44 protein-coding genes and 1 pseudogene (1 of these 45 only partly in view) are annotated in these 53,727 nt (G+C 39.2%); 21 read left to right on the top strand and 24 right to left on the bottom strand.

Translation table 11 applies throughout. The features are described 5' to 3' along the window. The coding region (locus H7A25_24165; GenBank protein MCP5503018.1) for a hypothetical protein at nucleotides 1-1,913 on the bottom strand (1,913 nt) is incomplete at its 3' end. Then, a complete protein-coding gene (locus H7A25_24160) occupies nucleotides 1,840-2,508 on the bottom strand; it encodes a caspase family protein (GenBank protein ID MCP5503017.1) in 669 nt (222 codons plus the stop codon). The genes H7A25_24160 and H7A25_24165, both read right to left, overlap by 74 nt. 127 nt (nucleotides 2,509-2,635) lie before the next feature. Between H7A25_24160 and H7A25_24155 the strand changes: the two genes are divergently transcribed. Further along, on the top strand, nucleotides 2,636-4,612 hold the full coding sequence (locus H7A25_24155) for a hypothetical protein (GenBank protein ID MCP5503016.1): 1,977 nt from the start codon (nucleotides 2,636-2,638) through the stop codon (nucleotides 4,610-4,612). A gap of 33 nt (nucleotides 4,613-4,645) precedes the next feature. On the opposite strand, the gene H7A25_24150 is transcribed toward H7A25_24155, so the two are convergent. The 6 genes from H7A25_24150 to H7A25_24125 all read right to left on the bottom strand — a co-directional run bounded on the left by H7A25_24150 (nucleotide 4,646) and on the right by H7A25_24125 (nucleotide 12,588). Then, complete coding sequence (locus H7A25_24150) at nucleotides 4,646-5,500, bottom strand: undecaprenyl-diphosphate phosphatase (GenBank protein ID MCP5503015.1); 855 nt, start codon at nucleotides 5,498-5,500, stop codon at nucleotides 4,646-4,648. 11 nt (nucleotides 5,501-5,511) lie between these two features. Continuing rightward, complete coding sequence (locus H7A25_24145) at nucleotides 5,512-6,219, bottom strand: lipoprotein LipL31 (GenBank protein MCP5503014.1); 708 nt, start codon at nucleotides 6,217-6,219, stop codon at nucleotides 5,512-5,514. A gap of 132 nt (nucleotides 6,220-6,351) precedes the next feature. Next, nucleotides 6,352-9,780, bottom strand: a complete 3,429-nt coding sequence (mfd, locus tag H7A25_24140) for a transcription-repair coupling factor (protein MCP5503013.1) — start codon at nucleotides 9,778-9,780, stop codon at nucleotides 6,352-6,354. Continuing rightward, entirely contained in the window at nucleotides 9,777-10,625 is an 849-nt protein-coding gene (locus tag H7A25_24135) for a pantoate--beta-alanine ligase (protein MCP5503012.1), read from the bottom strand. Before H7A25_24135 ends, mfd begins: the two co-directional genes overlap by 4 nt. Before the next feature lie 9 nt (nucleotides 10,626-10,634). Further along, nucleotides 10,635-11,921, bottom strand: coding sequence for a histidinol dehydrogenase (hisD, locus tag H7A25_24130; GenBank protein MCP5503011.1), 1,287 nt, complete (start codon nucleotides 11,919-11,921; stop codon nucleotides 10,635-10,637). Between the two features lie 40 nt (nucleotides 11,922-11,961). Beyond that, nucleotides 11,962-12,588: an FHIPEP family type III secretion protein gene (locus tag H7A25_24125; protein ID MCP5503010.1), complete on the bottom strand. Its 627-nt coding sequence runs from the start codon at nucleotides 12,586-12,588 to the stop codon at nucleotides 11,962-11,964. Between the two features lie 319 nt (nucleotides 12,589-12,907). Between H7A25_24125 and H7A25_24120 the strand changes: the two genes are divergently transcribed. From H7A25_24120 to H7A25_24100, 5 genes are all read left to right on the top strand, one after another. Continuing rightward, the gene (locus H7A25_24120; protein ID MCP5503009.1) at nucleotides 12,908-14,812 is read left to right on the top strand and encodes a hypothetical protein; all 1,905 of its coding nucleotides are present in this window, start codon (nucleotides 12,908-12,910) and stop codon (nucleotides 14,810-14,812) included. Between the two features lie 10 nt (nucleotides 14,813-14,822). Then, nucleotides 14,823-15,893: a hypothetical protein gene (locus H7A25_24115; GenBank protein MCP5503008.1), complete on the top strand. Its 1,071-nt coding sequence runs from the start codon at nucleotides 14,823-14,825 to the stop codon at nucleotides 15,891-15,893. Nucleotides 15,894-16,052: 159 nt separating this feature from the next. Continuing rightward, nucleotides 16,053-16,199, top strand: a complete 147-nt coding sequence (locus H7A25_24110) for a hypothetical protein (GenBank protein MCP5503007.1) — start codon at nucleotides 16,053-16,055, stop codon at nucleotides 16,197-16,199. A 27-nt stretch (nucleotides 16,200-16,226) separates the two neighbouring features. After that, nucleotides 16,227-16,931, top strand: coding sequence for a hypothetical protein (locus H7A25_24105; protein MCP5503006.1), 705 nt, complete (start codon nucleotides 16,227-16,229; stop codon nucleotides 16,929-16,931). 712 nt (nucleotides 16,932-17,643) lie between these two features. Beyond that, complete coding sequence (locus tag H7A25_24100; protein ID MCP5503005.1) at nucleotides 17,644-18,690, top strand: Rpn family recombination-promoting nuclease/putative transposase; 1,047 nt, start codon at nucleotides 17,644-17,646, stop codon at nucleotides 18,688-18,690. Nucleotides 18,691-18,735: 45 nt separating this feature from the next. Here the strand turns inward: H7A25_24100 and H7A25_24095 are convergent. The 5 genes and pseudogenes from H7A25_24095 to H7A25_24075 all read right to left on the bottom strand — a co-directional run bounded on the left by H7A25_24095 (nucleotide 18,736) and on the right by H7A25_24075 (nucleotide 20,818). Further along, nucleotides 18,736-18,903, bottom strand: a pseudogene (locus H7A25_24095) (hypothetical protein). A 130-nt stretch (nucleotides 18,904-19,033) separates the two neighbouring features. Beyond that, nucleotides 19,034-19,894 carry a hypothetical protein gene (locus H7A25_24090; GenBank protein ID MCP5503004.1) on the bottom strand — a complete coding sequence of 287 codons (861 nt, stop codon included), beginning with the start codon at nucleotides 19,892-19,894 and terminating at the stop codon, nucleotides 19,034-19,036. A gap of 22 nt (nucleotides 19,895-19,916) precedes the next feature. Then, nucleotides 19,917-20,084, bottom strand: coding sequence for a hypothetical protein (locus tag H7A25_24085; protein MCP5503003.1), 168 nt, complete (start codon nucleotides 20,082-20,084; stop codon nucleotides 19,917-19,919). Nucleotides 20,085-20,232: 148 nt separating this feature from the next. Further along, nucleotides 20,233-20,673 (bottom strand): AAA family ATPase, encoded by a 441-nt coding sequence (locus H7A25_24080; protein MCP5503002.1) that lies wholly within the window; start codon nucleotides 20,671-20,673, stop codon nucleotides 20,233-20,235. Beyond that, nucleotides 20,636-20,818, bottom strand: a complete 183-nt coding sequence (locus H7A25_24075) for an AAA family ATPase (protein ID MCP5503001.1) — start codon at nucleotides 20,816-20,818, stop codon at nucleotides 20,636-20,638. The genes H7A25_24080 and H7A25_24075 overlap by 38 nt, the downstream gene beginning before the upstream one ends. Before the next feature lie 125 nt (nucleotides 20,819-20,943). Between H7A25_24075 and H7A25_24070 the strand changes: the two genes are divergently transcribed. The 3 genes from H7A25_24070 (at nucleotide 20,944) to H7A25_24060 (ending at nucleotide 30,300) form a co-directional block, all read left to right on the top strand. Then, on the top strand, nucleotides 20,944-24,243 hold the full coding sequence (locus H7A25_24070; protein ID MCP5503000.1) for an Ig-like domain-containing protein: 3,300 nt from the start codon (nucleotides 20,944-20,946) through the stop codon (nucleotides 24,241-24,243). 10 nt (nucleotides 24,244-24,253) lie between these two features. Continuing rightward, nucleotides 24,254-27,922, top strand: a complete 3,669-nt coding sequence (locus H7A25_24065; GenBank protein MCP5502999.1) for a hypothetical protein — start codon at nucleotides 24,254-24,256, stop codon at nucleotides 27,920-27,922. Between the two features lie 161 nt (nucleotides 27,923-28,083). Then, the gene (locus H7A25_24060) at nucleotides 28,084-30,300 is read left to right on the top strand and encodes an NADP-dependent isocitrate dehydrogenase (GenBank protein ID MCP5502998.1); all 2,217 of its coding nucleotides are present in this window, start codon (nucleotides 28,084-28,086) and stop codon (nucleotides 30,298-30,300) included. Between the two features lie 74 nt (nucleotides 30,301-30,374). Here the strand turns inward: H7A25_24060 and H7A25_24055 are convergent, their stop codons facing one another. The 4 genes from H7A25_24055 to H7A25_24040 are packed head-to-tail and all read right to left on the bottom strand — an operon-like array spanning nucleotide 30,375 to nucleotide 33,064. After that, nucleotides 30,375-31,013, bottom strand: coding sequence for a DedA family protein (locus H7A25_24055; protein ID MCP5502997.1), 639 nt, complete (start codon nucleotides 31,011-31,013; stop codon nucleotides 30,375-30,377). Between the two features lie 56 nt (nucleotides 31,014-31,069). Then, nucleotides 31,070-31,834: a glucose 1-dehydrogenase gene (locus H7A25_24050; protein MCP5502996.1), complete on the bottom strand. Its 765-nt coding sequence runs from the start codon at nucleotides 31,832-31,834 to the stop codon at nucleotides 31,070-31,072. A gap of 12 nt (nucleotides 31,835-31,846) precedes the next feature. After that, complete coding sequence (locus H7A25_24045; GenBank protein ID MCP5502995.1) at nucleotides 31,847-32,620, bottom strand: glucose 1-dehydrogenase; 774 nt, start codon at nucleotides 32,618-32,620, stop codon at nucleotides 31,847-31,849. A gap of 12 nt (nucleotides 32,621-32,632) precedes the next feature. Next, on the bottom strand, nucleotides 32,633-33,064 hold the full coding sequence (locus H7A25_24040; GenBank protein MCP5502994.1) for a thioesterase family protein: 432 nt from the start codon (nucleotides 33,062-33,064) through the stop codon (nucleotides 32,633-32,635). A 106-nt stretch (nucleotides 33,065-33,170) separates the two neighbouring features. Here H7A25_24040 and H7A25_24035 point away from each other — a divergent pair, with 106 nt between their 5' ends. Genes H7A25_24035 through H7A25_24020 form a run of 4 tightly spaced genes read left to right on the top strand, consistent with a single transcriptional unit; the run spans nucleotide 33,171 to nucleotide 38,121 of the window. After that, a complete protein-coding gene (locus H7A25_24035) occupies nucleotides 33,171-34,442 on the top strand; it encodes a beta-ketoacyl-[acyl-carrier-protein] synthase family protein (protein MCP5502993.1) in 1,272 nt (423 codons plus the stop codon). 35 nt (nucleotides 34,443-34,477) lie between these two features. After that, nucleotides 34,478-36,337, top strand: coding sequence for a 3-oxoacid CoA-transferase (locus H7A25_24030; protein ID MCP5502992.1), 1,860 nt, complete (start codon nucleotides 34,478-34,480; stop codon nucleotides 36,335-36,337). Nucleotides 36,338-36,350: 13 nt separating this feature from the next. Next, the gene (locus tag H7A25_24025; GenBank protein MCP5502991.1) at nucleotides 36,351-37,331 is read left to right on the top strand and encodes a ketoacyl-ACP synthase III; all 981 of its coding nucleotides are present in this window, start codon (nucleotides 36,351-36,353) and stop codon (nucleotides 37,329-37,331) included. A 25-nt stretch (nucleotides 37,332-37,356) separates the two neighbouring features. Continuing rightward, entirely contained in the window at nucleotides 37,357-38,121 is a 765-nt protein-coding gene (locus tag H7A25_24020) for a hypothetical protein (GenBank protein MCP5502990.1), read from the top strand. Nucleotides 38,122-38,169: 48 nt separating this feature from the next. On the opposite strand, the gene H7A25_24015 is transcribed toward H7A25_24020, so the two are convergent. The 7 genes from H7A25_24015 to H7A25_23985 are packed head-to-tail and all read right to left on the bottom strand — an operon-like array spanning nucleotide 38,170 to nucleotide 45,846. After that, nucleotides 38,170-40,230 carry a sensor histidine kinase gene (locus H7A25_24015; GenBank protein ID MCP5502989.1) on the bottom strand — a complete coding sequence of 687 codons (2,061 nt, stop codon included), beginning with the start codon at nucleotides 40,228-40,230 and terminating at the stop codon, nucleotides 38,170-38,172. Between the two features lie 44 nt (nucleotides 40,231-40,274). Further along, nucleotides 40,275-41,360 (bottom strand): ribosome small subunit-dependent GTPase A, encoded by a 1,086-nt coding sequence (gene rsgA, locus H7A25_24010; GenBank protein MCP5502988.1) that lies wholly within the window; start codon nucleotides 41,358-41,360, stop codon nucleotides 40,275-40,277. A 20-nt stretch (nucleotides 41,361-41,380) separates the two neighbouring features. Further along, a complete protein-coding gene (locus H7A25_24005; GenBank protein ID MCP5502987.1) occupies nucleotides 41,381-42,139 on the bottom strand; it encodes a serine/threonine-protein phosphatase in 759 nt (252 codons plus the stop codon). Nucleotides 42,140-42,144: 5 nt separating this feature from the next. Then, entirely contained in the window at nucleotides 42,145-42,702 is a 558-nt protein-coding gene (locus H7A25_24000) for a hypothetical protein (GenBank protein ID MCP5502986.1), read from the bottom strand. A gap of 46 nt (nucleotides 42,703-42,748) precedes the next feature. Next, the gene (locus H7A25_23995; GenBank protein MCP5502985.1) at nucleotides 42,749-44,179 is read right to left on the bottom strand and encodes an MBOAT family protein; all 1,431 of its coding nucleotides are present in this window, start codon (nucleotides 44,177-44,179) and stop codon (nucleotides 42,749-42,751) included. A gap of 3 nt (nucleotides 44,180-44,182) precedes the next feature. Beyond that, complete coding sequence (gene sppA, locus H7A25_23990) at nucleotides 44,183-45,169, bottom strand: signal peptide peptidase SppA (GenBank protein ID MCP5502984.1); 987 nt, start codon at nucleotides 45,167-45,169, stop codon at nucleotides 44,183-44,185. Continuing rightward, on the bottom strand, nucleotides 45,166-45,846 hold the full coding sequence (locus H7A25_23985) for a lysophospholipid acyltransferase family protein (protein ID MCP5502983.1): 681 nt from the start codon (nucleotides 45,844-45,846) through the stop codon (nucleotides 45,166-45,168). The genes sppA and H7A25_23985 overlap by 4 nt, the downstream gene beginning before the upstream one ends. 100 nt (nucleotides 45,847-45,946) lie before the next feature. On the opposite strand from H7A25_23985, the gene H7A25_23980 reads away from it, so the two are divergent. The 8 genes from H7A25_23980 to kdsA all read left to right on the top strand — a co-directional run. Next, the gene (locus tag H7A25_23980) at nucleotides 45,947-46,729 is read left to right on the top strand and encodes an LOG family protein (protein MCP5502982.1); all 783 of its coding nucleotides are present in this window, start codon (nucleotides 45,947-45,949) and stop codon (nucleotides 46,727-46,729) included. 50 nt (nucleotides 46,730-46,779) lie between these two features. Then, complete coding sequence (locus tag H7A25_23975; protein MCP5502981.1) at nucleotides 46,780-47,061, top strand: 50S ribosomal protein L28; 282 nt, start codon at nucleotides 46,780-46,782, stop codon at nucleotides 47,059-47,061. A 79-nt stretch (nucleotides 47,062-47,140) separates the two neighbouring features. Next, the gene (locus H7A25_23970; protein MCP5502980.1) at nucleotides 47,141-47,752 is read left to right on the top strand and encodes an endonuclease III; all 612 of its coding nucleotides are present in this window, start codon (nucleotides 47,141-47,143) and stop codon (nucleotides 47,750-47,752) included. 1 nt (nucleotide 47,753) lies between these two features. Next, on the top strand, nucleotides 47,754-48,146 hold the full coding sequence (locus H7A25_23965; GenBank protein MCP5502979.1) for an acyl-CoA thioesterase: 393 nt from the start codon (nucleotides 47,754-47,756) through the stop codon (nucleotides 48,144-48,146). Nucleotides 48,147-48,149: 3 nt separating this feature from the next. After that, nucleotides 48,150-48,569 (top strand): peptide chain release factor-like protein, encoded by a 420-nt coding sequence (locus tag H7A25_23960; GenBank protein ID MCP5502978.1) that lies wholly within the window; start codon nucleotides 48,150-48,152, stop codon nucleotides 48,567-48,569. A gap of 28 nt (nucleotides 48,570-48,597) precedes the next feature. Next, nucleotides 48,598-51,954: a methylmalonyl-CoA mutase family protein gene (locus H7A25_23955; GenBank protein MCP5502977.1), complete on the top strand. Its 3,357-nt coding sequence runs from the start codon at nucleotides 48,598-48,600 to the stop codon at nucleotides 51,952-51,954. An 18-nt stretch (nucleotides 51,955-51,972) separates the two neighbouring features. Beyond that, nucleotides 51,973-53,595 carry a CTP synthase gene (locus H7A25_23950; protein MCP5502976.1) on the top strand — a complete coding sequence of 541 codons (1,623 nt, stop codon included), beginning with the start codon at nucleotides 51,973-51,975 and terminating at the stop codon, nucleotides 53,593-53,595. Then, nucleotides 53,592-53,727 carry the start of a 3-deoxy-8-phosphooctulonate synthase gene (gene kdsA, locus H7A25_23945; GenBank protein MCP5502975.1) on the top strand. The gene runs 710 nt beyond the window's last position, so the window shows 136 of its 846 coding nt (coding positions 1-136); the start codon lies at nucleotides 53,592-53,594; the stop codon falls past the right edge of the window. The genes H7A25_23950 and kdsA overlap by 4 nt, the downstream gene beginning before the upstream one ends.

Raw genomic sequence — 53,727 nt, 5'->3', positions numbered from 1 at the left:
ATATGGTGTTCTCCCCCGGTGACTACGTAGTAGGAAATCTTTTCCTTGACCATATCTTTATCCTTTTTCGGGGGAGATGGTTTTGAATCTTCACTGTTGAATTCAGCCTGAGCTTCTTTCGTCCCGCGCTTGCCCTCTGGCCGGGAAACCCACCTTTCCTCGAAAGCTCTTTCTAAGTTCTCCTGGAACACATAGTTTCTCTCAGGAGAAAACCAGAACCTATTTGATTTATCCGAGTCTTGTCTATATTGACTAACTTCTATCTCTTCTTTATTATAATATTTAGAGGATATCTTATTTCCCTTGTCATCGTACCTGTAGACATAGCGTGCGATGCCGGAACTATCCTCTTTTAGCTTTTCGTCTTTATCGTAATATTCTTCGAGAGTCCTGTTTCCCTTCTCATCGCACCGGTAGACATATCGTGCGATGCCAATACGATTCTCTTTGAGCTTTCCGTCTTTACCGTAATACTCTTGGATAGCATAGCATTCATAACTTTTTTTCCCTGCTTTCAAACAATTCTTATCGTATTTATAAACTTTGCGTGCGATGCCTTGCCAATCACCTTTCAGCTTTTCCCGGGCAATCTTTTTGTCTTTTGTAATATAATATTCCTCTAATTCGAGACATTCCCGTTTCCCGGATAAATGATTTTCATGTTTGTATTGGCTCCATTCCTTATAATGGGAATCAAAACCTCCCCTGCGTTGTTGTTCTTTTTCCAGACAGGCTTTATTATATTTATATACATAGCGGGCGATTCCTTCGGCTGCCGGTTTTAAGTTCTCCTGTTTATCATAGAAAGTTTTACTTAGAAGCATCCCCTTTGGATTTACAGTATAATCGTATTTATAGGCAATATTTGAGATTCCTAATTCATCTGTCGCTCGCTCCGAATTCTCATTCAAATAAGAAACGAGTAGGGGGTTGCCGTAGGAATCATAGGCATAGACCGACCTCGCTATTCCAAATTTATTGGGCTTTAGTTCTCGCGAAGCATTATAGTATTCTTCTAAGGTTTTATTGGACAGCAAATCAAAGTTTTGTACGATGCGGGAAATGCCTTCCTTATCCTCTAAGGGTCTCGGAATAAACACTCCCTCCGGTGATTTATCGAATTTTCCCTGGTATTCGTTTAAGATGGGATTGCCGTTAAAGTCAAATTCCAGCCTCTGATAGAGTATTCCCGACTGCTTATCCTTCTCTTCTGTAAAAACAGCGTTTCGGATAAGACCGGATTCATCCGCATGATACACGCGTTTTATCTCCCAGCCTTTTTCGGTCTTCTTCACTCCATGCACAAATTCTAATTCACCTTCTGCGTTAAATTGCTTCGAGACAAATTTGTCTGTGCCGTGCTCGTAGATCATATAGGAGATGCCATCGAGGTTGTTAGGCAGAATTTCTCCTCCCTCGGTGATGCTGTGAAAGGAAAGTCTCTGCATACGGTTCTGGCCATCGAGTAATATTTTCGCATCAATGGCAAGTCCCACCGAATTCCGGAACTTTCTCGACTCTACCCGGAAAGTTTTATCGGGTCTTCCCACAGCAATCAGAAAATCTCCCGTCAAATCTCCCTTGAAGTAAGGAATCTGCTCGTGCCTATCCTTTGTGTTCCGGGTATAGAACTTCATCTTCTCTTCCACGTAGGTCTTGAGGTCATTAAAGGTCACGTATTCTCCGCCTCTGTCCTGTACCTCACCGGAAATACCCTTTATCAGAAAGTGCGTAAATACTCCACCACCCAGATCCGGGTCTTCATAAGAATAGCCCCCGGGATTGGTGCCCACCAGCACTCCCACACCCTGACCTTCCTTCACACTTTTGGGCAAGAAGTCAGCTGAGAAAGACTTCCCTCCACCGGCCTTGCCGGCTCGAAGAGTTTCCCGGCAGGCATCTAAAAAAACCATGGTCTGTCGCACATCTTTCAGAGTGGCTTTTTCTATGATTTCTTTTGTTACGTTTAAAACATTCTGGGGAGTATCTGAGGCGCTTACCCATAAGCGCATCTAAGGGGGCTACTACGTTTTCATTGTTTATCTCGAAGCCGTGACCGGAGAAGTAGAAGAGAAAGACCTCCGGTCGTTTGTCTACGAGTGTCTTAAAAGCCCGGAGGATATTTTCCTTCGTGGGTTTCAAAGAAGCATCACTTTGGCCTAAATCGTCGTTCAAAACGATTACATTTCCTTCACCGAATTTTCCTACCTGTTTCAGGACTTCCGAAAACTGCCTTGCATCACTCGCACCGAACTTGAGAGGAGATAGCCCGCTCATTTTGGGATAAGCACTCACTCCAACTACAAGGGCCACCCGAACCGACTCGTTCCAGACACCTAATTTCTTTGCCGGCACGATGGCCATGCCCTTCGCATTGGTCTCAAAAGGTTTATAGGTGAAGGTTTTGGGCTTTTCTTCCTTTGTGCTTTGATTGGAAATATCTTTCTTTTCAGGAGAAGCAAAAAGAGAAAGGCAAAGGAAGAGTAAAAGGAGAAGTTTGACTTTCATGAGAATACATTAAAGTTAAAAGTTAGTTTTTCAAGTAAAAAACGAGTTTTCATTCCTGTTACTTTGAACATACATTTTTTTCTTTACAGACCCGGCATAGGGTATAGTCTATTTTTGGAGGATTTTTATGTCCGAGTTAGCCGTTACACACTTAACCTTATATAAACATGGAATCGGTTTTATCCGAAGAAAAGGAAATTTTACCGGGAAACGATTATCCTTGCGTTTTAAAACGGAAGAGATAGATGATATTTTAAAAAGTATTCATATCAAAGATTTTCAGGCCGGAGCTAAAATTTATGGAATTGAATACGATACTCCCGGAAATACAGGAGAGGAGATTAAAAAAACAGGATTCCAGGTGAGTCAGAATGCCGGTATACAGGCAATCTTTAACGGTCTTACGGGAAAGCGGATTGAAGTTCTTCTAAAAGATGGAAAAGAATTGAAAGGAGTTTTTGCCGGCTGGCAATATCCTGCAAGTGGAAGTCCTGAAGATGAATTACTTTCTATTTTAGACGATAATGGTTCTTTAATTTTCTTTTCTTTGAGAAATGTAGAGAAAGTAAACCATATTGAAACTGATAAACAAAAAGACCTTGCCTATTTTTTAGAAAATATAAATAAAAGTGAAAAGGAAAAAGAGATTCTTTTGAGACTTTCTGAAGGAGAACACAGGCTATCCATCTCCTATGTGGCCCCGGCACCGAGTTGGAAAATGTGTTATCGAATTGAAATCCCGGATGAAGTAGAAATTAAACAATTTCGAATATATGGATTTTGTATTATTGAAAATACTCTCGAAGAAGACCTTGAGAATGTCGAACTTTCCGTAGTTGCCGGAATGCCCATTTCCTTTATCTATAAGCTGTATCATTCTCATATCCCGGAGAGAATGGTTGTGGAAGAAGAAGATAGAACCATACAGGCTCCTATTGATTTTGAAGGTAGACTGGAGCGAGAAATGGAACCCCCGGAGCCAAAGAAAGCGATGTATCGTACTGCCGGAGTAATGCCTCCTCCTTCCGCTTCTCCTGCGGATTATGCTATTGACGATAGTTTTGAGGAAATGGATGAGGATGAAGTCGGAGCTGGATTAGAAGATTATAGTGTAGATAACTACTCTTCTAATATTAGCGGAAAAGCAAAAGCTGAGTTTTTTGAATTTAAATTTTCAGAACCGGTCAGTATAGGACGAGGAAAGTCTTCTATGGTTCCACTTTTCTCAAAAGAGGGAGAATATAAGAAAGACCTTATTTTCAATTATTCTAAACTTTCGGATAATCCCGTATTTACCCTGCGTTTTGAAAACTTCAGTGGCTTCACCCTTGAGTCGGGACCTGTAACTATTATGGAAGGAAAAGATTATTCCGGGGAAGCGATTATTCGCCTGAGTCCTCCGGAATCGGAAATTATCCTTGCTTATGCCATTGATACAACAGTAAATATTCTAAGAGAAGTTAAGACAATAGAAACTTTTGATTCCATACAGCTTAAAAAACAATACCTGTGTACAAACTATTATGAAGTTTTAGAAACTACTTATACTGCGGAAAACAAGGATTCTAAAGATAAAAAAATTCTTATCGAGCAAACAAGAACAACGGGGATGAAACTCTTTGACAGTCCGGAACCTGAGGAAGAGACTTTAAAGGAATACCGGTTTGGTTTCTCTATACAGAAAAAGTCTAAAGCCAGTTTGAAAATACGTGAGAGAGTTTTACGGGAGAGAAAGGTCTATCTTGATAATCTGGATAAACAGGTTGCTGAGAAACTTTACAAAACAAAGAAATTAGATAAGAGTATATTAGAGATTTTAAAACCCTTATTCACTATTAAATCGGATATTTATGAGCTTGAGAAGAAAATACAGAACCTCGATAAGGAAATCGCTTCTGCTATGAAGTCACAGGATAATGTAAGAAAAAACATTTCCACTCTGAAAGATAGTGGTGAAGAAGGTACTTATAGAAAAGCACAAGTAAAAGAACTTATGCTGGGTGAGGAGAAAATAAAAGAATATGAGAAAGAAAAAGAGTCTATAAAAAAAGAAAAGGATGCCTTACTCATAAAAAAACAAAACTGGTTGAATAATTTGAAGTAGAGATTTAAAACAACAGTGGGTTTTTCCCACTGTTTAGCTCTTTAGAAGATACAGGGTTATGACAATTCCACCAAGGATAATTCGGTAGTAACCGAAAAGGGAAAAGTCGTGTTTTTTAATATAGGCTAAAAACCATTTGATGATCGCGAGGCAAAACACGAAAGAAAAGAAAGTTCCGAATAGGAGAAGAAGGAGGTTTTCTCCGTGAAGGATGTCCCGGTACTTGTATAACTTATATAAGCTTGCAGCAATCAAAACCGGCATAGCAAGAAAGAAAGAATATTCGGCTGAATCTTTTTTGCTGAGTCCGAGAGAGCGAGCTGAAATGATAGTGGCAGCAGAGCGAGACACGCCCGGAATCAGGGCTATACACTGAAAGAGACCGATAAAAGCTGACTGTTTGAGAGTGGGACCTGCGGAATTTTCTATTTCCTCTGTACTTTTGCTGAATAGTTTTTCTGCCAGCAGGATTCCGATTCCACCAATAAGCCAGGCCAGGCCTAAAAGCAAAAGCAAATAAGACTGGGATTTTAAAACGTCGAGATATTTCCGAACTAAGAAACCTATAGCCATGATAGGTAGAGAACCCACAGCAACAGATAGAAGAAAAAATAGACCGGATTTATCTTCTGTTTCCTTTTTTACATATTGAAAGGATAGCAAAACTTTGTTTTTCAGATAAGCGAAGTATAAGACCAGGACAGATAGGATGGCACCACTCTGTATGAAAATGTCGAAGAGATCATCCAGATTGCCTGCATTGTCGCCGAGGCCCCGGAAGGGAAAATAATTAGTAAAAAGATAGAGATGGCCGGTAGAAGATACCGGCAAAAACTCAGTTATGGCTTCTATAATACTTCTGAGAAAGGCATTTAGATAGTTATTCAAGGAAAATAGCCTTACTTTTTCGGTTCGGGTTGTTTAACTTCTGAACCTTCTTTCTTCTCTTCCTTTTTTTCACCGGAAGATTTCATATATTCTTCCAGATCGAATTTTTCATTATGCTTAATGCTTACACTTTCTTTGACTCGTTCAATAATCCGAGGAAGAATTTTCTCAGACTCAGCTCTCTTTAAATAACCTCTTCCAATCATAACACATTTGTCTACTGTCATGGAGGCAAAAGCCTTGTTCTGAGCTCTGAGCTTTTCACACTCGGACATAGCCTGCTCATCGGTAATTTTAATTTTCTTTTCGACCTGTTCCTGAATATACAGTGAAGATATGGTTTGCATTTCCACCTGTTTCAAAATTTTCTTTATGTCCGGGCGGGAAGTAAATCCATTTTTATCGGCTACAATTTTAATCATCATCATTTGCCGGTAGTTGTCATAAAAGTTTTTCTTCTGGAATTGCTGGTTAAGAGCTTTGAATTCATTCGGAACTTCATTTACATCTTTGGAAATGAATTCCAGTAGATTCTTCTTCTCTATGTTTTGCATTCGGCTGAGAGACTCAATAGCCGTTTCGTAAGCAGCATTAAAACTTTTAACGGATATTTTATGGCCGTCTAAGGTTTCGATGACCTGTGAATCATCTTCTTTTTGTTGACAGCTTAAATAAAAAAAACTCAAAGAACTCAGGAGGATCAAGATCACAAATTTCATACTTCTTCCTTTTCAAGACAAAGTATTTAGCTTTCTCTTTCGGTCTATCTTTTTTTTAAACAGGAGACAAACGAAGCACCGATAGCTCGCCTGATTTTCGGAAATCCCTCTAAAAAAGCCATTTAAGAGGTTTTATTCGATTTTTTGAAGAATTTTATATATTTCACTGAGCCTATCTTTTTCTTTTTTGGAGCCGGCTTTATAGCAGAGAATGGTCGGTTCTTTTGGATTAATATAAACCCCTGATTTCCCGGAAACAAGTCCGATAATTTTTTGTGGATCTCCCTTGAAATAAGCCCCTGCCTTAAATCTGAATTCGGAATCAACTTCCGATATGGACTCAAATCCGAGTCTGGAGGCCAGGGTGCGAATTTTTTCCAGAATAATAAAAGTTTTGGCTTCATCCGGGATAGGCCCGAAGCGGTCTTCCATTTCCCCGGCTAATTCGTCTATTTCCTCGGCGGAACTTGTCGCTTCTAACTTCTTATAAAATTCAATTTTTTGTTTTGTATCCTGGATGTACGAATCGGGTATATAAAAATTGGTACTCAAGGTTAAAGCCGTACGAACTTCCACTTCCACTTTCTCGCCTTTCAGTCTTGTAATGGCTTCATTTAACATCTGAACATAAAGATCAAAACCTACTTCCATAATGTCTCCGCTTTGTTCTTTTCCGAGGAGATTTCCGGCACCACGTATCTCCAAATCGCGCATGGCAACTTTAAAACCGGAACCCAATTCCTGGTATTCCTGAATTGTATTAAGCCGTTTTTCTGCCTGTTCGGTTAAGACCCGGTTGGGTGGATAGAATAGATAAGCATAGGCTTTATTACCACCCCGGCCAACACGACCCCGTATCTGGTATAGCTGGGATAGCCCGAAAAGGTCAGCTCGTTTTACTATCATGGTATTTACATTGGGCATGTCTATCCCGGATTCAATAATAGTTGTGGTTACTAACACATCATACTTGCGGCTATTAAAGTCAATCAGGGTCTCTTCTACTTCTTCTTCATTCAACCTGCCGTGCAGAACACCATAAGAAACGTGGGGGAGTAAAGTAGATAAATACCGGGCTTCGTCTTCGATGGTTTCTACCCGGTTATAAAGATAAAACACCTGTCCGCCTCTTTCTAATTCTTTTTCAATAGCCGTTTTTATGATTTCCTCGTTATCTTCCATTACATAGGTTTCTACACTCTGCCGGTTCCGAGGAGGTGTTTCGATAATCGATAGATCTCGAATGCCGGTAAGCGACATGTGTAGGGTTCTGGGTATAGGAGTGGCTGTCATGGTAAGAACATCTACCAGATTTTTCATTTTTTTAATCGCTTCTTTATGATTAACTCCAAATCTTTGTTCTTCATCGATTATAAGAAGTCCTAATTTTTTGGTATTAATGGAATCGGTTAATAGAGCATGGGTTCCTACCAGTAGATCCAGCTCGCCTTTTGAAAAGAGTTCAATAGATCTCTTTACTTCTTTGGGGGAACGAAAACGAGATACCATATCTAAGCGAATAGGAAAATTCTTGAAACGCTCTTTCAAAGTATTATAATGTTGTAAAGCAAGAATTGTAGTAGGCGCAATAAATAAAACCTGTCTCCCTGCCATGATGACTTTAAAAGCGGAGCGAATCGCTACTTCTGTTTTTCCGTATCCCACGTCGCCGCAAACCAATCTATCCATGGGTCTCGGAGATTCGAGGTCGGCTTTTACGGCTTCTATTGCAGAAAGTTGATCCGGGGTTTCTTCGTACTCAAATTCAGCTTCAAATTCTTCCTGCCAGATTGTATCTTTCGGGTACTGAAAACCCTGTAATTTCATCCGGTTGGAATACATAAGCACCAATTCTTCCGCGAGACCATCTACGGCTTCCTGAACCCTTTCTTTTCTCTTTTTCCAGGTGCCTTTTCCTAAGGTATCCAGGGCAGGTCGGTCGGAGCCTCCGATGTATCGCTGAACAAGAGAGATCTGGTCTAAGGGAACAAATAGAGTATCTTTACCTGCATATTCTAACTTTAAAAAATCCCGAATCTTTCCGGAAATAGTAACTTTCTCGATTTTAACAAAACGACCGATACCATGGTTGACATGGACAATATAGTCTCCTTCTTTTAAGTCAATAAAGCTGTCAATGGAGCGGGAATTTTTTTTCTTGAAGCGACTTTTCCGTTTGTAAGCTCTTCCGAATATATCATTATCAGACCAGAAATGTAGTTTTAGATCGGATAAAACAAAACCATTTCTGAGTTCGGATAAAACGAGATTTACTTTGGAGGAAGAGAGGAGTAATTCTATTATCCGGGGTTCTTCATTACCTTCCTGTAAAACTTCGGCACCCTGTTCTGCAAACAGGGATTTTAAACGCTCTGTCTGGGCAGAAAAGGAGGAAGTTAGAACAATCTGCTCTTTTACTTTTATTAATTCTTCTATTTTGGCTCGTACATCCCGTATCTTTCCCCTGAAGGATTCTACCGGTTTAATATCGAGGATGAGTTCGTTTTCTTTCAGACGGGAAGGTTTCAAAAGTCGGTACTGTATACCTTCCTTCTCAATCAAAAAAGATTTGGAATCAGTTAAGTTTAATAGAGATGAAGGGGGAAGGCAGATAATTTCTTCTTTTCTTTTTTCATAGAGACTTTCATATTCTCTTTGAATTTGTTCTGTTCTTTGTAAAACCTCGTCTCTATCTGTATAGAGTATATAAGGTTCCGAATTAAAGTAGGAAAGAAGACTGACCGTATCATAGACGAGAGGAATAAGTTCTTCTTTCAGCCAGTCGTCTTTAATTTCAAACTCAGGGCGTTTTAGCTTTTTATCAAAGGAATTTAGTTTTTGAAAAAAGGTTTCTTTTTCCGTTTCGGAAAGGATAAATTCATCAGCAGGTAAGATTCGGACCTTATTTGTTTTACCGATAGACTTCTGTGTATTCGGGTCAAAATATTTTATTTCTTCAACTGTGTCTCCAAAGAAATCCAATCGAATCGGGTCAGAAAAGTTCGAAGGAAAAATATCGAGTATTCCTCCTTTAACAGAAAACTGACCGAATTGTTCACAAACCTCTTCTCGCTTGTATCCGCTTTCTACAAGTTTTTTAATTAAGTGATTCAAGGAGAAATCTTTATTGGTTTCTATTTCTATAACTTTTCCATGGATAATTTTGGGAGAAGGGACTGTGCGAAGAAGCCCTATGGCTGAAGTAAAAATTAGAGATTTCTTATTATCTAATATATTGGATAATACCTGAATCCTATCCCGTTTTACGGATGGACTTAAGGAACTATAGTCATAAGGAATGACTTCCGGCCCGGGGAAATAGTATACGTATTCATACTTACAAAAAGACAGGGCTTCTCTATATAGAAATTCGGCTTCTGTATTAGTAGGAGCTACAACAAGGAGAGAGGTATTCTCTAAGGAGTGGAAAAGGGCCGAAGATAAAAAGGAAGAGGCAGCCGGGGCAACTCCATAGAATTGGAAAGTTCCGTGTTGCTTATATTTCTGGGGAAATCCTGCTTCTTTAAGCTTTTGACTATATATTTCTACGAAAGAGTTCATGAGCGAAAAAACATATTATCTATGAGACGGACTGAGCCAGCGAAAGCTGCAAGAGCCAGTATAGAATCTCCATTTACTTCCTCAACGGGTTCTAGAGTTTTGGAATCCAAAACTTCTAAGTAGTCAATTTTTATAAGAGGAGACGATAATAAAACTTCAGAGACAATTTCCCGGAACAGTTTTGCATTTCTTTCTCCTTTTAGATATTGTCCTCTTGCAAGTTTGAAAGCTCTTGGAATCAAACCGGCTTCTTTTCTTTCCTGCTCGGAAAGTCTTGCATTCCTTGAACTCATAGCCAATCCATCTTCTTCCCGAACTGTATCTACCGGGATAACTTCTAATGAAAACATAAGACTTCGTGCATATTCAGCTATAATTAAATACTGTTGAAAGTCTTTCTTTCCGAAGAAAACAAAATCGGGTTCAACAAGGTGAAATAGAATGGAAATCACCAGAAGTACCCCCTCGAAGTGTCCTGGCCTGGTAGTAGCACAGAGGTTTTTCATTAGGTGAGGAATTCTAATTTCGAGCTGAGGCTTTGGTTCCGGATAGATTTCAGAAGCTGTGGGGATAAAGACTGCATCCATACCTGCTTCTTTCGCTTTTTTACAGTCTTCTTCTTCGTTTCGGGGATACTTTTCAAAATCTTCCGGATTATTAAATTGGGTCGGATTTACAAAGATAGATGCAATAGATACGTCCGACTTTTTTACAGATTCTTTAAATAGGGTAATATGCCCTTCATGTAAAAAGCCCATAGTCGGCACAAAACCTATGGTCTTTCCTTTTCTTTTCTGATTCTTTATATAGTTTCGTAATTCTTGTCTGGTTCGAAGTATTTCCATAGTAGTATATTATATAGTTCTTAAATATACGGAGGTTCCGTGTTCTTCATCCAATCCTTCCAATTCGGAAAGAACCTTAACATGAGGATATAGATCTTTTAAAGATTCCCGGTTTATCTCTTGATAGGTGACACGTTTTAAAAAGGTATCGACTCCCAAAGAAGAGTAAATTCGGCTTCCACCGGCTGTAGGCAGGATATGATTGGTTCCGCTGATATAGTCTCCCATGGCAACCGGGGAATAAGGACCTAAAAAGACCGAACCGGCATGTTCAACTTTCTCAAAGTCTTTACGATAGTTTCGGGTCATTATTTCTAAGTGTTCGGGGGCATAGAGATTGGAAAACTCTATACATTCTTCTATATTCGGAAATACGAATATTCGACCCTGATCCCGGATGGCTTTCTCTTTCATTTCTTTTCGTTTGGGTCTTCTACTTAAGGCGTCTTCTAAGGCCACAGAAACCTTATGAGCCAGGTCTTCTGAATCGGTTACCAGAATAGCAGGGGAGTCCTCTCCGTGTTCTGCCTGGGATAACATATCACAGGCTATCCACTCAGGTCTTGCCGAATCATCGGCGATAATTAAAACTTCACTGGGGCCTGCCGGGCTTTCAATGCCAATTTGACCGGAACCCGCCAGATACGTTTTGGCTGCCGTCACATAGCGATTGCCCGGGCCCACAACAAATTCGGATTTTTCTACAGTCTCTGTCCCGTAGGCTACGGCTGCTATTGCCTGAGCACCTCCGACTGTATATATAGTGTCTACACCGGCCAGTTTGGCTGCATAGATTAAAGCCGGATGAAATTCTCCTGTTTTGGAGGGTGGCGTAATCAGGTTGATTTTCTTAACACCTGCCACTTTTGCCGGAATCGCTCCCATTAAAATAGAAGAGGGGTAGAGGGCTTTGCCACCGGGTGCATAAATAGCTACAGAATGAATGGGGGTAAATTTGATGCCGAGATGATTTCCGGATATAGTGGTTTCGAGAGTATTACGTAACTGTGCTTTATGAAAACTTGTAATATTCTCATACGCTTTTTGGAAAGCCTGTTGTAGTTCAATAGAAATTTCCGGGTTTTCTTTCTGTGTGGAAATAGTAAAATTTTGGAGTATTACACCATCAAACTTTTCTGTATATTCTCTCAGGGCTTTATCACCCTTTTCTTTTACCGCGGAAAGGATGGGTTTTACCGTTTCAATGGCCTCCTGAAGGTCTTCTCCGGCTCTTTTTAGGACATCCGAATAGCTTTCTCGGTCTGAAATTCGAGTTTTTTGGACTTTTATCGGCATGATTTCCAAGTGTTTTTAAGCACTTGGATTCACAAGTAAATTATTTAAGAGCTTCCCTATTAAAAAAATCTTTTAATTTATCTTTATATTTTTCAAAAAATAAAAGTTCCAGACCGTATCGTTGTACATTCCTTTCTTTTTCACTTGAAGAAATTTTTAAACACATCTCGGAGTATAAGGGTTCAGGAATAGAAGCTTTAAAAGTAGCAATATTTTCGAAAAGTATTTCCTGTAGTTTGAATATAATCAAATATTCTTTGCCACGGGTTTCATATCCGGAAAGCAGAGTAAACAGTTCTTCTGAGTCTTTTTCTATCCATAGGCTCGGGAAACCTGTAACAGGTTCGATAAAATGTTCACCGGGGTGAGGGTTAAATACTTCGCCTGTATCAATCGCTAATAAAAAATTTAATTCCAAATTTCCCCTATCTACCATTTTGTCGTTTAAAAAAAACTGAAATTCATAAGGAGGGAATGCCATATTATCTACGATATTTATAGATGGGAACTTCCAGGCAAATTTATTATAAAAATTATTTCTTAAAATTCCGATTAATTCTATAATCCCTTTTTCTTGTGTTACCAGGGAGATTAAATTGTAGCCAATCTCAAGCCTGAGAGAAGGTGGTTCTGAATTACTTTTTATATCATCCTTTATGGTATTCATAATAGAACTCCTATTCTTTATTTTCCAACTTTCTATAGTATGGTATATTATTCTCTCTATTATGCAATTACTTTTTGACTTAATCATAACTTCCTGGCTATCAGGGGTAGAAAATTGGTCTGGAGTCTAGGTCATGCTTATCTTTTACTTTTTACAATAGCTGTATATTATTATAATATAGCCGGCTTGAATCTTACATTTCCGGTCCGGAAAATACGAAGACCCGCTGCCAAAAAAAACAGGCTTTTATTCTATTTTGTCCGGCTCTTGTTGTATGATTGGGTATCTGTACGCCAGAAAATCTATTTTAGAGGGCAAGATGAAACCCTTATACATAAGACTTTTACTTTTGCTAATTCTCTTCTTCCATATCTCTACTATAGGGGCAAAAGATAGAAAGTTAGAATCTATCTATATATTACCTATCCGGAGTAGCGGTATTCATAAAAGCTTAGAAGCGGAACTTCAATCTATCCTTCGCATTGAGACGATTCAGCTTGTTTCTGAACGTTTTACAATTCTGGATGAAGACTTACAGAGATTATCCGGAGAACGCCTGGCTAAGAAGCAGAGCCTCGGAATCGATGAAGAGAAAGATATACATCCTCTCTTAAAGCATATAGAGCCGGATTACTTTCTTTTCTCAAAACTGTCTATGTCTAATAAGTCTATCCTTTTTTTGAACCTTCGATTAATTAAAAATTCAGGTTCGTCTTATGTACTTCAAAATGAGCTGGTCTTACATTTTCCTGAAAATTTGAAAGAGTTTTATATGGCTCAGGCGATAAAAAAGCTTTTTCAAAAGGATTATCAAACTTCTGAATATTCTATTATCCCCATACCGGAAGCATTGGCTTTATCTTTTATACCTTCTGAAGAGTTATGGAGTTTGGAAGTTCCGAATGAGAATACAAAGATTTCTCAAATCTTACGAATCCTGAAAGAACAAGAAGAAAAAGCTTATGCGGCCTTTCAAGCAAAAGACTATTCTCTATCATTGAAACACTATTCGGTTCTTTTAAATAGTATTCAGGAAAAGCTGAGAACGGAAGAAAAAAATAAAATCTTAGATTATACAAATCATCTAAAACAAAATTTTCAGATTGTTTATACATATTATCTTCGAGCACGTTTAGACGAGTTGGATAAAAACTTGCAAAAAGGAAAGTCCGATAAAGAAGATACATTGCAGTCCCGTCTTACATCTTATTCCAAACTTTTAGAAGAATACCGGATGTATTCTTTTTATCTAAATTCTTTGGAAATAGAAAAGAAGCTTAAAGATAGGGTTGTATATTATAAATTGCTTCTTTATCAGAAAAAAGAGAAGTTAGCCGATACTCTGTATTACCATAAAAATTTTTTAGAATCTTTAAAAGCCTATCTGGACATAGAACAGGAAATCAGACAGGATAAAGATCTACCTCCTTCGTATCAAAATTCTATTCAAAAGAAAATTACGAATGTAAAGAAAACGGCTACTTTCTTTTTAAAGAATGGAGTTAGAACATATTGTGATAACGCAGAAAACATTAATCTGAAATTGCAAATCCAGGGAAGTATAGGTGCAGAAGATAAGTCTCGTTTAGAAGCCGAATTGGAGGAGTCCCTGGTGCTGGCAGAGAGAAGGATGAAAGAAAATCAGGAGTTCCTGACAGAAGATATTCGAGAATATTATAATAGTACGATTGAGCTGGTAAACAGGGACAGACAAAAGCGAGTCGGAAATGTTTATTTATCTTCCGAAGAAGAAGAACAAAAACGAATGCGATTTTATAAGCGAATGGATTATTTTTTACCCGGTATAGGTCAGGGTTTATATGGTAAGAGACAGGGTTTCTGGACAACTGCTCTTTTTGTAGGTTCCCTATACGGTCTGTCTATTATGGAAAGACAATATTACAGCTATAGAAGAGACTATAAGCGGACAAATAGTCTATATGCCTACCTGGCCTATCAGGATATAGCCAATAGTACAGTGTATTCTACGTATTCGAAAGAGGCTTTGACCGGCATACGAAATAAAGCAGAGACTCTGAGTGTGTATCATGCCTATCTTTTACTTTTTGCAATCGGTGTCTATTCTTATAATTTAGTAGACTTGAATCATACCTTTCCGGAAAACATAAAGAAGCAGACTTTTTCTCTGGAACGAGATGTACATACATTTGCGAATACCGGTTTTACGGAAAGTTATACAATAAGATATAGTTATCATTTTTAAGGAAATACTTATGAAATGGATTTTTCTTTTTTCATTGTTTTATTTCTCCTGCTTGAATATGGAGCCTTTTCAAACGGAAAGTTATGCAGGGCTTATTTCTGCCTTGAGGCCTCTAACACTCAATACAGGGGAGGGGGGATATAAGATTTGTGAGGGCGACATTTGCTTTGGAGCCATGCAGATTTATGATTATTCCTCAAGTTTATATACAACACTGGGTAATGGAGATGGTTTTGTGAATCCATCAGAGGAAATTCGTTTAGATATATCTCTCAGTAATAATACAAAAAACAAGCTGGAAGGTCTTGTTGGAACTTTATATTCGGATAGTGCCTTTGCGAGTATCGATGCCCTGCATAGTACAAAGATTCTCGGAAGCCTAATTCCTATAAATTATTGGACTTCTTCTAATAAAACACCCTATTATGCTTCCTTCGGAAATTATCATTATAGTTCGGAACTTAATTATAGCTTTAATCCTTTACTCGTCTTGAATCCAGACAAGGAAAATACATTTAAAGTAAAAATATCGAGTCTTGTAGCAGATGGAACTTATCTTCCTTTTCGCTTAGAGCTAAAAGATCTGAAGGGTAAAACTTATACTTTTTCTTTCTACTTGAAAACCTGTTCGGAATCCGGACTTGTAATCGGAGGTTTTGTTTATTATCGTTCTTCCGGAAATCGCTATGTATCTGATATTTTAAATCTTTATGATAAAGAAAGTGCAGAACCTATAGGTACCAGAGGTAATGGAGATGGAAAATGGCAGGCGGGAGAAATCGTTCGTATTAACCCCGGAATCAAGAATCTATCTAAAACAGTTAAAAGTATAGCTCAGGTAAAACTGGGTGTCGAAAACCCCGCTGTGAAAATTGATCCTCCGTCGTTTATCAACTACCCGGAATTGTATTCGGGTAAAACCGGGTATCTGAATAATTCCAGCCTGGCAGGGAGCAGTAATTCGTTTCGAATCCATCCGGGAGATGAGATCTTATCAGGAAGCAAGCTCATTTTCCATCTTATCCTGACGGATTCAGAAAATACTGAGTATGAGGATATTTTTGAAGCGGATATTTTTTAGGAAATATGGATATTTACTAATGTATTTCTTGAATCTGTAATCTTGAAAGTGAATTGGATGCTTTGGCTAAATCTTTCCATCGATTTCTATCAAGATTAGGTAGTTTCACCTATTGACAATCATCCGTTTTATTCTTATGATTAGTCAAAGCAGAGAAAGATGTTTTCTAAACCCAAAATTTTCTTAATCGATGATCATAGTATTTTTTTACTGGGCTTGCAGAAGTTAATTCTGGAAGGGAAAATAAGCAATTATGTGAAAATCTATGATGATGAACAAGAATTTCTTTTTGATCTTACGCACTGAAAGTAAAAGATTAAGCTAAATCTATGATTGTACGACAATAAAGAAGTGGAACAAGGTGAGATTTTTGATTTATATGTAGATTATTTTTTATCCAGCTTTGGTCAGGTGACAGCAACCGGACTTTCGGCCATCACAGATGGACTCATTTCACATTATAAGATAACAAGAAGCCTTTCAGAACCAGAGTTTGGACCTAAAGATTTGTGGAAAGAAGTAAAGCCTATTGTTAAAAAAGTATCGTCAGAAGAAGCTGTGGTTATTTTTGATGATTCAGTTCTTGAAAAGGCATATAGTAAAGAGAATGAAATGATCTGCTGGCATTATGATAATAGCAAACAACGAGAAGTTAAAGGGATAAACCTTTTGACGGGTTTATATTTCTCTAATGGAATTAGTATTCCTGTGTATATAGCTAAAAAAGTTTTCATAAACGAAGATGATAGCAAAGGGATTTTTTATTTGATTACAAGTGATTCAGGATTATCTTATGAAAAGCTTTTTGCAAGCTATCAAAAAAGATGGAAAATTGAAGATTCTCATAGGTCAATCAAGCAAAATGCAGGAATTACAAAATCCCAAACAAAAGTGGTTCGGATACAGAGCAATCATATCTTTGCTTCTTTATGTGCATTCGTAAAATTAGAGAAGCTAAGAGTTTTAAACTCAGCAAATCAGACTGGTGTTAGGAAATGGATTTATATTAATGCTCAGAAAAAGCTATGGATTTCTTGAAAAATCTCAGTAAATCATTAGATTCTGGGTTCAATTTCGTTGGAGCCAGTGCGTAAGGTCAGTTATTAGGATTTGTATCTTTCTGTAAGAAAGATAAGAAAAAGATAATACTTTACCTTTAGCAGCACTGGCCCTTGCGCCGGAAACACAGCCGGAGGCATCGATGGTAATACCAAGATCGGTAGTCAGGATGTATTTGTAACTTCAAAACTAAATCAATAGTTTTATCACAACCGCAGGTTTTTGCTTGCGGTGCAACCACTACCCTCAGGTTAAAAGAAAGAGGAGCTTGAGAAATTACCCTCCGAGATAGATTAAATTACCCTCTAAGATAGCAATTTACAAGCTCCTACTATTTCCCGGTTATATGTGGTATTTCTGTCGGTCTTACTTCACATTCCCCAGAGGTAAATTGTCTTACCACCGTATTCTCTTTCCTGAAAAAATATCTTTTCTTCCCAGGGCTTTTGCTTTGTCCTGTCAAAGATGATTAGATGAGCTTCTTCGGCATTGCATTTATCACGATAGATGCTTACCTGTTCCAGTCCCTGCCGCTATACGTTACCTTTCCTTCCTTCCCGCATACGCTTCAAATCCTTTCTTCTGGCTGTAGTTTACTCCAAGAGCTACACCACCGGTCTGCACAGGTTAAAGAAGCAAAGTTTCTTTTTTAATCGACAGATACTCAAAGCTAAAATTCTTTTAAATTCCTATGTCCTCAGAAAACATCCACGATAAGCTCTTTAAGGCTACCATGTCTGACAAAGAAAATGCTCTCGACTTCTTTCGGAATTATATTCCCCCTGATTTACTTAAAGGTTTAAATCTGAATTCTCTGCAACTGGAGAAAGAAAGTTTTGTAGATGAGGCACTCAAAGAAGGCTTTTCGGATACTCTCTTTCGTGTTGATTTAATAAGCGGGGAAAATGCGTATCTCTATGTCTTATTCGATCATAAGAGTAAGCCGGATAGATTCATCGGTTTACAACTATTAGCTTATATGGTCAAAATCTGGCAGAGACAGCACCACTCAGGAAAAAAGAAACGTAAAGAAAAACTACCTATGATCTTACCCATAGTGGTCTATCACGGTCAACAGGCCTGGAACCACGGCACTGACCTTCAGTCCATCATCGATATCCCAAAAAACTACGAGGCATTTGTTCCTAACTTCCGGTTTTTATTCTATGACCTGCCTAAAGTAGAAGATGAAAACATCAGCGGTAACGAGGTATTTCAGGCTGCTTTTTATCTACTGAAATACAGTTTTCATCCCCAATTAGAAGAGAATCTGGGGAAAATCCTGCAACTTTTAGAGAATATTGAAGATGAGAACCGTCAAAGTAGATGGCTTTCCATCATCCTGAATTATTTACTCCGAGGCCCGGAGCAAATAACACTTGACAGGCTGGAAAAATTAATAGAGAGTTTGGATTTAGAAGGAGCAAGAAGAACAATGCCAACCATAGCTGAGACACTTGAACAAAGAGGGTATAATAGAGCATTACATCTTGTAGAAACCGCGGAAAGAAGAGCTGAAGACGAGAAAAGAAGAGCTGAAGACGAGAAAAGAAGAGCTGAACTCGCAGAAAGAAGGGCTGAAGACGAGAAAAGAAGAGCCAGACGTGCAGAGAGAAAAAAAGCTCTCAGAACGGCTATTTCTATGAAAAGAAAGGCTCTCGATATGCCTTTGATTGCGAGCATCACCGAACTCGATGAAATCTTTTTAGAGAAACTTTTCCGCCGGATAGGGGTTTAATTTTTCATTCCAACCTTCCCGGCACTGAAGGATCGGTCTGATGGCTTATCCATTATCCTTTGAAAACTGTCCCTCTCTCCATTTGCCTTGAAAGATTGCTTTCCCTTCCTTATCTTTCAATATTCCCTCTCCTTCCGGTTCTCCACTTTTCCAGTTTCCGCTGTAGATGGTTCCATCCTCCCAGGTGAATGAACCCTTTCCGGACTTTTTATCTTCCTCTCAGTCGCCTTTGATGCAGTTTTCCTTCGGATTTCGCAATACTACCGCGAGGATAAATATGGCTCCCAATAGAAGGGAAAAAATAAGGATAAGCTTATGGAATCGTTTTTTCATGTTGGGAATATTACTTTATCATTCCTTTTCTTTTTCTCCAGTATTTATTAATTTTTTTAATTTCTTCCTCCCTTCTGGGAAGCCATTCCTTCCGTGGATATTTTTTTCTTATTTTTTCATCCCGTCGTTCTATTTCGTTACTATACTGTTTCATCTCATCAGGTGTAAGATCTAATGGAGGAGGTAGATCCGGCAGTGCTTTTAGTTCGTTTATGTTATTTGTTGCGACTTTTTCAATATATTCCTTGTTTCTTGAATATTTAAAATCCTTTGTATATTGGTTAAATGCAGAGTTCCACGCGTTTTTATAACACTTTTTCTTTATAAGTTCGACTAATTGATCGCGCTTATCTTTTTTAATACTTTCATATTTACTAAGTTCTATATTAAATTTCTTATATTCTTCTTCTAAAATTAGGGTCTCTTCCTTTCCATTACGTATGATTCGTATCTTCTTAATTTTTTCTTTTAACGTTTCAAAAGTGGAAGCTGAAAAAAGATAATCTATTTTTGGATAATATAGATGCTTGTCTTTTCTTTTATGTACATTAGATTTTAGTAAACGTTCTACCCAGGAACTCGGATCTCCACAATTGTCAATATTAAGAATTCGGTCTCCTTTCTTTAAAAAAAAATGTTCCCATTCAATGCGAGATAGCTCAACTCCAGCTACTCCATCTTCTAAGGTTAAACTAAAACGAGGAACAATTTCGTGATATAACTTATCCTGTGGTTCTCCTTCTTGAAATTTCACAAAACAATCACTAACTACATAGCACTTAAATTCAGGTAAATAAAAAGTATCACATGATTTACATTGTAATATATTAGATAAAATAAGGATTATCAGTATTTTATATATCTTTTTCATATTTGCCATCCGGTCTTTTTTGTTAATAGTCTTTTCCATCATCTTTAGAACCTAAAGCATTGTTAGCTTTTCGTATGGCATGAATTGTTTCATGAATAGTAGCTTCAGTCTCTATTAATTTTGCATCCCCGTACGTCCCATTAGCAAATTGAATTGCAAAATTAGTAGATTCTATTTGCCTTTCATTCATAAATAACGTCTTAACCAAATCACCACCGTAGTTCAATTCAGTAAAAGAATTTCCCCTTTTTTTATCTTGTCCTTCAACACCTTTATAATAGGTATGCCCATCTTGAGCTATAATATATAGATGATCCTTTTCCGACCGTAACCACGCTTTACAAAGCGTGGCTGACACCCGTGATAAAGGCTAATTGTATATACTTATCTGAATCCTTGACGACAGAATACAGATTCTTTAGCTCATCCCTAACCTGATAAGCAAAATCTTTATCGATGACGTCTAAGATGGGTTTATCGTATTCATCAATTAAAATTACTACTTTTTGCTCTTTTTTTTTATAAAGTAGTTCTATCAATTCTTTAAATTTACCGGAGGCTGAAGAGCTCTCTAATTTTATTTGGTATTGCCTCTGAAAAGCAAGAAACATATCTTGAATAACTAACTGCAAGCCTTCTAAACCTGTTGTTTCTCCACCGCCAAAGCTTATTTTGATGACAGGGTATTTTTTAGACCAGTCCCAGTTTTTCTCTAAAAATAAATCTTTAAAAAGAGTCTCATTACCCTTGTAGGCTTCGTGGAGTGTATCCAGAAACAGACTTTTTCCAAATCGCCTTGGCCGAGAGAGAAAGAAATACCTGCCTGTAGGCTAATTTGTAAACAAACTCAGTTTTATCCACATAGTAGTGGTTCTCTTCGATTATATCGGCAAAGGTCTGGATACCAAGAGGGAGTCTCTTCATAGTGCTCTCAATTTAGGGAATCGATATTTTTGTGTCAATTGCTTTTAAGACAAAAAAAACTTGAATTTGATAATAAGTTTTCTTAAAATGTCTATAAAGCGAAAATTTTATTATAGGGGAAAAACATGAAGTTTATCAACAAACCGCTATCCTACCTGATTCTGATTTCTTTGCTTACAACCGTTATAACAGGCTGTAAACAGGAAAACCCGGACAATGCAACCATTGCACAACTTATACCTTTAGCCCTGAGAGGAACTGTGATTGAGAATAGTTCTAATACGGACGACTCTCCGAGTATTACTCCTGTCTCTACGTCTCCCAATGAGAACCCGAGTTTTCCGGTTGAGTTTACGGCTACCGGTGCCAGTTTTCAAACCCAGGATTCTACCGGGAAGGTCGTGAAGATTACTGCTTCGCCGGGTTCTGCTGTTGCTAATTTTCCGGGCCTTGTGGATGCAAGTGGCAACTGGGTGGATCTCGAAGGAAACCCTGTTACGCAGACGGGCTATAACGGAACCGGTCTATACGATAATCTTACCATCATTTTTGGTTCTCCTATGAACAAGGCGAGCGTAGAAGCTAACTTTACTCTGACAGATGCTGCCGGGAACCCTGTTGCGGGTGAATTTATCTGGAGCGGAGACCAGCACCTGCAATTTGATCCTTATTTGCCCCTCGCGGAAGATACGGTTTATACTCTTAACATTAGTAACAATGCTAAAGTAGCAGATGGTATTACGAATGCTACTTTCCCCGGATTTTCAGCTCAGTTTAAAACCGGTTCTAATTTTAATATGAGTCATACTGTAAGCGGCAAACAAACCGGTGCCGGAGGAGATGAGGAAAAAGCTGTGCTTATCAAAACCGGAGAATTACTGAATGTATCGAGTACAATTCCATACCCGGAAAGAGTTCAGTATATTCGTCTTTACAAGCTGGGTTCTCAGTACGCGGCGGATGGTTCCGAGCAGTACTATACCATTTGTGATAAGACCGCTGCTGTGCCGAGTACCTGCCCCGGTACGATAAATTTGGATCTGGCAGGAATTACACCTTCCGCCCTGCAACCCTCCGAGGGAGGAAATACATATTATTACTGTGTTAATATCACCGCTAAAGTTAATGAATGCAATTATATTCGAACCTTCAGTTTTAACTACGGTAATGTGGCTGCTGATCCCAATGCTGCCATTACAGATTCTATTGCTGTAACGTTGCAGGAAGCCTCTCTTAATACGATTGAAAGTCTGGTGCAAAAGTTTGCTACAGAAGCCTTTACTCTCGAAGGTAAAAGTCTGAACGGAATTATCAACGAATCGGTAGCCAGGAACTTCGACCAGAGTCTGGTAGTTTCCGGTCAAACCTGTCGTTCGGTTAGCGGTGGAAATGCAGCTTACAATAATAACTTCAAACACCTTTCCAAGATAGGTCCCTTTTGTAATGAGTTAATTAGCAGTGAAAAGGCCAATCTCAGCAAGGCCAATGTATACAGTATTTACCAGAACTCGGATGGAGCTTTAAAGTTAGCTCTCGGAGCTCTATTTGTGCCGGTAGTAGGAATTTTATACTGGTATAATGATTCGGATATCGTAGCCTATCTCACCTATGATGCCGGTGTAGATGTGTATATACACGAGATGAAAATTCCACCGAGTCCCTCTGATGTGATGAGAGCCAATTTGGAACCCACCAATTCGTCTCTGGATGTGAGCCTTGCTGTTCGAAAGGCGAATGGAGAAATGACTATGGTCCTGGAGATCCTGAGTGCAAAAATGTCCTTCCTGGTTGATTTTGGTGCTATATCTCTTCCGGATTCTCTTGTGCAGGGAAAGTATATGTATACTACACCTTTTGCCATCAACTTAAATCAGAGCCCGGGAGATTACAGGAATGCTGCTCTAAAAACGAGTACAGCCATCAACGGTTCTAAAATTTTAATTTTGACCAATCCTCCGACTAATTATTCTCCCAGCGACAATGTGAACTTTAATTATAAAGAGTGGAATGATAACCTGAGCGTACAGGAAATAGCCGATACCCCCAACCACAGTGTGGTGAATTCTACTTCTTCCCTGGCCCAGTTGATTGCCGGCTTTTTAACCCCGGTGATGAAGGTTGCCGTTAAAACAGCCACCCTGCAAAAATTACCGGATATACAACCCAAGGTCGTAGGAGGTGTAGTAAAAGATACAGTAGAAAAAGCGGTTCCTGATTTATTGAATACGATTATTGACCCCTTTACCAAAGCAGAGGGTTATCCGATTGCGATGCCGACGTATTTGCCTGAACCGTTTAATACTCTCAGTATCCGGGTAAAAGGAACACCTTCTGCTGTTACACCCGGTGTGGATGGAACCTATAAGGCTTTAGAGGCCCGGATTAACTCGGTTCTGACAGCAGAAATTTCGAAACCAAATCAGCCCAAACCGGCAGGCTTTGTGGGAGATACGGATTCGTATATTACCATTACCGGTGCCGGTATTCCTTTGAACGGAGTCAATGGTTCCGCTCAAATTAAAAGTGCTAATTTGGCCCACGATGGCCTTCTGGCTTCTATTAACCCCAATGTGGTGAATCAATCCCTGTATCATCTCTGGAAGGCCGGTGCTTTTCATTTAACTCTGGATAAAACAGCGATTAGCACTCTGAAAGAATTTGTAGAACAGGCGGGAACCGATACGGCTCTTTTGAAATTAGGAGAAGACCTTTTGAAAGCCGGTCCCTTACTCACCGTATTTGCACCGGGGCGGGTGGATTGGAACCTTTACGATGCAACAAGTGGAACGAAGAGAAAGATAAACCTTGAAGACCCGGTCTATATTGTGACCCGTGCTATTCAGACGCCCGTTGTCATGGTAGAAGGAGGAGGGATTCCTACTTTGAATATTAGTATCAGTGATTTGATCCTGGAAATACGCGGTGGTGATCCGAAAGCGGAGAATTATTTGATTTCCAAAATCAGAACGAATATGACAATCAAGTCTGAATTTAAAATTACGAAATACCAGAATGCAAAGAATATAAAGGTAAATTTCTACGGGAAGGAAATTGAATATAGTTCTACTTATTCTCTGCGGATCGAAGTTCCGATTCCGGTAGATGATAAGGATGTTAGTAAGGGTGTTTTTTATTCTCTTGAAGTGCTGAAAGCCCAGGGAGATAATCCGCTCGGCCTGAATCCCAACAAAATGACCGAACTCGTGAAGCCCCTGGTGAGAACTTTGATTCTTCCACTCATGAATAATTTACTGGGAGACATTCCTCTTCCTCCACTCAAGGCCTGCGGACTCGAAGTTACAGATCCGGAAGTTTTACCTGTAGCTGCCGGGGAAAAGTATATATTCATTAAAGCTAAACTACAGGAAGATACAGTTCCCTTTACCGGCGATTGTTCGGTAAAAACTATTTTAGATTTGAATTGAGGATATGTTGATGCAAAAGAGAATCCTGACTGCTTTATTTATTGCCCTATTTTTCTTCATTCACCTATCCTGTAGTAAGAAAGCGAAGAAAGATATGAATAGCTACTTCGATCCTTTGTTTTCTGATGGATTTGAATCTTCTCCGACTAGCCTGTTTAATCTTTTAGATCCTTATCCGGCTTTAAAAAGTGCCATGAAGCGTTTGGAGCCTAAGGATTTTAATCGAAGAATGAATGAGGCTTTAAAAAAAAATAAACGGGAAGAAATCATAGGGGCTTTAACAGGGCTGAAAAACATAACAGTCAATGAAAATTCGGGTCTCAGGGAGACTCTGCAAAAGTTGGCTTATATCCTGCGTAGAATCAGAACCAATAATCCGAGATCCTATAGTTCAATCACACAGTATTTGGAGAGACTTCGTCGCTCGGATAAACAGATTATCCAGAGTGTAGTGCCGATTACCCATGAAATTATAGATGAGCAGTATAGAACGAAAACCGGTACCTGCTATAAGATTACTGATGATTCTTTGAATCGTTATTCTCAAGCCGGCATTCCCAATAGCCTGATTACGAAGCTTAAAAAAGCAAAGCACCTGAATTGTAAGAAGAAAACAGATTTCTTGAGTCTTCTAAGTGAAGCCCTTGGTTCTTCAGATGCAACAAGCTACCAGACCCAATTATTAGCCAATACACAAAGCTATCAGGAATTGGAAGGTGTTTTAAGGGATCTCGCCGATGGACTGGAAGATGCCAATACCCGCAGTCTTCTTTTAAAGCTGGATAGTCTGTTTTATAAACTAAGCTATGCAAATCCTAATGCCAAACAGGGCTTCATTGAAATACTTCAGGGTCTTTCCGATCCTTCAACGGTATCTGATAAAGTCTTAAAGAACCAGTTAATCAAGATCATCGGTGTACTGGGAGACTTAACCAATAAGAAAGCGGGTTTTAGTAATACCAAAAGTGCTGAAACCATTGTCAAGGAGCTTATCTATAACCTGCAAAGTTTTGCTACAACAGAAGGTTCTGCTTATACAAGCAATGATGCATATAGACTTTCTGCACATTCGAGTCGACTCTCGTATGTCGTCGGAGATATGATGGTTCCGCTCAGGGCTTTATTTGCAAATGACCCCAAATACCCGATGAAAACAGATAAAACCGTTTTAAGCTATCTTCTGGATAATTTAAACTCCTATGAAACTTCTAACCCGGAACTGATAGATTCTACCCTTCAAAAACTGGTAGCCCTGGATTTTAAAGGTTATGATCGTTCTATAAGTGCCAGCTCTATCAGCATAACGGCTCTGGAGTCTCTTATTTTTGTACTGGCAACAGCTGAACTATTTGGCTATGAGTGGAATAATGATTCGACCTCACCTAAAGTAACCGGAATGAGCGGGGGAGCTATTACGGTGGGAGATAGTCTTGTCTCACTTCGTTCCCGTCTCGTGGCTTCGGGGGCAGGTGACACCCAGGTAGGAATGATTAAGTTTCTAAACGATAGTGCGGCAGCTGCGAAAAATGGAGATGTACAGATGGATGGAGTTAATCTGCCTGTAGATGCCAACACAAGGGCTCTCTGCCTTTTACAGGGAGAATCCAAAGGAGATGTGGGAAGTTGTTCCGACACAGTTTATACAAAAACTATTCCCTGGGCTCTCGGTCTTATTTCGCGTGTAATCTTTGAAGGCTACGGACCGTATTATAATAAAAATCGTACCGATGGTCCTCTTTCTCTTTCCGGTTCCAACTATAAATCTTCCTGGACTACATCTGATTTCAAAATCAAGGTAAAGGATGCTAGTTTTGCCGGACTCGGAGGAACGCAAAATCCTTCCGGTAATGGTTCGCATTATAGTATAACAGAAATTGTGAAAACAGATGCGGAAAGAGCGGTAAGTTCCGATGAAGAGGCTATATTTAAAAACTTCATGTGGCTGGTGCATGAAAAGCGTATGGTTCTCGTGATTCCGGTTAACGCTATTATGGGTACTGCTGTAAAAGATGCTGCTTATATTACGGTTGTTGCGAATGGTCTCAGCGGTCTTATGGATGCCAAGCCCTGTAATTCAGCGAATACATCCTGTGATAAATCCTCTGATAATGGCAAGTGGAGAAAGGCCGGAACGTTTATAAAACCTACAACTACGGTCGGAGCTGTAACTACAGCTGCGGCTACTTCGGGTGACTTGCAAACCTTTTCCGATACTCCCGGAGACTCAGTGCTTTTAGTAGAAGCCTGGGGAAAAGACTTAACCGGAACCGATCCTTACGGTTTTTCCGATGCTCTGTATCCGATTCTCTGGGATCTGGCCTTTACGGAGAATGCGAGTCCTACAACTTTTTACGGAGCGATTCCTCCGGCACTCGCGAAAAATTTTGCTATCTTTGAACGTCTCGGATTTCTGACAGAAAATACGGTGACACCTGCTAACACCTCTACCTATTGGGATAAGCGAAATAAACTTTTTCCTATGGTGGCAGCCCTTGCCAAAGCCTTTAAATCAAATACGGATAATACAATCGGTCAGGAGAAGAATGCCTATAAGGTTCTTACAGATTTGGCGAAAGTTCTGGTTCGTCCGTATATCTATGAAGGTCTGGATTGGACGGGAGATAGTTCGGGTAACGCAGCTCTTGTAGCCGGTAAAACGATCACTACACTCAGGATTGATACGGCTTCTAGTTCGGATGGTCTGCGTTCTCCTTTCATGCTGGAGCATAATTATTATCCCAATCCCAAATATCGCTCCCTGCTTTCTTTATTAGCAGAAGGACATGTAGTGAAGAATAGCACTCCTAATGGTCGGAGATACCAGGATGGTTTGATAAACTTAATCTCCCAGACAAATCTGGCTTCGGGAATTGCGAATCTATTCAATGAGTTCAATAAAGAAGCTCGGAAGACAGGAAAAGAAAAAATGATTTCGGGTTTAAGTAAAATATTTCTGGAGATGAAAACTACCTCCGAAAGTCCTCAAGCCAACCAGTTTAATTTGCAAACAGCTACGGAGGATCTGGAGATTCGACTCAGAGATTATACGAAGGAAAAAACTGCACCCGATTATACCGCCAATAAAACCTTTGATTACACCTGGAATGGAGTTGATGAGGGGATGGTGATGGTTCGAGACCTGTTTACAGTGGGTTCGAAATATTCGATTATTCGCAATATCGATAATTTACTGGATATTCTGATTGATTCACAGCCTACTCAGGCAGAAGCTGCGAACCTTGTAGAAATTCTTTCCGCAGTTTTTGCCGATGAGAATGGAAAACAGAGTTCGATTGTAACAGACCTGATTATAGTAGATTCTCCTAAAATGCTAAAACTCATGGCTCCTGCGGGACATGATACACTCGGATTGATGAATACGATGACAGAGACGGGTGGCTTTCTGGCTTATTTGCAGGATAATTTAGCTACACCTTATACAATAGCCGATATACTCAATGATGCTGAACAGTTTTTGAACTCAAGTATTGTGCAATCGAAAGAGAAAAATAAGAGTTCTCTTATATACTCTACCGGAAGGTTATTGGAAGATTTCATACCTGTCTTACAAGCGGGCAAAAAGTTTAGCCTGCCCGGAACATATTTTGAGGATAGCAGCAATTCCACGGAAAATGCGGATACAGCTTTCGATGCTTTAAATTATCTCTTTAGTAGATGATTTAAAACAGGAAGTTTTTCTCTCTTACAAGCGAGTCAGTGCTGGGCTCGCTTCCTGAAAAATGAGGGCTTACTTGCCTTCTTAGCCTTACTGGGACTTATTATAAATACACTTGAAAAAAAATACCTTTTTTTTAACTTAAACCTTAGTGAGGACAAAGCATGTCAAAAATTATCTACACCAAAATTGATGAAGCACCGGCACTGGCTACTTATTCCCTTTTACCCATTATACAGGCCTTTACAAAGGGTTCTGGCATCGAGGTAGAAACCAGGGATATCTCCCTTTCCGGAAGGATTATTGCAAATTTATCGGAGTATCTTACGAAAGAGCAGCAAATTCCGGATTATCTAACTGAGCTTGGAGAACTTACACAAAAAAAAGAAGCCAATATAATTAAACTTCCCAATATCAGTGCTTCCATTCCACAATTAAAAGCTGCAATTAAAGAACTGCAGGATAAAGGCTATAAACTTCCCGATTACCCGGAAGAGCCTAAAACAGAAGAAGAAAAGAAAATTCAGGCGAAATATACAAAAGTTTTAGGAAGTGCAGTAAACCCCGTTTTAAGAGAAGGTAATTCTGATAGACGTTCAGCTACTTCGGTTAAAAATTATGCAAAGAAAAATCCACATCGCATGGGAGCCTGGCCTTCCGATTCAAAGACTCATGTAGCTCATATGGAAGAAGGAGATTTTTACGGAAGCGAAACTTCTCATACACTTGATAAAGCCTGTACTGTAAAAATCGAATTTGTAAGTGATTCAGGAGAAGTGGCAGTACTAAAAGAAAAAACTCCCCTGTTACCGGGAGAAGTGATTGATTCTTCAGTAATGAATGTGGCTTCTTTGAGAAAGTTTTATACTGAACAAATTGAAGATGCCAGAAAGCAGAACGTATTACTTTCACTTCACCTGAAAGCAACTATGATGAAAGTTTCCGACCCTATAATGTTTGGCCACGCTGTTTCTGTTTATTATAAAGATGTGTTTGAAAAATATGCATCTGATTTTTCGAGTCTCGGGGTAAATCCGAACAACGGACTGGGTGATCTATATAACAAAATCAAGAAATTACCTGAAGAAAAACAGAAAGCGATAGAAGCAGATATTCAGGCCTGCTATAAGAAAGGGCCTTCTCTGGCAATGGTAGATTCGGATAAGGGAATTACCAACCTGCATGTACCTAACGATATTATTATTGATGCTTCTATGCCTGTTGTCCTGAGAGACTCCGGAACTATGTGGGGACCTGATGGAAAGCAACAGCCGACCAAAGCTATGATTCCCGATAGATGCTATGCCGGGGTTTACCAGGCTGTTATTGAAGATTGTAAAAAACACGGACAATTTAATCCGGCTACTATGGGAAGCGTTTCCAATGTGGGCTTAATGGCACAAAAAGCCGAAGAATATGGTTCTCACGATAAAACTTTCATGGCTTCCGGAAAAGGAAAGATTCGGGTAACTGACGAAAGTGGAAAAACCTTACTTGAGCAAAACGTGGAGAAAGGTGATATTTTCCGTATGTGCCAGGTAAAGGATGCTCCAATTCAGGATTGGGTAAAACTGACTGTAAATCGCGCAAGACTCAGTAATACACCGGCTGTATTCTGGTTAGATAAGAATCGTGCACATGATGCTGAATTAATCAAGAAGGTGAATACCTACCTGAAAGATCATGATACAAAGGGTCTGGAAATTCACATTCTCTCTCCTGTGGAAGCCACTAAATTATCACTGGAAAGGATTCGTAAAGGCTTGGATACCATCTCAGTGACCGGTAACGTGTTGAGAGATTATTTGACTGACCTTTTTCCTATCCTTGAACTTGGAACCAGTGCGAAAATGCTTTCGATTGTGCCTTTAATGAATGGAGGAGGCTTGTTTGAGACGGGTGCCGGTGGTTCTGCTCCCAAGCATGTGGATCAGTTTTTAAAAGAAGGTTATCTACGCTGGGATTCCCTCGGAGAATTTTTGGCCCTGGCGGTGTCTTTTGAACACATGGCCAATACCTTTAATCACGAAAAAGCCCGAATTTTCGCCGAAACTCTGGATAAAGCCAATGGCAAGTTTTTGGATGAGAATAAGTCTCCGGCGAGAAAGGTCGGCCAGATCGACAACCGGGGAAGTCATTTTTATCTGGCTCTATACTGGGCGGAAGCTCTTGCAGAGCAGGATAAAGACAAAGGCTTAAAAGAAAAATTTGCTAAGATAGCAAAAGAACTGAAAGACAAGGAAGCCCAGATTAACCAGGAATTAATTGCCGCCCAGGGAAGACCCCAGGATATTGGTGGTTATTATATGCCGGAATTTGAGAAAGCATCGAAAGCTATGCGTCCGAGTCAAACCTTAAATTCTATTATAGATAGTATTTAAGTAGGACACAGCTATCGGAGACTGAGTAGCGAAACGTATCGAAGTCCCGATAGCCGCGTAGTGAAGGGTGGCAACTATACTTCCCGCTTTTTCTTTTTATACCTATAAAATCCATATAAAGCAAAAAGAAATAAGAAAAAGCTAATAATGATTTTATTATAAATACTTAATACTTCCCGAATGTATTCCCAGTTTTTTCCCAGGTAGTAAGCCGAGCCTATAATTAATCCGCACCAGAGGATGACTCCCAGTGAAAAGACTGTAATAAAACTCCAGATGGGCATACGGCTAAGTCCCGCAACAATAGAAACAAAAAAACGGATTCCAGCTGAAAACCTGGAAAAAAGAACTACAATCAGAGAATACTTCTGGAACCAATTGATAGTTTGTTCAAGACCTTTTTCTGAATAGAATTTATCTTTAAAAGGAATATTATAGTTTTTTATGAGACTTATAACTTGCTTTCCAAAATAATACATAATAAGAGCCCCGAATAAGTTTCCGAGTATTGTTGAACTGAGAACATTCAAAAAACCTATAGAATCTTTTCTTGCCAGAAGAAATCCGGCGAAAGCATTTACCGTATCTCCCGGCCAGGGGGGGAAGAGGTTTTCGAAAAAATTAGATAAGAATAAGAAGAGCCAGATTAATCCCGGATGTAAACCTTCGATTTGTTTTAGAATTTCTTGTAGATGCTGCTCCATATATTTCATTTGAGTGGATAATATTCACAGGGTATAAGATACCCCGTGAAACTCTGTGGGTAAACCTATTTTGCGGTATAGGCTCCGTCAACAGGAAGAGCGACACCGGTGATAAAAGAAGCCCTATCACTCAAGAGAAATGCACTGGCATCCGCAACTTCTGAGGCAGAAGCTAATCTTTTTAGAGCATGTTTGTTGCCGAGTTCGGTTCTCGCTGCATTCGGATCAGGAGAAGCCTGGAATAAGCCTTCTAACATTTCGGTTTCGGTAAAAGCCGGACAGATAGCATTCACGCGAATTCCTTTATGAGCAAACTCTAAAGCTGCACTTTTCGTAAGTCCGATTACTCCGTGTTTGGAAGCTGCGTATGGGGCTACTCTCCAATCTGCGCCTACAAGTCCTGCAATAGAAGAAATATTCACAATAGAACCTTTACCTTTTTTTAGCATCTCAGGTATCTGGTATTTCATGCAAAGGAATATTCCTTTGAGATTTACATTCATTACCTTATCCCAAATTTCTTCCGGATATTCTGCGAGACGCTTACTAACACCACCCAGACCGGCATTGTTTACTGCCATATCCAGTCCACCGTAGTATTCGAGCGTTTTTTGAATCAGGTTTTGGACTTCTTCTGACTTTTTCACATCACAGGGAACGAAACGAACTTCTAAACCTTTTTCTCTGAGTTCGACTTCCAATCGAGTACCTTCTTCTTTCCCGCGGCTACAAAAAACTACCTTAGCTTTTTCTTTTGCAAGTTTTTCAAGGATAGCTTTTCCTATACCCGCTGAACCACCTGTTACAATTATAACTTTATCTTGAAACATATCGTCATCTCCTTACTGGGCTGAGAAGCCACCATCTACGGGAAGAGCTATGCCACTGACAAAGGAAGATTCATCACTGCAAAGCCAGGAAACAGCAGAAGCAATTTCGGATGTTTTTCCCAGTCTTCTCATAGGATAGAAATTTGGCATGTTTTCTCTGGCTTTCTGAGGGTCTTTAGTGGAATTCACTACTTCTTCGATCATACCTGTATCGTCAATGGTGCCGGGACAGAGTGTATTAATGCGAATTCCTTTGGCTCCATAGTCCCAGGCCGCACTTTTACTGAGACCTACAATGGCATGTTTAGTCGCCGAATAAGCGATGAGTCCTCTGTATCCTCCTAAAATTCCCGCAACAGAAGACATATTGACAATCGAACCCTTGCCCTGTTTTAGCATTTCTTCGATTTCATACTTCATACAGAGATAGGTTCCTTTGAGGTTCACATTTACCATTTTATCCCATTCTTCTTCCGGGTAGTCGAGAAGGGAGACTTGGGGACCTAAAATTCCGGCATTATTAACCGCTGCATCGAGTTTGCCATAGAGTTCTATTGTTTTGTCGACTAAGGCTTTGACCTCGTCTTTCCTGGAAATGTCACAGGGAATGTAGGTGGCGAAATTTCCTTCATTTTGTAACTCCTTTTCAAAGGTCCTGCCTTCTTCTACTCTTCGGCTACAAAAAACAACTTTAGCTCCGTACCGGCAAAGATCCCGAACAATAGCTTTTCCTATTCCGATGCTTCCACCGCTGACCAGTATGACTTTGTCTTTTAAACTTTCCAAATGTGTACCTGCTTATTCTTTAGGCTCAAATTTTTCTCGAAACTTTGCCGGAATAGAGAGGGTTTTCTTATTTTGATAGTCAAAGAAAACATCACATACTCGAACATGAGCCACATCTTCTTTACCTTCATTTCTGCTTATACGTATAAATATATCAAAAGCTGTGCTGGTAAAATTGGCTACAGCTACTTCAAAACGCAGAACGTCCGGATAACGGGCTTCTGATTTATAATCAATTGTAAAATTTGACATGATGATGGGAGTATCTTCTATATGGGTAAGAATATACCCGTTGTCGACCAGGAAACGGTGATAGGCTTCCATAACAAAAGAGGCCATGGCGTCAAAGGTAACATGTAAATCGAGATACATGTCATTTTTTCTGGTTGGGATTTCGGTTGAATAAATAAATTTATTCGGCATGTCAATATATACTCTTGACATAAACTTCTCCTCGTATTTAAATTAAAAAAAGTTAAGAATCTTTTTTCTTTTATTGAAAAAAGTAATTTCTTATCTTTTTTGAAGAATACAAAAACACAAGATCTTTATGAAAAAAAATAGCAGAGTCGTAATCACAGGAATGGGAATCATATTACCGGGGGTGGATACAGTTGAACACTTCTGGGAAAAGTTATACAATGGAGAATCACAGATTGATTATTTAACCAGATTTTCAACTGAAAACTTCCCTGTCAAAACAGCAGCGGAGATAAAAAGTTTTGAATATAAAAATTATATTCCTGGCTTAATTTCGGAACATGCAAAACATTATAACCGTGAAACCCTGGCGATTATGTCGGCTATGGAACTGGCCAGAAAGGATGCAGGTCTTCAAAAAGATAGTATAGAACCGCATCGGGTAGGTTTTGTTGACTCCTCTTCCCGTTCAGGTTTAGAATGGTGGTTCGAAGCCTATCAAAGATATGTTAAAAATCCTTCTGATTCGGATATTTTTAATCGTTACGCGGTATTAACTTCTATGAGTTCTAATCCTTCAACCCTGACCGCGATAAATAATAATATACAGGGTTTTGTAACTACAGTGAGTTCTGCCTGTGTGGGGGGGCATCATGCGATTGCTCTTTGCTATCAGGCTATACGGAAAAATAGGGCGGTAGTCATGTATGCAGGGGGGCATGAATTTCCACTGGTGAAACCCCTGATGGCCATGTATTCTGATCCAAAAAGTTCGGTTATGTCTAAAGAATCAGATAATCCGAAAAGGGCAATAAAACCTTATGATGAAAGAAGAGATGGTTTTATTCTCGGAGAGGGGGCCATGGTTCTATGTATGGAAAATTATGATCATGCAGTAAAGCGAGGAGCCAGAATTTATGCAGAGGTTCTTGGTACTTTAAGTTATAATGAAGCGAGTCATGCTATGCGTATGGATATATCGGGTCGCAAGGGGGCTGTAGGTTTAAATAAACTTTTAGAAATTACTAAAATAGCCAGAGATGACCTGGGGTATATTTGTGGCCATGGTACAGCTACCTATAATAACGATCTTGCCGAAAGCCGAACCTACAAGCTTTTATTTGAGTTTTTACCGGAAAAGGATAGACCCTTAATGGGATCTATAAAACCCATTTTCGGGCATACATTCGGGGCTGCCGGTATTATTAATGTGGGTGCGACTGCTCTTATGTTACAGAACAAATCTGTTTGTCCTACTATAAATCATGAAATTCGAGATAAGGAAGCCATTCATGATTGTGTTCCCGGAAAAGGAAGAAAGGTACACATTAAAAAGGCAGTTTCCATGGCTTATGCGATTGGAAGCCAGAGTTCTTTTGTTGCACTTTCGGAAGCTTCCTGAAAGTGCATTCAATACCTATAAATTAGGAGTTTTTTTTGTTCAGAAATTTGGAAATATATTCTTCCATTGATAGGATGGTTAAAAAGAATGTGGAGCCCGGCTCATATATTCATTTTTCTTCCTGTATGTCCCGACCGAATGCTTTGATTAATGCACTGGTAAGGGTTTTTTACGGTAAGGAAGGCAATTTCACTATTAGCTGTACAGGCTTACATTCCAATGCGAATGCCCTTGCTTTATCCGGTATTGTAAAAAAAGCGATTATTACTTTTGCGGGAGATAATTATCCGAGACCTGCACCTAATCGTTTGTACTCGAGACTTTTTGAAGGAAAACCCTTTGAGCTGGAACTATGGTCCATATTGTCCCTGGTAGAGCGTTTAATAGCCGGTGCCCTTCAGCTTCCCGGTATTATCACCAGTTCTATTTTGGATAGTCATCTTGCTACAGATAAAGTAGGAACATCTTTATTTTTATTTCCGAATCCCAATCAAAATGGGATTTCTGAAGATATTTCTTTTAAAAGAGATAGTTCGGATGAATTGAGTCAACTGGCTGTTTATGGTTCTTCTCTGGAAGTTTTAAGAAAGCATAGATCCATATATAAGAAAAAAAAGGAAGCTGATGAAGAGCAATACCTGGCTTTATTGTCTCCGCTTTCTCCTGATTATACTTTTGTTCACGGAACTATCGCCGATGATAGGGGAAATGTCCTTTTGACTCCACCCCTAGGAGAAGGAATTTGGGGAGCTTTAGCTGCTAAAAAAGGCATTCTTCTTACAGCTGAAAGGATAGTACCGTATGGAACGATTCCACCCGAATTTGTTACGATACCGGGTTCAAGAGTGATAGGTATGTGTGAAGTTCCGTATGGAGCTCATCCTCAATCCATGAGAATTTCCAATCAGATGAAAGTTCCGGGTCTTCAGGGAATGGAAACCTACTGTGATGATTATGATTTTATGGTAGAAGCCAGTGAAAAAAGTGGTTCTAAAGATCTGAACGAAAGAAAGGAATGGCTGGAAAAATATATTCTTTGTAAGGGTGGTCACGAAGAGTATTTGAAAGTTCTGGGAAAGGAAAGACTGGAGAACTTAAAATTAAGTAGCATAAAAGAAAAATATAAAACAGTACATATTCAAGTAAACATCAAGAATGAACCGGCTACCGACTCGGAGCAGATGATTATTCTTACAGCACGCTCGATTATAGAGCTGGTTATACGAAAGCAGTATAAAACGGTTCTGGCAGGAATTGGTGCAGCTCATATGGCTGCCTGGACAGCAGCAAAACTTCTAGAAGCCAGTGATTTTCCGATTACTACTTTAGCTGAGCTTGGATTTTATGGTTTTGTTCCCCAATCGGGAGATATTTTTCTCTTCAGTCAGTTGCACGGGAATAAAGCAGAACAACTTTCAGATGTAACCCAGATTTTGGGAACTCAAGTTTCTAAAGATTGTTTGGGAGTTTTAGGAACTGCTCAAATTGATCTGGATGGAAATTTGAATTCCACACGTCTTTCGGATGGCAGATTTTTAGTAGGTTCGGGTGGTGCCAATGATATTGCGAGTACTGCCGATTGTCTTGTAGTGGCTAAAGCGATGAAAGGAAGATTTGTGCAGAATGTGGACTTTATAACTTCACCCGGAAGAAGAGTTCAACAGATTGTCTGTCAATTCGGAAGGTTCAGAAGACGAATGGTGGGAAACAAGAAAAATATGTATTTTAGTGATTGGATATGTCCTCCTTCTGAGCCTACATTAACTGCGGAAGTTGCAATTTCTAAATATACAGATTGGAGCTTACCCAGTCATAAACCTTTTCGAGAAGAGCCAATTACAAAAGATGAATTAGAAGTTTTAAGAGAACTTGATCCTGAAAAATTATACCGCTAAAAAAGGAGATGTAATGAGTAAAAAGAATGAACTTAAAAGTAATGGAATCCAGTTTCGAGGCTTCGGGCATTATTATCCTCAGAAAATATTGTCTAATGAAGAGATTCGGACTCGCCTGAAATATCCCGAGATGCACCCGGCTGAAGAAGCAGTTATCGGGAAAGAAATCGGAGTGGAACGTCGTTTTCGTGCAAGTGAAGAAGAAACTGCGCAATATATGGCGGCAGAAGCTGTTAAAATGGCATTACAGGATGCTAAAATATCTCCGGAAGAGATTGATTTATTTATTTTGGCCAACTGGACTGATAGATATTACTTACCCGATCTGGCTCCTCAGGCATCCAAGTTGGTAGGAACTAAAAATGCACTTTCTTTTGATGTGAGTACAGCCTGTACGGGTTTTGTACATGGGGTTCAGACAGCAAAAATGTATATGTTGGCTGATCCGAAATTCAAGAAAGTCGCCGTGGTAGGTTCAGAAAGGTTTTCCGTTCGTGTAAGAGAAGGCGGATATGGTGAATTTACTGCCGGTGATGCCGCCGGAGCTGTGATTCTGGAGAAGACTGACGATACTTCGAGAGGTTTGATCGATTCTTTCCTTTTCGATGATGCGGATAGAAAACATATTATTACCTGTCCGGCTCCAAATGGTTTAACCAAGAGTTATCCGGATCTAATTCCCAATGCTATTGATTGCACGATTCAAGCTGTGGATATGATGATGGAAAAATATGGATTGAAACCGGAGGATATCGATTGGATGGCAGCACACCCGGGAACTCATCTTGTTGTGAAAGGTGTTTCAGAAAAGGTGTGTATTCCAAAGGATAAGCAGTTAGTTAATTTTCATTATGTGGGTAATACTTCCGCCGCATCGATTCCGATAATTCTCTCGGAAGAAAACCAGAAAGGCAGGTTCCAAAAAGGTGATCTGGTCTTAACTCCGGCAGTAGGTGCAGGTTGGTACTGGGGTGCATTGTTATTTAAAATCTAATATAAGGAATTCAATAGGAACAACTATGAAACGTAAAACATTTTTTATTCTGACAGCTTTATCTCTGCTGATTTCTCTAGTTTCTTGCATCAAGGAAACAGAAACAAGCGATGAAGTTACAGTAGCCCTTACTTTACTGAATGCGAATACCAGCAATCAGCTTACCACCTATAAAGCATCCCAGGCTGTGGAAATAGAAGGTAAGGTAACGGTTGTAGACGATAATGGAACTGTTATTCCATTGTTTGCTAATGTTGAGGAAAACATCAAGGGTAGCCTCTGGTCAGCTGATTACTCAGGAGTAGCTTTTCCGCTCGGTGCAGCTAAAACAGGAAGTTATTTTCATCAGATCTTAGAGTTTGATAACACAAAGAACGTTATGATTACCCGGAGAGGGACGGTTTGCTACGGTAGCTATGTGGGAAGTGTAAGCACAGCTACTGACCCCCGTTGTACAGGAACCGGAGGGGCCGGTGTAAGCTTAAGTTCTGTAACTATCAAAGCAGCTGCAGATGATGCTACTATAGTTCAGAGTTCTGTAGATATTGGTTATTTTGTATCGAGTTGGACCGAATTGAATGATAAGAGTATTACATACCTTTGTCTGGTCGGACCTTTTAAAACTTACAAAGAAGCCAGAACACATGTGACGAGTAACAACTTTACGGTAGTAACAGATTCGAAAACAGCCTGTAAGGACAGGATTGGTAGATCTGCTGTTCCAACAACAATAGACGCAGACACCAACCGTTTTGGTTATGCTCCATTTCCTTTGAAAATTACAAAATAGATTTCAGAGTATAAACGAAGGCGGGATACATTTTCTCGCCTTCTAATTTTATGCGGGAATTTTAATTATAAATTTTGTACCCTGTCCCGGCTTACTTTTTATCCGGATTTCACCTCCGTTTAATTCTATAAATTCCTTACAGAGATGAAGCCCTAAACCGGTTCCGCTTTCCCTTTGTGTGCCAAATTGACTCTGGATGAGTTTATTCTGAGTAAAGTTAGCAATAAGTTCTTCTGACATTCCAAGGCCTGTATCTTTCACTGATAATTGAATAGAACCTTCTACTTTTACTGCTTGAATCGATACAGTTCCACCCGGTTCTGTAAATTTAATTGCATTACTCAATAGGTTTCGCAATACAAGCCTTATATGTTCCGGATCAGCCAGTGCTTCCAAATCGCTTGGAATTTCTTGCTGAATTTGTATACCCTTTGTATTGGCAATATCCTGAAGTAATAAGCGGCAGGATTCGCTTACGCCAAGTATATTAAACGTTTGTTTTTCCACTTTAATTCCCTTTAGCTGACCGGCAGCCCATTGTAAAAGATTATCTAGGGTCATTTGTAAATTACGAATACTGTTTTTTAGTTTATCTATATATTCTAACGTTTTATCCGGAGGAATGTTTTTTAAACTGAAAATTTCAAGAAAACTATTCAGAGCAGCAATTGGAGAACGTAGATCATGGCTAATAATAGCAAAAATCTTGTCTTTGGCCCTGTTTACTTCCTGGAGTTCTTTACCGCGTAGATCTAAATCTTTATTTTTTTGTTCTAATTCTTCATTTAGAAGGAGTAGAACTTCGGTTCGTTCCTGAACTTTTTGTTCCAGTATTTCTTTTTGTTTTTCAATAAGGACTAAATGTTTCTTGTGAATTTCTTCGCTTTCTTTTTTAATATGGTTATATCTGTCACCCAGAGCCAGGCCAAAGAAAGCCATCTCTGCAGTAAAACCGAGATAGATTATATAATCGGCATATAGTAAAAATGGAAGTAATTCATGAATAATCAAAAAAAATATTCCAATAGATAAGAATAAGCTTCCCCAGGCGATTGTATAGAATCGAGCCGGCTTATAACCTTTATAGTAAACATATAAACCGCATAAGAATAAACTAAAATGAAACAGGGTTACAGTAGGCAGATAGGCTTTTACAAGAAAAATAAAATCTATGAATTTTAAATAATTAAGGATAGGAAAGAAAAACGCCAGGATAAACACCATAAAAATAATCCATTTCTTCAAAAATGTCGAATAATGGACTAATCGTAAATAATGGATTCCGAATAAACCAATAAATATAGCAATCAGGTTACTCCAAATAAATATATTCTCCCAGAACCAGGGATGAGAAAAGAATGGATAGTTTTGGAAGAAAGTCACTGTAAAGAATGAGCAGGCTAAAAAAGAAATATAGTAAAAATAAAGAATATCTCGCATAGAGAATAAAAGAAAAACATTATATAAGAAAGTAGCCAGAATACAACCACAAAAAATAGCGGTTACCCAATCTTCTCGAAAACGGGTATCTTCTATAATGGAATTTTTTGTTCCAATGAGAAAAGGGAAGGTCAGGGGAAATTTACCAACGATTCGAATATAATAGGTTTTCGGGCCTGTCGTTTTTCCCTGCATCAGGGATAAAACATATCGTTTGGATAGACTCGGTGGAGGGACATCTGTTTTAAGATTTCCACCGGAAAACGTTTTATGATACTTTCCGAAAGCATCCGGTTTGTAAAAATCTAAAAACCAGATACTGATCCTTCCCAGTTTGAGATAGAGAGCTTCTTCTGTTTTATTCTCAATGCTTATTTTAAACCAGATGCCGTTATTAGAAGGTTGAAAAATAAAAGTATCTTTTAATTGTTTTTTAAACTGAGATTGTGTCGAAGGTTGGAGTATATCATTTATCGTAAGTTCTTTGTTGTTTTCCTGTAAATAGTAGACATGTTTACCGATTAGTTGTATTTCATTATCCACTTTATCTATCGTGAGAATATCCTCCTGTGAAAATAAGAAGTTTAGGAGAAAAACGAAATAGAGTAGAAATATTATTAAGGAAGAAGGTAGTCTAAAATAAAATCGAAGTAAGCCTTTATTCTCCATGACAGAGCAAGTATGAGAGTTTTTGTTTTAACTTCAAGTAGATTTTAAGATCTTTTATTCGGTTTATTTTTTAGAATAGACCTATAGAGTTTTCCTCTTTCCTTATCTTTCTTCCGCTTATCGACATAAGAGCTGGAAAGGTATTCATCTTCTTTTAACATTTTTTGAAAATTATCATACTGCCGACTATCGATTAAGCCAGAACTCAGAGCTTTTAAAACTGCACAACCCGGCTCTGTTGTATGGGTGCAATTATTAAATTTACATTCTTTTTCAAAAGAAACAATGTTTTGAAAAGTTTTACCAATTCCTTCCCGGTAAGCGAAATTGGAGATTTCTCTCATTCCCGGAGTATCTATAAATATAGCTCCATTATCTAATATAGTAAAATATCGATTGGTTGTTGTATGCTTTCCTTTTTGAGAAGAGTCACTGAGTTCTTTTGTTTTGAATTGATGCCTTTCATCCAGAGAATTTAACAGGCTGGTTTTTCCCACACCGGAGGAACCGAGAATAATATAAGTCTTTGTGGCTACTAGAATTTCTTTTAACGTCTCGATGCTTTCCGGATAAGCCCTGGATAAGGAGAGGATGGAATAGTCTGGATAAAGGCTTTTGAGTTCGGAGAGAATTTCTTTAGATTGATCCTGGGAAATTAAATCTTCTTTACTGAGAAGGATTATAGGAGTAATATTAGAATCATTTATAATGCTTAAATATCTTTCGATCCGGTTGGGATTGAAGTTATTATCTAAAGATTGCATGATAAATGCGTAATCAATATTGGCGGCAATCGGTTGATAGGAAATTTCCCGGCCTGAGGATTTCCTTTGTAGGAAGTTCTTTCGCTTCAGAACCCGTTCAATGATACAGAGCGATTCATCTACCTTCTTAAACAAAACGAAATCTCCAACCAGGGGTAAATCAGATTCTGTTACACTGGAGAATAGAAGGGAGCCGGTTAATTCAGCAGGAAATTCAGTTTTTCCTTCATGAAGGAAGTATTTATTCTTTAGAACTTTGGAAATTCTGCCTATTGTGAACTCGTGTGAATACCCGGAGTCGAGATCTTCGAGGTAAGAATCCTGGAAACCCAGTTTCTTAAGTTTATCTCCTTCCTTACCCTCCATATCAATCAGATATTAGTAGACTATTTACGAGATATGAGCATCAGGGTCATATCATCGTCGAGTTTATTTCCGGAGAAGGTATCGAGTTCTTGAAAAAGTCTGTCTGCCACATTCTCTACTATGCCTTCTGAATGATGACTGATGAATTGGTAGAGGCTGTAACCGAAATATTTACCTTCTTCATTTCTCTGTTCGAAAATTCCATCGGTAAACAGGTAAAGTTTGTCGCCCTTTTTCATCCGGAAATGTCCTTCAAGGTCATTAAGCCTGTTCTCTTCCATTTCTAAGCCTATAAAACGTCCTGAGGTGACAATAATTTCTGCTTTTTTTTCTTCTGATTGAAATAGGATAAAGTTGGGATGTTGTCCATAGTGGGTAAAGTTCCCTTCTTGATCTGCTTTTAAGATAGCGAGAGAGGCATAGGATGTAATATCAGAAGCGGCACTTTTTCTCTTTTGTTGAAGGTAGTGATTAATGGCATTTGAGACTTCTCGTGGAGTTTCCAGAAGGTTGATGTAATAGCTGAGCTGCACCATAAGCATCATGCTGAATAAATGAGAATTTAAATCGTGACCGGAAGCATCTCCGATAGCAAACCAGTAATTTCCATTTTTATCAATTAACTGGCTGTATAAATCTCCTCCAAGCGAATAAGCGTGTCGAATCCTTGAGGCAACTTCATAATTCTCATCTTTAATATCTCTGGGAAATATGAGTCCTTTAATTTCATCATTCAGGTTTGCAAACATTTCCGGGTTCCTATTTTCTTTATCGTCCATTTTTCTTATTTTTCCTGAAAATAGGCATGAGAATGGTATTCCTTGACGGTAAAATTGTGGATAAAGTGATGAAAGTTTTCATCTGATTCATTGTAAATTTCTCGAACACCATCTTTGATACCATAATTTAGCTCTATATAGCCCTGTTCATAAAGCATGGGAACTAAGGCCTCTTCCTTAATACTATAGTAATATAAGAGTTTATGGTCAAACTTTTTCTTTGTTTGTTCGTTTTTTCCATCTCCCTGTTGTTGGGTTTCTATTTCCAGGGTATGCAAGAGTAACCAGTTTCCGCTTATTTCATAGACTCCGCTACTTTTTATTAAAATGCTGGTTTTAATTCCTCTAAGGATTTCTGTTCTCAGATAGGTTTTTTCGAATTTTTTTTCAGTTCCCGGATAAAGTCGAATTGTTTCTCTGCTAAGGTCGCTGTGATAGGCAGAATTTACAGCAGCCCTTTGCCTTCCTTCTCGAATCCAGATGCCGGAATAGGAAAAGGAGGGAGCTTTTCTTTCTTTGGGCAGGGAACGAATCCACTCATCCGAGCTTGTGGAGCAGTTCACACTACTAAAAATAAGGTAAAGATAGAATCCTATACCTATAATAAATTTAAAATTGAAAATAAATAAAATCTCCTCCACCATCTCCAAAAATTCCCAGAAGTAGAAGAACCAGAAGGGAAAATGCAGGTATGGCTTTAAAGGCTAAGTTTTCTATTTTTTCAGAGAAGGTTTCCTTATACTGTATAAAATTAAAACCGAGAGCTAAGAATACGTATAAATAAATTTCTTCCAGACGAAATAATCTTTGTCCGCTTTGAAAGCTGAGCATTCCCTTAAAGTAGGACAGGGCAATGGCCAGGGAAGATCTTTCGCTATGGATTCCGATTTCCATTCCGGCTCGAAAAAAGATACCACTCATGGAAAATAAGGTAAAAATTACAATGTGTCGAAGAAAATTTACCGGCCAGGCTTCAGAAGGAATTCGAATATTATGTTTAAACAGGATTCGTTCTATCCAGAGGCAAACTCCAAGATAAAAACCCCAGAAGAAAAAACTAATGTCAGCACCGTGCCATAGGCCTCCCATAGACATGGTAATGAGCATGTTCAGGTTAGTTCGAAATTCTCCTAAACGACTTCCTCCCAGTGGGATATACAGGTAGTCTCGAAGCCAGGTAGAAAGGGTGACATGCCAGCGACCCCAGATTTCTCGAAAGGATTTTGCTAAAAATGGTCCCCGAAAGTTTTCCGGAATCGAGAAGCCGAGAAGATAAGCCAGGCCCCTGGCCATATCGGTATAGCCGCTGAAGTCACAATAAACCTGCGAAACAAAAGCAAAAACTCCCATAAACAGAGAAAAGGAATCATAAGCGGAGGGATTTTTGTAAAGAGGAACAATAATTATCCCCAGGTTATCCGAGATGACCACCTTCTTAAGAAGTCCCCCAAGTAATAGAAGAATTCCTCGCTTCATACTTTCCGGACTGATGCTGTATTTACCGAGCTGAGGAAAAAAGTCCGTGGTTCGCATAATGGGTCCGGCAATTAGCTGGGGAAAAAAGAGGATGAACAAGAAATAATCCGAAGCAGATAAACGTTTCTCTATTTTGTCCCTGTGAATATCGATTTGAAGGGCTACCAGTTGAAAGGTATAGAAGCTAATGGCAAGAGGAAGGAGAATCTGGAGAGCATAAGCTCCCTGTTTAAATAGTTCGGCCCGGCTTATGAAATAAAAGCTATCCATAAAGAAATAGTAATATTTAAAAAAGCAGAGGTTTAAAATATTTAGTATTACGATAACACGTAAGACCTTCTTTGTATCCTCTTGTTTTTCTTTTAAAGAGAAGAGCTTTTCCGAGAAATAAAAGTTTATCGCAATTACCAGAAGAAAATGAAGGGTAGATAAAAGACTGAAATAAGAATAAAATAGGACAGAAGAAATAATGAGCAGGTGTTTCTTATACTTATCCGGAATATTCCAATAAAGTAAAAAGGTGAAAAAGAAAAGAACTAAGAAAGGAATTGAATTGAAAAGCATTCCTTAATTCCTTCCTGTCCAGAGATAGAGAAAACGCGGCCCTTTTTGTAAAATAGAAAAGGTTTGGAGAGTTTCTAAAACCTCGGATTTCTCTGCCCTGGATTGTACCTGGTAGATATTCTTGAGATCATTTTTCGCCGGGCTATATACAATAATACGGGGTTCGCTGCCTTTGTCTGTTGGATTAAAATTATCCTGGTTTTTGAGTGTATTGATAGAGTCTTCGAAATAACCAATTTCATCAATGAGTCCCACATTTTTAGCCTGTTCGGCTGTATATACCCTGCCATCACAGAGAGGGCGTAATTGATCTTCCGATAAGGAAGGTCTGCCTTTTTTTACTACTGCAAAAAATTTGCTGTACAGGTCATCGATGATGGATTGAAGGATCATCTGCTGCTCTTCTGTCCTTACATGAGAACCGGAACCAATCGACTTATTGGGACCGGAGGTAATAGAATCATCAACAAATCCAATTTTGTCCAGCCCCTGTTTGTAATTGAAGGAAGTCATAATGACTCCGATAGAACCGGTGACGGTAGTCGGGTGGGCTATGATTTTATCGGAAGCCATGGAAACATAATAACCACCGGAAGCAGCCAGTCCCATATAAAGAGCGATAACCGGTATCTTTTTCTTTTTTTTGAATTCGAGGATTTCTCTGTACAGGATGTCGCTTGCGGTAACGGTTCCTCCGGGAGAGTCAATTTTTAGGATAATTCCTTTGATATCTTCATCTTTTAGGGCTTTGAGAAGGGAGTTTTTTATCATAGAAACCATGGATTCCGTACGAATTCCAAAGAAACCGGAGCTTTCTTCTCCGGAAATTTCTCCATCGATACTTAAGACCAGGATTTTATCTTTTCCACTTCCGCTTAAGGTATGTTCCTTGAGTTCTGTTCCTATTCCTCCTCCATCCGGAAAGAGGGATATAATACAATTTTGCAATAATAATCCAATCAGTAAAATAAGGCTATAAAAGTGTTTCATGCTGCATCCTCTTTATTTTCTGTTTTAGGGCTAAAATGGGCGTCTACTTTGTTGACAAGATCCATCATTACATCTTCTAATTTCTGTACGTATTCCTCCGGATTTTTTTCTCCTTTGGGAACGTAAAAAGGTTTGGAATATTCTATATATTGTTTCGCAAAGAACTTCGGAAATCTGTGTTTATCCCAGCTTCGTGTTTCGTAGTATCTGTCACAGGTGGAAAAAAAACTGACTACCGGTAGTCCTGTCATGGCTGCCATCTGTACGACTCCGGGCTGGATTTTATAAACGGGACCTCTCGGACCATCCGGTGTAAAAATCGGAACTTTTCCTTCTTTCATGGTTTTGAGTATGCTTCTGAGGGCAGTAGAGCCTCCCCGACTGGTAGAGCCCCGCACCGAGACCATATTAAAACGAAGAAAGGTTTGATAGGTGAGTTCACCATCCTTAGATAGGGAAACGAGGGGAGTTGTCATGACCTTTCGTTTTTTTTGCACATAACGGGAAACATGGTGGGTCAACAGGAGAATCTGGTTATGCCAGCCTGCAAGAATGAATCCACCGTGTTCATCGAGGAGTTTTTCGGTTTCCGGAGGAATATAAATTTCCTGACGGATAAACAAAAACCAGAATTGTAGTAGCCACTTAATCAGGTAACTGAAAACCTTATCTTTCATAGATTTCTCTTGATAGGTTTTCGCAAGACTTACAGGTAACAAGCTTTTATTTTCTTTCTAAGAGGGATTTCTATCATTTTTACACAAACAGGAGCGGAATATGCCAGGAATGGGATCCAGAAACGCTAGATTTTTAGAATCAGAGGAAGCGAGAGATATTCGTATTCTAACTGATTATAGCTATCCTGATGCAGAGCTTCATAAGCAAAAAGTCATTGATACGATTGTGATGTTTGGTTCAGCGAGGATTCGTCAGGCTGAATACTTTGATTCTCAAATTCACGAGTTAAAGGGGAAGGAAGGCCAGGAAAAAGAAATTCTTCGATTAAAAAAGGCTCGAAAACTTTCTCAATTTTATGAAGACGCAAGAAATCTTGCCGGTTTAATCACCCTCTGGGGAAAAGAAGTTTCTGCGGGTACGGATGAAAAACGCTTATTAGTCTGTACGGGAGGAGGGCCCGGAATCATGGAAGCCGGAAACCGGGGTGCGAGAGAAGTGGGTGGAAAGAGTGTGGCTTTAAATATTCAGCTTCCTTTTGAGCAGGTGCCGAATCCATACGCAGATGAAGAGTTAAGTTTTGAGTTTAATTATTTTTTTATTCGTAAACTCTGGTTTATTCACCTTGCAAAAGCTGTGGTGGTGTTTCCCGGGGGATTTGGAACGGTAGATGAGCTTTTTGAAACCCTGACTCTGTTACAAACCCGTAAAACTAAGACTTTAATCCCGGTTTTTCTTTACGGATCCAATTTCTGGAAGAGACTGGTAAACTTTGATATGTTCACAGAATTTGGATTGATTTCCGATGAAGACCTGGATCTTTTTCATTTTGTGGATTCTCCGGAAGAAACTATGGTGCTTTTGAAAGAAAAGGTGAATTTATAATTGACACTTACCTTTTAACCAAAATCCTGTCCACTGAGGAAAAATAAAGTATGGCAAGAAGATGTATGGTAACAGGCAGGGGGACTGTTTCCGGAAACAACGTTTCCCACTCCCACCTGAAAACAAGAAGAAAGTGGAAGATAAACATTGTAAAGAAACGAATCTTCCTTGAAGATGAGAACAGGTATGTAACGGTAAAGCTTTCTACCCGTGCCCTGAGGACTTTGAATAAGAAAGGCTTAAAAGCCGCTATTAAAGACGCCGGTGGCTCTCTACAAGCCATTGCTCCTAAAAAGAAAGACAATAAACAAGCCGCGCAAACAAAGAAGTAAGATCCCTTCTGAGTCTTCTGTAGAACTTACAGAAGAAGTAGAGGAAGAAGCTAACGAGTTTTATAGCTTCACGGAAACTGTGTATAACAGGCTTCAGGATTATTTTGGAGAATTAGAAACTCCCCTGAACTATACACACGACTATGAGCTGGCTATAGCCGTTATCTTGAGTGCCCAATGTACAGATGAAAGAGTCAACCAGGTTACCGAGGAACTCTTTCAGAAGTACAAAACACTCAAATCTTTTGCAGAAGCGAATCTGGAAGACCTTGAAGAAGCAATTTTTCCGACCGGTTTCTTTCGGAATAAGTCCAGGCTCATTAAGGGTTTTGCTTCCAAGTTAATTACTGACTATTCATCCAGGCTTCCTTCTACCATTTCCCAGTTGACTTCCCTGCCCGGAATTGGAAGAAAAACCGCCAATGTGATTTTAAACGAGGTTTTTGAAAAAGCTGAAGGTATCGTGGTGGATACCCATGTAAAACGTCTGGCCGCCAAACTCGGACTGACTACAGAGACCCTGCCGGAAAATATCGAATTTGATTTGATGGGCAAAATCGAAAAAATCTATTGGAGACGTTTCTCCTTATATCTCATTTTTCTCGGACGAAAACACTGTAAAGCCTACCGCACTGATTGTGAACGCTGTCCTTTAAGTGATATCTGTCCCTCTTCCTTAGAAAGGCGATAAAATGTTCCAACTTGACGATCGGTTTGAGCTGGTAACCAGGCATATTGTAATGCAAAAAGACCTGAATCAGCACGGCCATATCTTTGGAGGGACTATGCTTGCCTGGATCGATGAGGCAGCTGCTGTATACGTCATGCAGAAAATCTCATATTCGAATATCGTCACTGTGAGTATGGATGATGTGAATTTTAAGTCTCCGGGGAGAAACGGAGATATTATCGAGATATATGCCTATATTGAATCTACCGGAAAATCTTCCATAACCGTTCGTACTATTGCTACCAATCTCGATTCTTACTTTCGAAAACACCTTGTTATAGATTGTAAAATTACCTACGTTTGCCTTGACCTGAATGGAAGGCCTTATCCTTTTTTTCTAGAAAAATCGGTATAAGCAGTGGCTCTTTCTTTTCCCGTTTCTCCCGAAAAGCAGCAGGCTCTTTTCTTGAAGATGGAAGCTCTCGGAATCAAGGAATCCGACCTTGAAGAAAGCTTTACCCGAAGCGGCGGTAAGGGCGGGCAAAATGTAAACAAGGTTTCTACTGCCGTTCACTTAAAGCACCTTCCCTCAGGCATAGAAGTAAAATGCTCTGTATACAGAACACAGGGACTAAATCGTTACAAAGCCAGATCTATCCTCTGCGATAGGTTGGAGGAAAAAGAGAAAGGAGAGGATAGCAAGATGGAATTAAAAACGGAGAAGATTCGCAAACAAAAAAAGAGAAAAGAACGTAAAAGAAAGCAAAAAATAGAAGATATGAAAATCCATGATTTAGAAAGTGAGATTAGCGAGGAAGATATTCAACCTGACGAATAAGTTCTTCCTCTAAAGGTAGGATAGGAGTATGGTTACTGTCAGAGAAGAATATGTAACGAAAAATAAAGTTCGTATTGTTACTGCCGCATCCCTTTTTGACGGACACGATGCGAGTATTAACATCATGAGAAGGATTTTGCAGTCCAGCGGTGCAGAGGTGATTCATCTCGGACATAACAGACCGGTCAGCGAAATTGTGCAGGCAGCCATACAGGAAGATGCACAGGCGATAGCCCTGACTTCTTATCAGGGTGGGCATACGGAATATTTTTCTTATTTAAGAGAGTTATTAAATAAGGAAAACTGCAATCATATTCGAATTTTTGGTGGAGGAGGGGGAACGATTCTTCCTTCCGAAATTGAAGAACTTCAAAAGAAAGGAATTACCAGGCTTTATTCTCCTGACGATGGAAGAAAACTCGGTCTCCAGGGAATGATAAATGATGTATTAGAAAAGTCTGATTTTTCCTGCATAGAAGCTAAACCACATACTTCTTTACTCTCTGCTTCGAGACAGGTCTTACTGGCTCATTGTATCAGTCTGATTGAAAATTCTAAACCTGTCCCTGAGGAGTATCTGGAAAAGTTAAGGCAAGAGATTCCAACAAAACCTCTTGTTTTGGGAATTACGGGAACCGGTGGAGCCGGTAAATCTTCTTTGACCGATGAATTAGTCTTGCGTTTTCAAAAAGATTATCCCGATGTAGAAATTGCTATTCTATCTATTGATCCTACCCGCAAGAAAACCGGTGGGGCTCTTTTAGGAGACCGAATCCGGATGAATTCGATTCACCACCCCCAAATTTTTATGCGTTCTCTGGCCACAAGATTTGATCATCAATCAGTGAATCCTCATGTTCAGGAAATTACAGAACTCTTTAAAGCTGCGGGTTTCCCTTTCATTATTGTGGAAACAGCGGGTATCGGTCAATCAGATACAAGAATTACGGAACTTGCCGATCTCAGCCTCTACGTGATGACACCTGAATACGGAGCTGCCAGCCAATTAGAGAAAATCGATATATTAGATTATGCTGATTATATTGCGATTAATAAATTTGATAGAAAAGGTGCGAAAGACGCTCTGAGAGATGTTGCAAAACAGTACCAGAGAAATCATAAGCTTTTTGAAAAACCCTTAGAAGAAATGCCTATTTTTGGAACGGTGGCTTCGCGTTTCAATAACGAGGGTGTAAATGAGTTATATACAGCTATTTTTTCTCAGGCAAGAGAAAAACTTGGTTTTTTTGATGATATTCGCTTTGATCACCCGGTTCAAAAGAGTCAGGATATTATTCCACCCGAAAGAGTTCGCTACCTTTCTGAAATCGTAGAAAGTTCAAAAGAATTTAATGCTTTCATTAAAAAAGAAAAAGAAATCGCTTCGAAAGCCTATCGTCTTCAGGGAGCTGTTCGGGAATTCTCCTCTGAACCAGAAATTAAAGAGAAAATTCAGAATAAATTTTATATTAAGCATGCCGAACTCTCTGATTCTTCTAAAAAGATTTTGGATAACTGGGAACAAAAAAAATCCGGTTTTCGTAAAGATTTTTTTTCCTATACGGTTCGGGGAAAGGAAATTCGGGTAGAAAATTATTTTACCTCTCTTTCTGATTTAAAAATTCCTAAAATAGGCTTTCCTAAGAGTGCTGATTGGGGAGATATTCTGGAATGGAATTATAAGGAAAATTTTCCCGGAGAATTTCCTTTTACTTCCGGAGTCTACCCTTTTAAACGAAGCGGAGAAGACCCTACCCGAATGTTTGCTGGTGAAGGAGGCCCGGAAAGAACGAATCGCCGTTTTCACTATCTTTCCCGTAATAGTGAAGCCAAACGTTTGTCCACCGCATTTGATTCTGTAACCCTATACGGAGAAAATCCGGATAAAAGACCGGATATTTATGGGAAAATCGGAAACTCCGGTGTCTCAATTGCTACTTTAGATGATGCTAAAAAACTCTATTCGGGCTTTGACCTCTGTGCTCCGAATACTTCGGTTTCCATGACGATTAACGGTCCGGCTCCAATTCTTCTGGCATTCTTTTTCAATGCAGCGATCGATCAGCAGTGTGAAAAATATATTTTTCAGAATGGACTCGAAGAAGAAGTTCATAAGAAAAAAGAAGAACTATATAAACAATTTAGCCAGATTCCTCCTGTCTACCGGGGAGAACTTCCTGCCAGCAATAATAAGCTGGGTCTTTTTTTACTGGGTTTGAGTGGTAAGGATGTTTTGAGTCCCGAAGTTTATGAAAATATAAAAAAAGATACCATTCAAAAGGTGCGGGGTACTGTCCAGGCTGATATTTTAAAAGAAGACCAGGCACAAAATACCTGTATTTTTTCTACTGAATTTTCTTTGAAGCTAATGGGAGATATACAGGAATACTTTATCGAAAATGGGGTGCGAAACTTTTACTCTGTATCTATATCCGGGTACCATATTGCAGAAGCTGGTGCGAATCCCATAAGCCAGTTAGCTTTTACTCTTGCCAATGGTTTTACCTATGTAGAATATTACCTGGCCAGGGGAATGAAGATTGATGATTTCGCACCCAACTTTTCCTTCTTCTTTTCGAATGGAATGGATCCGGAATACAGTGTAATCGGAAGGGCAGCAAGGAGGATCTGGGCAAAGGCGATGAAGTATAAATATAAGGCCTCTCCCCGCAGTCAGATGCTTAAGTATCATATCCAGACTTCAGGACGTTCTTTACATGCCCAGGAAATCGACTTTAATGACATCCGTACCACATTACAGGCTTTATATGCAATATATGATAATTGTAATTCTTTGCATACGAACTCTTATGATGAGGCGGTAACTACGCCTACTGAAGAGTCGGTAAGAAGAGCCTTAGCAATTCAATTAATTATAAACAGGGAACTGGGAACGACAAAGGCTGAAAATTACATTCAGGGAAGCTTTATTAGTGATGAACTAACCGATCTTGTGGAGGAAGCGGTATATGCCGAGTTTAATCGGCTTACGGAAAGGGGGGGTGTTCTGGGTGCCATGGAACTGATGTACCAGAGAAATAAAATTCAGGATGAGTCTATGTTCTATGAAGGTCAGAAAATGTCGGGTGAATACCCAATTATTGGTGTAAATACTTTTCTGGATGAAAAAGGTTCTCCTATCATCGTTCCCGATGAAGTAATTCGCTCTACCGATGAAGAAAAAGATTCTCAGATTTTTGCACTGAATGAACTTCACAAGCGATACTATTCAGAATATGAGAATCATCGAAAATACTTAGAATCCTCTGTAATGGAAAATCGTAATGTGTTTGAGGCTCTTATGAACCTTGCACCTTATTTATCCCTGGGGCAAATAACTTCCCGTCTGTATGAATTGGGCGGGAAATATAGAAGAAATATGTAAAAGGAAAAAGACTTGAGTATAAAACAGAAATATATCTTTATTACCGGAGGAGTATCCTCCTCTCTTGGAAAAGGCGTAACCGTTGCCGCCCTGGGTTGCTTATTAGAGGGCAGAGGTTATACGGTTGCCCTGCAAAAAATGGATCCTTATATCAACATCGATCCGGGAACGATGAGTCCTTATCAGCATGGGGAAGTCTTTGTAACGGATGATGGAGCTGAAACAGATTTGGATCTCGGTTACTATGAGCGTTTTACCCGGGCCAGCTATTCAAGGAAAAATTCGGTTAGTACTGGCCAAATCTACAATGCAGTTATCAATCGGGAAAGAAGAGGAGATTATCTGGGACGCACGGTTCAGGTAGTTCCCCATATTACGAATGAAATTCGTTCTCGCTTTACCTTGCTCGGAAAAGAGTCCAGGGCAGATATTATTATCGTTGAGATTGGTGGAACCGTTGGAGACATAGAGTCGGTTCCCTTTTTAGAAGCTATTCGCCAGATGCGTTATGAATACGGAAAAGAACAGGTCTGTTTTATACACCTGACTTTAGTTCCGACGATTACAGCTGCCGGGGAAGCCAAAACGAAACCCACACAGCATTCGGTGAAAGAATTGCTGGCCTTAGGGATACAACCGGATGTTCTTGTATGCCGGATTACCAGTGCTCTGACAAAAGAAATGAAAAGTAAGATTTCTCTTTTTTGTAATGTGAGAGAAGAAAATGTAATTTCTGCGGTAGATATAAAAACTTCTATATATGAAATTCCTAAAATGTATCGAGATGAAAAACTTGATGAGGTTGTATTGAAGTCTTTAAATCTTCCTTCGAATAAGTTAAACTTTACTGAATGGGAAAAAATCATCAAAAAGATAAAGGAAGCCAGTAAGAAAGTAAATATAGCGATTGTTGGAAAGTATATCAGTTTACAGGATGCCTACCGTTCTATTTATGAATCTCTTTCCCATGGAGGAATTGAAAATGATGTGGTGGTTGAGTTGACCAAAATTGATCCTGAAAAGGTGGATAAAAACTCGATAAAGGAACAATTGAAAAATTGTCATGGTGTTTTGGTCCCGGGAGGATTTGGAGAAAGAGGGATTGAAGGTAAAATTTTAGCCATTCAGTATGCAAGGACGAAAGGGATTCCATTTTTTGGAATATGTCTCGGTATGCAGTGTGCTGTAGTTGAGTTTGCCAGGAATGTCCTGAACTGGAAAGATGCGAATTCCACCGAGTTTTCTCCAAATACAGAAAAGCCGGTAATTTCCATGATAGAAGAACAAATTGAGATTGAGCAACTGGGGGGAACTATGCGTCTCGGTGCTTATCCCTGTATAATCGAGAAAGATTCTTTAGCATTTACGGAATATAAGAAAGTCGAGATTTCTGAACGACATAGACACAGATTCGAATTTACCCTGCGATATAAGGAAGATTTTATCAAAGCAGGAATGACTTTTCCCGGTTATTCCCCGGATGAGAAGTTAATGGAAATAGTAGAAGTTAAGTCTCATCCCTGGTTTGTAGGTGTACAGTATCATCCGGAATTTCAGTCCAAACCTTTTGAACCGCATCCTCTTTTTGTTGGCTTTATACGGGCCGCCAGTAAATATTTAAATAAGAAGGTAGAAAAATGAAAACAGCATCGGAAAGAGAATTTTTAAATGGAAAGAAAATAGGGGCGAAGGAGGGTTTTTTCCTTATCGCCGGCCCCTGTGTTATGGAATCCCGTGATTTACTCGACAGGGTTGCGGGTGAAATGACGGAAA

The sequence above is a fragment of the Leptospiraceae bacterium genome, from assembly GCA_024233835.1.
Taxonomy (GTDB): Bacteria; Spirochaetota; Leptospiria; order Leptospirales; family Leptospiraceae; genus JACKPC01.
The sequence above is the reverse complement of the archived record's forward strand: the minus strand, read 5'-3'. Positions and strand labels throughout refer to the sequence as shown.

Excerpts from the sequence above, each read along its gene's own strand:
- H7A25_24070 (MCP5503000.1), top strand. The coding sequence starts at position 20,944 with ATGAAGTTTATCAACAAACCGCTATCCTACCTGATTCTGATTTCTTTG.
- H7A25_24090 (MCP5503004.1), bottom strand. The coding sequence starts at position 19,894 with ATGAAAAAGATATATAAAATACTGATAATCCTTATTTTATCTAATATA.
- H7A25_23975 (MCP5502981.1), top strand. The coding sequence starts at position 46,780 with ATGGCAAGAAGATGTATGGTAACAGGCAGGGGGACTGTTTCCGGAAAC.
- H7A25_24015 (MCP5502989.1), bottom strand. The coding sequence starts at position 40,230 with ATGGAGAATAAAGGCTTACTTCGATTTTATTTTAGACTACCTTCTTCC.
- H7A25_23980 (MCP5502982.1), top strand. The coding sequence starts at position 45,947 with ATGCCAGGAATGGGATCCAGAAACGCTAGATTTTTAGAATCAGAGGAA.
- H7A25_24065 (MCP5502999.1), top strand. The coding sequence starts at position 24,254 with ATGCAAAAGAGAATCCTGACTGCTTTATTTATTGCCCTATTTTTCTTC.
- H7A25_24110 (MCP5503007.1), top strand. The coding sequence starts at position 16,053 with ATGTTTTCTAAACCCAAAATTTTCTTAATCGATGATCATAGTATTTTT.
- H7A25_24085 (MCP5503003.1), bottom strand. The coding sequence starts at position 20,084 with ATGAATGAAAGGCAAATAGAATCTACTAATTTTGCAATTCAATTTGCT.
- H7A25_24115 (MCP5503008.1), top strand. The coding sequence starts at position 14,823 with ATGAAATGGATTTTTCTTTTTTCATTGTTTTATTTCTCCTGCTTGAAT.
- H7A25_24050 (MCP5502996.1), bottom strand. The coding sequence starts at position 31,834 with ATGTTTCAAGATAAAGTTATAATTGTAACAGGTGGTTCAGCGGGTATA.
- H7A25_24100 (MCP5503005.1), top strand. The coding sequence starts at position 17,644 with ATGTCCTCAGAAAACATCCACGATAAGCTCTTTAAGGCTACCATGTCT.
- H7A25_24155 (MCP5503016.1), top strand. The coding sequence starts at position 2,636 with ATGTCCGAGTTAGCCGTTACACACTTAACCTTATATAAACATGGAATC.
- sppA (MCP5502984.1), bottom strand. The coding sequence starts at position 45,169 with ATGAAACACTTTTATAGCCTTATTTTACTGATTGGATTATTATTGCAA.
- H7A25_24005 (MCP5502987.1), bottom strand. The coding sequence starts at position 42,139 with ATGGACGATAAAGAAAATAGGAACCCGGAAATGTTTGCAAACCTGAAT.
- H7A25_23995 (MCP5502985.1), bottom strand. The coding sequence starts at position 44,179 with ATGCTTTTCAATTCAATTCCTTTCTTAGTTCTTTTCTTTTTCACCTTT.
- H7A25_24060 (MCP5502998.1), top strand. The coding sequence starts at position 28,084 with ATGTCAAAAATTATCTACACCAAAATTGATGAAGCACCGGCACTGGCT.
- H7A25_23965 (MCP5502979.1), top strand. The coding sequence starts at position 47,754 with ATGTTCCAACTTGACGATCGGTTTGAGCTGGTAACCAGGCATATTGTA.
- H7A25_24040 (MCP5502994.1), bottom strand. The coding sequence starts at position 33,064 with ATGTCAAGAGTATATATTGACATGCCGAATAAATTTATTTATTCAACC.
- H7A25_24075 (MCP5503001.1), bottom strand. The coding sequence starts at position 20,818 with ATGAAGAGACTCCCTCTTGGTATCCAGACCTTTGCCGATATAATCGAA.
- rsgA (MCP5502988.1), bottom strand. The coding sequence starts at position 41,360 with ATGGAGGGTAAGGAAGGAGATAAACTTAAGAAACTGGGTTTCCAGGAT.
- H7A25_23955 (MCP5502977.1), top strand. The coding sequence starts at position 48,598 with ATGGTTACTGTCAGAGAAGAATATGTAACGAAAAATAAAGTTCGTATT.
- H7A25_24125 (MCP5503010.1), bottom strand. The coding sequence starts at position 12,588 with ATGAATACCATAAAGGATGATATAAAAAGTAATTCAGAACCACCTTCT.
- H7A25_24020 (MCP5502990.1), top strand. The coding sequence starts at position 37,357 with ATGAAACGTAAAACATTTTTTATTCTGACAGCTTTATCTCTGCTGATT.
- H7A25_24055 (MCP5502997.1), bottom strand. The coding sequence starts at position 31,013 with ATGAAATATATGGAGCAGCATCTACAAGAAATTCTAAAACAAATCGAA.
- H7A25_24160 (MCP5503017.1), bottom strand. The coding sequence starts at position 2,508 with ATGAAAGTCAAACTTCTCCTTTTACTCTTCCTTTGCCTTTCTCTTTTT.
- H7A25_23985 (MCP5502983.1), bottom strand. The coding sequence starts at position 45,846 with ATGAAAGATAAGGTTTTCAGTTACCTGATTAAGTGGCTACTACAATTC.
- H7A25_24035 (MCP5502993.1), top strand. The coding sequence starts at position 33,171 with ATGAAAAAAAATAGCAGAGTCGTAATCACAGGAATGGGAATCATATTA.
- H7A25_24025 (MCP5502991.1), top strand. The coding sequence starts at position 36,351 with ATGAGTAAAAAGAATGAACTTAAAAGTAATGGAATCCAGTTTCGAGGC.
- H7A25_24120 (MCP5503009.1), top strand. The coding sequence starts at position 12,908 with ATGAAACCCTTATACATAAGACTTTTACTTTTGCTAATTCTCTTCTTC.
- hisD (MCP5503011.1), bottom strand. The coding sequence starts at position 11,921 with ATGCCGATAAAAGTCCAAAAAACTCGAATTTCAGACCGAGAAAGCTAT.
- H7A25_24145 (MCP5503014.1), bottom strand. The coding sequence starts at position 6,219 with ATGAAATTTGTGATCTTGATCCTCCTGAGTTCTTTGAGTTTTTTTTAT.
- H7A25_24135 (MCP5503012.1), bottom strand. The coding sequence starts at position 10,625 with ATGGAAATACTTCGAACCAGACAAGAATTACGAAACTATATAAAGAAT.
- mfd (MCP5503013.1), bottom strand. The coding sequence starts at position 9,780 with ATGAACTCTTTCGTAGAAATATATAGTCAAAAGCTTAAAGAAGCAGGA.